At 61.9% G+C, this 56421-nt stretch carries 53 protein-coding genes, 1 other RNA gene and 1 riboswitch (1 of these 55 running past the window's edge); of the genes, 20 read left to right on the top strand and 34 right to left on the bottom strand.

Annotation, left to right across the window (positions count from 1 at the left end):
• The 10 genes from B5D32_RS00560 to serC form a co-directional block, all read right to left on the bottom strand.
• A protein-coding gene (locus tag B5D32_RS00560) for a DUF3783 domain-containing protein (RefSeq protein ID WP_078783129.1) crosses the window boundary here: on the bottom strand, positions 1-176 show its start. 229 nt of this gene lie to the left of the window's left edge; only the first 176 of its 405 coding nucleotides appear in the window; the start codon lies at positions 174-176; the stop codon falls past the left edge of the window.
• A gap of 324 nt (positions 177-500) precedes the next feature.
• The gene (secA, locus tag B5D32_RS00555; protein ID WP_078783128.1) at positions 501-3371 is read right to left on the bottom strand and encodes a preprotein translocase subunit SecA; all 2871 of its coding nucleotides are present in this window, start codon (positions 3369-3371) and stop codon (positions 501-503) included.
• A gap of 134 nt (positions 3372-3505) precedes the next feature.
• Positions 3506-4411: a DMT family transporter gene (locus B5D32_RS00550; RefSeq protein WP_078783127.1), complete on the bottom strand. Its 906-nt coding sequence runs from the start codon at positions 4409-4411 to the stop codon at positions 3506-3508.
• A 113-nt stretch (positions 4412-4524) separates the two neighbouring features.
• On the bottom strand, positions 4525-5169 hold the full coding sequence (locus B5D32_RS00545; protein WP_078783126.1) for an HAD family hydrolase: 645 nt from the start codon (positions 5167-5169) through the stop codon (positions 4525-4527).
• A 13-nt stretch (positions 5170-5182) separates the two neighbouring features.
• Positions 5183-5707, bottom strand: coding sequence for a QueT transporter family protein (locus B5D32_RS00540; protein WP_078783125.1), 525 nt, complete (start codon positions 5705-5707; stop codon positions 5183-5185).
• Positions 5708-5713: 6 nt separating this feature from the next.
• A riboswitch (PreQ1-III riboswitch) is annotated at positions 5714-5814 on the bottom strand.
• Positions 5815-6041: 227 nt separating this feature from the next.
• The gene (locus tag B5D32_RS00535; RefSeq protein WP_078783124.1) at positions 6042-6944 is read right to left on the bottom strand and encodes a DegV family protein; all 903 of its coding nucleotides are present in this window, start codon (positions 6942-6944) and stop codon (positions 6042-6044) included.
• Positions 6941-7450 (bottom strand): tRNA (cytidine(34)-2'-O)-methyltransferase, encoded by a 510-nt coding sequence (locus B5D32_RS00530; RefSeq protein ID WP_078783123.1) that lies wholly within the window; start codon positions 7448-7450, stop codon positions 6941-6943. Before B5D32_RS00530 ends, B5D32_RS00535 begins: the two co-directional genes overlap by 4 nt.
• Before the next feature lie 203 nt (positions 7451-7653).
• Positions 7654-8484, bottom strand: coding sequence for a PfkB family carbohydrate kinase (locus tag B5D32_RS00525; protein WP_143402640.1), 831 nt, complete (start codon positions 8482-8484; stop codon positions 7654-7656).
• Positions 8485-8711: 227 nt separating this feature from the next.
• The gene (locus B5D32_RS00520; protein WP_078783121.1) at positions 8712-9872 is read right to left on the bottom strand and encodes a 3-phosphoglycerate dehydrogenase family protein; all 1161 of its coding nucleotides are present in this window, start codon (positions 9870-9872) and stop codon (positions 8712-8714) included.
• A 140-nt stretch (positions 9873-10012) separates the two neighbouring features.
• On the bottom strand, positions 10013-11107 hold the full coding sequence (gene serC, locus B5D32_RS00515; protein WP_078783120.1) for a 3-phosphoserine/phosphohydroxythreonine transaminase: 1095 nt from the start codon (positions 11105-11107) through the stop codon (positions 10013-10015).
• A 464-nt stretch (positions 11108-11571) separates the two neighbouring features.
• Between serC and B5D32_RS00510 the strand changes: the two genes are divergently transcribed.
• Positions 11572-11964, top strand: coding sequence for a BlaI/MecI/CopY family transcriptional regulator (locus B5D32_RS00510; protein WP_078783119.1), 393 nt, complete (start codon positions 11572-11574; stop codon positions 11962-11964).
• A gap of 18 nt (positions 11965-11982) precedes the next feature.
• Here the strand turns inward: B5D32_RS00510 and B5D32_RS00505 are convergent, their stop codons facing one another.
• The 3 genes from B5D32_RS00505 to B5D32_RS00495 form a co-directional block, all read right to left on the bottom strand.
• Entirely contained in the window at positions 11983-12777 is a 795-nt protein-coding gene (locus tag B5D32_RS00505) for a TIGR03915 family putative DNA repair protein (RefSeq protein WP_078783118.1), read from the bottom strand.
• Complete coding sequence (locus B5D32_RS00500; protein WP_078783117.1) at positions 12756-14120, bottom strand: putative DNA modification/repair radical SAM protein; 1365 nt, start codon at positions 14118-14120, stop codon at positions 12756-12758. The genes B5D32_RS00505 and B5D32_RS00500 overlap by 22 nt, the downstream gene beginning before the upstream one ends.
• Positions 14121-14285: 165 nt before the next feature.
• A complete protein-coding gene (locus B5D32_RS00495; RefSeq protein WP_078783116.1) occupies positions 14286-14915 on the bottom strand; it encodes a LexA family protein in 630 nt (209 codons plus the stop codon).
• A gap of 254 nt (positions 14916-15169) precedes the next feature.
• Here B5D32_RS00495 and B5D32_RS00490 point away from each other — a divergent pair, with 254 nt between their 5' ends.
• Both B5D32_RS00490 and B5D32_RS00485 read left to right on the top strand, forming a co-directional pair.
• Complete coding sequence (locus B5D32_RS00490) at positions 15170-15439, top strand: hypothetical protein (protein WP_078783115.1); 270 nt, start codon at positions 15170-15172, stop codon at positions 15437-15439.
• A 129-nt stretch (positions 15440-15568) separates the two neighbouring features.
• Positions 15569-16315, top strand: coding sequence for a copper homeostasis protein CutC (locus tag B5D32_RS00485; RefSeq protein ID WP_078783114.1), 747 nt, complete (start codon positions 15569-15571; stop codon positions 16313-16315).
• An 87-nt stretch (positions 16316-16402) separates the two neighbouring features.
• Here the strand turns inward: B5D32_RS00485 and B5D32_RS00480 are convergent, their stop codons facing one another.
• The 3 genes from B5D32_RS00480 to B5D32_RS00470 all read right to left on the bottom strand — a co-directional run bounded on the left by B5D32_RS00480 (position 16403) and on the right by B5D32_RS00470 (position 17778).
• On the bottom strand, positions 16403-17164 hold the full coding sequence (locus B5D32_RS00480; protein ID WP_078783113.1) for a thioredoxin domain-containing protein: 762 nt from the start codon (positions 17162-17164) through the stop codon (positions 16403-16405).
• Between the two features lie 77 nt (positions 17165-17241).
• A non-coding RNA gene (ssrS, locus tag B5D32_RS00475) (6S RNA) lies at positions 17242-17435 on the bottom strand.
• Positions 17436-17451: 16 nt separating this feature from the next.
• Entirely contained in the window at positions 17452-17778 is a 327-nt protein-coding gene (locus B5D32_RS00470) for a DUF1292 domain-containing protein (protein ID WP_078783112.1), read from the bottom strand.
• A gap of 131 nt (positions 17779-17909) precedes the next feature.
• Here B5D32_RS00470 and B5D32_RS00465 point away from each other — a divergent pair, with 131 nt between their 5' ends.
• Positions 17910-18686, top strand: coding sequence for a peptidylprolyl isomerase (locus B5D32_RS00465; RefSeq protein ID WP_242943371.1), 777 nt, complete (start codon positions 17910-17912; stop codon positions 18684-18686).
• Between the two features lie 254 nt (positions 18687-18940).
• On the opposite strand, the gene uppS is transcribed toward B5D32_RS00465, so the two are convergent.
• From uppS to eda, 6 genes are all read right to left on the bottom strand, one after another.
• A complete protein-coding gene (gene uppS, locus B5D32_RS00460) occupies positions 18941-19666 on the bottom strand; it encodes a polyprenyl diphosphate synthase (RefSeq protein WP_078783111.1) in 726 nt (241 codons plus the stop codon).
• Between the two features lie 14 nt (positions 19667-19680).
• Positions 19681-20139, bottom strand: a complete 459-nt coding sequence (gene ruvX, locus B5D32_RS00455) for a Holliday junction resolvase RuvX (RefSeq protein ID WP_078783110.1) — start codon at positions 20137-20139, stop codon at positions 19681-19683.
• Positions 20140-20425: 286 nt separating this feature from the next.
• On the bottom strand, positions 20426-20971 hold the full coding sequence (locus B5D32_RS00450) for a biotin transporter BioY (protein WP_078783109.1): 546 nt from the start codon (positions 20969-20971) through the stop codon (positions 20426-20428).
• Positions 20972-20989: 18 nt separating this feature from the next.
• Complete coding sequence (locus tag B5D32_RS00445; protein WP_078783108.1) at positions 20990-21970, bottom strand: biotin--[acetyl-CoA-carboxylase] ligase; 981 nt, start codon at positions 21968-21970, stop codon at positions 20990-20992.
• A gap of 201 nt (positions 21971-22171) precedes the next feature.
• Positions 22172-23197 (bottom strand): sugar kinase, encoded by a 1026-nt coding sequence (locus tag B5D32_RS00440; protein WP_078783107.1) that lies wholly within the window; start codon positions 23195-23197, stop codon positions 22172-22174.
• Positions 23198-23293: 96 nt separating this feature from the next.
• A complete protein-coding gene (eda, locus tag B5D32_RS00435; protein WP_078783106.1) occupies positions 23294-24256 on the bottom strand; it encodes a bifunctional 4-hydroxy-2-oxoglutarate aldolase/2-dehydro-3-deoxy-phosphogluconate aldolase in 963 nt (320 codons plus the stop codon).
• A gap of 293 nt (positions 24257-24549) precedes the next feature.
• On the opposite strand from eda, the gene B5D32_RS00430 reads away from it, so the two are divergent.
• The gene (locus tag B5D32_RS00430) at positions 24550-25311 is read left to right on the top strand and encodes an IclR family transcriptional regulator (protein WP_078783105.1); all 762 of its coding nucleotides are present in this window, start codon (positions 24550-24552) and stop codon (positions 25309-25311) included.
• A 410-nt stretch (positions 25312-25721) separates the two neighbouring features.
• On the opposite strand, the gene B5D32_RS00425 is transcribed toward B5D32_RS00430, so the two are convergent.
• The 3 genes from B5D32_RS00425 to B5D32_RS00415 all read right to left on the bottom strand — a co-directional run bounded on the left by B5D32_RS00425 (position 25722) and on the right by B5D32_RS00415 (position 28720).
• Positions 25722-26084, bottom strand: a complete 363-nt coding sequence (locus B5D32_RS00425; protein WP_078783104.1) for a helix-turn-helix transcriptional regulator — start codon at positions 26082-26084, stop codon at positions 25722-25724.
• Between the two features lie 149 nt (positions 26085-26233).
• Entirely contained in the window at positions 26234-27295 is a 1062-nt protein-coding gene (locus B5D32_RS00420) for an alginate O-acetyltransferase AlgX-related protein (protein ID WP_078783103.1), read from the bottom strand.
• Between the two features lie 15 nt (positions 27296-27310).
• A complete protein-coding gene (locus B5D32_RS00415) occupies positions 27311-28720 on the bottom strand; it encodes an MBOAT family O-acyltransferase (RefSeq protein WP_078783102.1) in 1410 nt (469 codons plus the stop codon).
• A 222-nt stretch (positions 28721-28942) separates the two neighbouring features.
• Between B5D32_RS00415 and B5D32_RS00410 the strand changes: the two genes are divergently transcribed.
• The 4 genes from B5D32_RS00410 (at position 28943) to B5D32_RS00395 (ending at position 32874) form a co-directional block, all read left to right on the top strand.
• Positions 28943-29875 (top strand): hypothetical protein, encoded by a 933-nt coding sequence (locus tag B5D32_RS00410; protein ID WP_078783101.1) that lies wholly within the window; start codon positions 28943-28945, stop codon positions 29873-29875.
• A 9-nt stretch (positions 29876-29884) separates the two neighbouring features.
• Complete coding sequence (locus tag B5D32_RS00405; protein ID WP_078783100.1) at positions 29885-30862, top strand: alpha/beta hydrolase; 978 nt, start codon at positions 29885-29887, stop codon at positions 30860-30862.
• Positions 30863-30943: 81 nt separating this feature from the next.
• Positions 30944-32191: a hypothetical protein gene (locus B5D32_RS00400; protein WP_143402639.1), complete on the top strand. Its 1248-nt coding sequence runs from the start codon at positions 30944-30946 to the stop codon at positions 32189-32191.
• A complete protein-coding gene (locus B5D32_RS00395) occupies positions 32188-32874 on the top strand; it encodes a DUF6320 domain-containing protein (protein WP_078783098.1) in 687 nt (228 codons plus the stop codon). The genes B5D32_RS00400 and B5D32_RS00395 overlap by 4 nt, the downstream gene beginning before the upstream one ends.
• Positions 32875-32938: 64 nt before the next feature.
• Here the strand turns inward: B5D32_RS00395 and B5D32_RS00390 are convergent, their stop codons facing one another.
• The 9 genes from B5D32_RS00390 to B5D32_RS00350 form a co-directional block, all read right to left on the bottom strand.
• Complete coding sequence (locus tag B5D32_RS00390) at positions 32939-33793, bottom strand: prephenate dehydrogenase (protein WP_078783097.1); 855 nt, start codon at positions 33791-33793, stop codon at positions 32939-32941.
• 6 nt (positions 33794-33799) lie between these two features.
• Complete coding sequence (gene aroA / locus B5D32_RS00385) at positions 33800-35116, bottom strand: 3-phosphoshikimate 1-carboxyvinyltransferase (RefSeq protein WP_078783096.1); 1317 nt, start codon at positions 35114-35116, stop codon at positions 33800-33802.
• A gap of 1 nt (position 35117) precedes the next feature.
• Positions 35118-36134: a 3-deoxy-7-phosphoheptulonate synthase gene (gene aroF / locus B5D32_RS00380; RefSeq protein WP_078783095.1), complete on the bottom strand. Its 1017-nt coding sequence runs from the start codon at positions 36132-36134 to the stop codon at positions 35118-35120.
• 235 nt (positions 36135-36369) lie between these two features.
• On the bottom strand, positions 36370-37629 hold the full coding sequence (locus tag B5D32_RS00375) for a shikimate kinase (protein ID WP_078783094.1): 1260 nt from the start codon (positions 37627-37629) through the stop codon (positions 36370-36372).
• A 19-nt stretch (positions 37630-37648) separates the two neighbouring features.
• Positions 37649-38761: a chorismate synthase gene (gene aroC, locus B5D32_RS00370; protein WP_078783093.1), complete on the bottom strand. Its 1113-nt coding sequence runs from the start codon at positions 38759-38761 to the stop codon at positions 37649-37651.
• 156 nt (positions 38762-38917) lie between these two features.
• A complete protein-coding gene (locus B5D32_RS00365; RefSeq protein ID WP_242943370.1) occupies positions 38918-39967 on the bottom strand; it encodes a 3-dehydroquinate synthase in 1050 nt (349 codons plus the stop codon).
• Between the two features lie 3 nt (positions 39968-39970).
• Positions 39971-41077, bottom strand: a complete 1107-nt coding sequence (locus B5D32_RS00360; RefSeq protein WP_078783092.1) for a bifunctional chorismate mutase/prephenate dehydratase — start codon at positions 41075-41077, stop codon at positions 39971-39973.
• A 219-nt stretch (positions 41078-41296) separates the two neighbouring features.
• Positions 41297-42139, bottom strand: a complete 843-nt coding sequence (locus B5D32_RS00355; RefSeq protein ID WP_078783091.1) for an HAD hydrolase-like protein — start codon at positions 42137-42139, stop codon at positions 41297-41299.
• Between the two features lie 117 nt (positions 42140-42256).
• Positions 42257-42994 (bottom strand): NAD-dependent protein deacylase, encoded by a 738-nt coding sequence (locus B5D32_RS00350; protein ID WP_078783090.1) that lies wholly within the window; start codon positions 42992-42994, stop codon positions 42257-42259.
• Positions 42995-43070: 76 nt separating this feature from the next.
• Between B5D32_RS00350 and B5D32_RS00345 the strand changes: the two genes are divergently transcribed.
• The 11 genes from B5D32_RS00345 to B5D32_RS00295 all read left to right on the top strand — a co-directional run bounded on the left by B5D32_RS00345 (position 43071) and on the right by B5D32_RS00295 (position 56414).
• Positions 43071-43958 carry an NAD(P)H-hydrate dehydratase gene (locus tag B5D32_RS00345; RefSeq protein ID WP_078783089.1) on the top strand — a complete coding sequence of 296 codons (888 nt, stop codon included), beginning with the start codon at positions 43071-43073 and terminating at the stop codon, positions 43956-43958.
• A 120-nt stretch (positions 43959-44078) separates the two neighbouring features.
• Entirely contained in the window at positions 44079-45074 is a 996-nt protein-coding gene (locus tag B5D32_RS00340) for a helix-turn-helix transcriptional regulator (protein ID WP_078783088.1), read from the top strand.
• A 70-nt stretch (positions 45075-45144) separates the two neighbouring features.
• A complete protein-coding gene (locus B5D32_RS00335) occupies positions 45145-46557 on the top strand; it encodes an undecaprenyl-phosphate glucose phosphotransferase (protein ID WP_078783087.1) in 1413 nt (470 codons plus the stop codon).
• A gap of 33 nt (positions 46558-46590) precedes the next feature.
• On the top strand, positions 46591-47745 hold the full coding sequence (locus tag B5D32_RS00330) for a glycosyltransferase (protein WP_078783086.1): 1155 nt from the start codon (positions 46591-46593) through the stop codon (positions 47743-47745).
• Complete coding sequence (locus B5D32_RS00325) at positions 47742-48794, top strand: glycosyltransferase family 4 protein (protein ID WP_078783085.1); 1053 nt, start codon at positions 47742-47744, stop codon at positions 48792-48794. Before B5D32_RS00330 ends, B5D32_RS00325 begins: the two co-directional genes overlap by 4 nt.
• Before the next feature lie 204 nt (positions 48795-48998).
• The gene (locus B5D32_RS00320; protein WP_078783084.1) at positions 48999-51401 is read left to right on the top strand and encodes a hypothetical protein; all 2403 of its coding nucleotides are present in this window, start codon (positions 48999-49001) and stop codon (positions 51399-51401) included.
• Between the two features lie 24 nt (positions 51402-51425).
• Complete coding sequence (locus tag B5D32_RS00315) at positions 51426-52361, top strand: glycosyltransferase family 2 protein (protein ID WP_078783083.1); 936 nt, start codon at positions 51426-51428, stop codon at positions 52359-52361.
• A gap of 376 nt (positions 52362-52737) precedes the next feature.
• Positions 52738-53391 (top strand): ribulose-phosphate 3-epimerase, encoded by a 654-nt coding sequence (gene rpe, locus B5D32_RS00310; protein WP_078783082.1) that lies wholly within the window; start codon positions 52738-52740, stop codon positions 53389-53391.
• 15 nt (positions 53392-53406) lie between these two features.
• Positions 53407-54426 (top strand): RnfABCDGE type electron transport complex subunit D, encoded by a 1020-nt coding sequence (locus tag B5D32_RS00305; RefSeq protein WP_078783081.1) that lies wholly within the window; start codon positions 53407-53409, stop codon positions 54424-54426.
• Positions 54401-55780 carry an Rnf-Nqr domain containing protein gene (locus tag B5D32_RS00300; protein WP_143402638.1) on the top strand — a complete coding sequence of 460 codons (1380 nt, stop codon included), beginning with the start codon at positions 54401-54403 and terminating at the stop codon, positions 55778-55780. The genes B5D32_RS00305 and B5D32_RS00300 overlap by 26 nt, the downstream gene beginning before the upstream one ends.
• Entirely contained in the window at positions 55761-56414 is a 654-nt protein-coding gene (locus B5D32_RS00295) for an Rnf-Nqr domain containing protein (protein ID WP_159446949.1), read from the top strand. Before B5D32_RS00300 ends, B5D32_RS00295 begins: the two co-directional genes overlap by 20 nt.
• The last annotated feature ends 7 nt before the right edge of the window (positions 56415-56421 follow it).

Genomic DNA, 56421 nt, shown 5'->3' with positions numbered 1-56421 from the left:
GCCGGCTTGCCCGCGCAGAGGTCCCCGACGATGCCGCCGAGGTCGCCGTCCGCGACGGGGCGGAGCTTGACGTCATAGCGCCTGGCCGCGCGGGCGATGGCGGCATAGTTGGGGTAGCTTTCGTCAATGCGCCAGAGTAAGGCGCAGCGGGGTTCGCGGATGATTCGGGCTTTCATGATGTTACCTCGTTAAAAGGGAAGGTGGTGAACGGACGGGCGAACCATGTTCGCCCCTACAGAGACGCTGCCACCGTAGGGGCCGGGCATGCCCGGCCCGCGGCATAAAAATAAGCGGTCGTTTGCGGGAAAGCTGCGGGCCGCACATGTGCGGCCCCTACAACTCTACCCATTCAAAAAAGCATTGCAGGGAGGGGTCTTGACCCCTCCGCGGGCGGATATGGAATCCGCCCCTACGGAGAGAGCGGCCATGCTGCGGGGCGTCTAAGACGTCCCCCTACAACAAAGGCGCCGCCTTATCCCGGGCAGCGCCTTTTGTATTGCTTACAGGTCGGGGTGGTACTCCTTGCAGGTGCACTTTTTCCACTTCAGGCCGCTGCCGCAGGGGCAGGGATCGTTGCGGCCGATCTTCGTCACGCGGACGGGGGCCGGGGCCTTGGCACCGGTATCACCGGGCGCATTATCGCCGGTGGGCTTGGCGATCTGCTCACGCTTCGGCTCGGCGTTCTGCTGGCGAATCTCAATCGTCAGCAGCATGTGGACGGCATCCTCGCGGATCGACGCGATCATCTCATCGAACATCGCGAAGCCCTCGATGCGGTACTCGACCACGGGGTCATGCTGGCCGTAGCCGCGCAGGCCCATGCCCTGCTTGAGCTGGTCCATGTTGTCGATGTGCTCCATCCACTTGCTGTCAACATTGCGCAGCAGGCAGATGCGCTCAAGCTCGCGCATCGTCTTGGCACCGTAGCGCTTTTCCTTGGCGGTCAGGATGTCCATGCCGCGCTTGTACAGCTCGTCGGCAATGCCCTCCTTCGTCAGGTCGCCCAGCTGCTCGGTGGTGTAGTTGAAGTCGGTGGGCAGGCACAGCCAGTTCATGAAGTGGCGGCGCAGCCCGGCAAAATCCCAGTCGTCGGCGGTCTCGCCGTTCAGGTAGTTCGTGCAGGCATCGTCGATGGCCTGGCGCATCATCTCGTGCAGCTTGCCGGAGATGTCCTCGCCGTCCAGCACCATCTGGCGCTGTTTGTAGATGATCTCGCGCTGCTGGTTCATGACGTCGTCATACTGCAGCACCTGCTTACGAATTGCAAAGTTCGACGCTTCGAGCTTCTTCTGGGCGCTCTCGATGGTGTTGGTGATGAGCTTGTTCTCGATGGGCACATCCTCGTCGAGGCCCAGGGAATCCATGAGGCTCTGGACGCGGTCACCGCCGAAAATGCGCATCAGATCGTCCTCCAGGCTCAGGAAGAAGCGGGATGCACCCGGGTCGCCCTGACGGCCTGCACGGCCGCGCAGCTGGTTGTCGATACGGCGGCTCTCGTGGCGCTCGGTACCGATGATGAACAGGCCGCCCGCATTGCGGACAATCTCCGCCTCGCGCTTGACCTCGGGGGTAAATTCCTCGCACAGTTCCTCAAAACGCTTGCGGGCATGGAGAATTTCGGCGTCCTCGGTCTCGGCGTGGCCGTCGCACTCGGTCATCAGCATCTCGAGTTTGGCATCAATACCGGCCTCCGGCGGGATAGGCAGCTCGGTGCCGCTGGCCTTGGCGCGGGCCTTCTCATGCTCGTAGGCATCCTTCAGCTCTGCCAGGTTGGCGGTCAGCTCCTTGGACAGCTCCTTTTTAAGGGCCGCCTTGGCCATGTAGGTCACGTTGCCGCCCAGCATAATATCGGTACCGCGGCCCGCCATGTTGGTGGCGATGGTGACCGCGCCCTGCTTGCCGGCCTGCGCAACGATCTCGGCCTCTCGCTCATGCTGCTTCGCGTTCAGGACGTTGTGCTCGATGCCTTTCTTTTTCAGCAGCTTGGACAGCGCCTCGCTCTTTTCGACGCTGACGGTGCCGACCAGGACAGGCTGACCCTTGGCGTGGCACTCGGCGACCTGCTCAATGACGGCGTTGTACTTGCCGTTGACGGTCTTGTAGACGCTGTCGGGCAGGTCCTTGCGAGCGCGGGGCTTGTTGGTGGGGATGCTGACGATGTTCAGGCCGTAAATTTCGCTGAACTCGTCGGCCTCGGTGGAGGCTGTACCGGTCATGCCGGACAGCTTTTTGTACATGCGGAAGTAGTTCTGGAAGGTGACGGTGGCCAGCGTCTTGCTCTCGGCGGCAACGGTCACGCCTTCTTTGGCCTCGATGGCCTGATGCAGGCCGTCGTTGAAGCGGCGGCCATACATCAGACGGCCCGTGAACTCGTCAACGATGATGACCTCACCGTCTTTGACGATATAGTCGGTATCGCGGTGCATAACGCCGCGGGCCTTGATCGCACCGTCAATGTAATGGCGCAGCGACATATTGTCGGCGTCGGCCAGGTTCTCGACGTGGAAGAACGCCTCGGCCTTTTTGACGCCGGACTCGGTCAGGGTAGCGGTCTTGCGCTTTTCGTCCACGACGTAATCGCCGTCTACCTGCTCCTCGGCCTCGACCTTGTCGTCCAGCTCGACGATAACACTCTTTTTCAGCGTCTTGGCAAAGTCGTCCGCGCGCTTGTACATCACGCTGGAATCCTCGCCCTTGCCGCTGATGATCAGCGGGGTACGGGCCTCGTCGATCAGGATGGAGTCGACCTCGTCCACGATGGCAAACGCATGGCCGCGCTGCACCATGTTGGCCTTGTAGACGACCATGTTGTCGCGCAGGTAGTCAAAGCCGAACTCGTTGTTCGTGCCGTAGGTGACGTCGGCCTCGTAGGCCTTCTTGCGGTCCCCGGCCTCGACGCCGTGGACGACCAGACCGACGGTCAGACCCAGGAAGCGGTAGACCTTACCCATCCACTCGGAGTCGCGGCGGGCCAGGTAATCGTTGACGGTGACAACATGCACGCCCTCGCCGGTCAGGGCGTTCAGGTAGGTGGGCATGGTAGCGACCAGTGTCTTGCCTTCACCGGTCTGCATCTCGGCGATGCAGGCGCGGTGCAGCACGATGCCGCCGATGATCTGCACGGGGTAGGGCTTCATGCCCAGCACGCGCCAGTCGGCCTCGCGGCAGACGGCGAACGCCTCCGGCAGCAGGTCGTCTAGGGTCTCACCCTTGGCAAGGCGCTCTTTGAACTCGGTGGTCTTGGCCTGCAGTTCCTCGTCGGTCAGCTTGGCCATCTCCGGCTCCAAAGCAAGGACTTTATCCTTGAGCGGGTTGATGCGCTTGAGTTCCTTGTCCGAGAAAGAGCCAAACAGTTTTTCAAAAAAAGACATAACAGTTCCCCTGTATTTTCCGCCGCGTGTAGAGGTGCGGCTAATAGTGGTTTTATATAGTTTTACACATGATACTATAATACACCCGCACAGGGGTTCGTGTCAAACCTGCGCGGGTGTATTTCGTAATATATTTAATTTTTCTGTTTTGCGGGCAGGCTCAGCAGCACCAGCATCAAAAAGATACAGCCGAAGCCCAGCGCATCCCACAGCGTAAAGGGCGAGCCCAGCACCAGCGTGCTGATGATGGCCGCCGTGACCGGCTCGGCAAAGCTGTAGAGGCTCGCCTTCTGCGGGCCGATGAGCGGCACACCCGACATGTACAGACTAAACGCCAGCACATTGCCCAGTACAACCACCGTGAAGATGCCGAACGCGCCCATCGCCGTCGGCACATAGTCGATCTGCCACGGGCGAAAGATGAGCGAAAACATGATGCCGCCCATCAAAAACGCCCAGCCCTGCAGCATCGGGGTGGGGTACTGCTCCTGCAATTTTTTCGGCCACATCGTGTAGATGGCGACGCAGCAGGCACTGACGATGCCGGAGACCAGCGCCGCCGGGCTGACGGCCAGCCCGGTCAGGCTGCCGTGGGTCGTGATGAGGAAAACGCCCACCAGCGCCAGCAAGATCGAACAGACCTCAAACACGCGGGGGCCGCGCTTTTGCTGGATGCAGACGACCAGCAGGATGATGACGGGGGAGACATCCTGCAAAATCGTGCCCATGCCCGCGCTGGACAGCTGGATCGTCAGAAAGTAGGTGAACTGGCAGCAGCTGACGCCCGCCAGACCGTAGACCAGCAGGTCAATGGCGTTGCGCGGATCTTTCTTAACGTTCCACGGGTCAAAAAGCGTTTTGCGGTCCTTTATAAAAAAGAATCCGCACAGGATCAGCCCCGCCAGAAACAGCCGGATGGGCACGAGCCAGGTCGAATCCATCCCCTCGCGGGTGAACAGGTACTGCCCCATGCAGCCCGAAACGCCCCAGCACGCCGCGCCGCCCATCGTCAAGGCGGAGCCTTTTATGCGGTCAGACATTGTGTTGCTCCTCTGTTGTAGGGGTCGATGCTCGCATCGACCCGCATCATAGCGGCGGGCAGTTGTTTGCAGGGGGCGGCGTCCTCGACGTCCCTACAGCCTCCCGTAAGCTCTTATTCCAAAATCAGCGCCGCGGCTTCGCGCAATCCCTTTACAACCGGTGCGCCCGTTTCCCTCAATTTTTCCGGCGGCTGGTGGCCGCCGGACTGCAAAACGCAGCGCACGCCCAGCGCCTGTGCAACCTCATAGTCGTGGACGGAATCGCCGATCATGACGGCGCGTGCCGGGTCAAAGCCGTTTTCCTTTAAATAGGCCAGCCCGACCTCGACCTTGCTCTTGGCGTAGATGTCGCCCAGACCCAGCAGACGGTCAAAATAGCCCGTCACGCCGCGCTCGTCGGTCTGGCGCCGCAGCGTGTCCAGATTGCTGGCCGACAGAATGACCTGCCGCAGCCCCGCGGCCTTAAACGCCTCCAGCGCGTCAATGGCGCCGTCTGCCAGCGGGCAGGCCGCACTGGCGGGGACGTAGTCCTCCATGTATTTTTCGGCCAGCTCTGCAAAGCTGTGCTTTGTAAAGTCAAACCCCGCGCGGACGTAATATTCCTCGATGGGAAAGCCAAAAATAGCCCGGTACCGCTCGTGGTCATACCGCTGCGGGTAGCCGAATCCTGCCAGCAGACGGTTGAGCGCGTCCACGCAGAGATCGACATCATCGAGCAGGGTACCGTTCCAATCCCACAAAATCAGTTCCGGGCACATAGATGTTACCTCGTTATTCTTCTGTAAAAATTTTGTTCAGACCCGCGTTGCTTTCGATCAGCTTGACGAGCGCCACACCCAGAATCGTGCAGCTGATGAGCTCGCCAATGCCGACAGTAACGGCATTGAACACCGCCAGCATCGCCGTGGGTTCGCCGTCCGAGAAGAAGAAGGTGATCTCGAACGCGCCGACAATGATCATATTAAAGACAACGGGCGGCAGGGATGCCGGAATGGCCAGCCCTTTCACGCGGATGTCGCGCAGCTTGTAGGTCACAAGGCAGGCCAGCAGGGTCGCCAGCGTGCCGAACACCACGTCAACGACGGTGGAGCCGAGCAGATTTGCCAAAAAGCAGCCCAGCGTGACGCCGACGATATACTCGGCGCCGAACACCGGCAGCAGGCAGAGGGCCTCGGCCACGCGGACCTGCACCGCGCCGTAGCTGAACGGGGCCAGCACAAGGCAGACGACCACATAGACAGCTGCAATGACAGCGCAGCGCACAAGGCGACGGACGGACAGATTTTTCATATTCATACAATACTCCGGCGGATAGATTTTGACCACACGCAAGACCGCCAGCCTTGCGGGGTTTGCGCTGCCGACCAGCAGCCGGCAGCGGAGCCTAAAATCCTAAGTTGCTCAACAAACCTAAATTATAACAAAACCCGCAGGCCGTTGCAAGACCTGCGGGGAAAATTTCTTTACTTTAGCAATCACCGCCGTGCCAGACGCTGCCCTGCAGGGCGGACGGTCTCTTACGAGAATGCTGAGGGCCTGGCATACCCGGCCTTATGGTGCAATCGTATTGTAGGGGGCGGTATCCTCGACGCCCCGCGGGCGGATGCAAGCATCCGCCCCTACAACACCATTACGGCAGCTCCGGCGCATAAGCCTCGAGATTGCGGGGCTTGCCCTCGTAGACGATGGCGATGCCGTCGGGGCCGGTGTTGGCGCTGACAACGCCGCCGAGCTGGAACACGATCAGCGGTGCATGGCCAAACGCCTTTTTGCACAGCTTGACCAGCTCGTCACGCTTGGCGGTGCTGGACGTGTAGGCCACCATGTAGGGCGTGTCCTTCATCGAATCGACGCGGCTCTCCACCCATTTGATCATGGCGGCGGGCACGGCGGCGTCGCCGCGGACCTTGCTCTCGACCTTGGAGACACCCGCATTCAGGCTGATGATGGGGCGGATGCCCAGCAGGTCACCGACCACAGCGGCGGCGGCGCTGACGCGGCCCGACTTCTTCATCTGCTTCAGGCTGTAGGCGGCCAGACAGATCTCAACGCAGTCCAGCTTCTTCTTTAGCTCGGCCACGCAGGCGGCCAGCTCACCGCCGTTGCGCACCTTGCGGGCGCACTCGCAGAAATACCAGCCGTAGGGCATCGAGTAGGTGTGGCTGTCGATGACCTGAATCTTCATCGTGTAGCCGGGGCGCTCCTCCTCCAGCAGCTCCATGGCCTTGACGGCGTTGTTGTAGGTGCTGGAGCCGCCCGCGTTGATGCTCAGGTACACCAGGTCGGTGTAGCCCTCGTCCGCATAGCGGGCGTAAATATCGCAGAACTGCAGCTGGGTGATGGCGGCGGTGGTGGGCACGCCCTGGGCGTCGCGCATCATCTGGTAAAACTGGTCGTTGGTAAAGTCCTTGCGCTCCATGTACTCCACACCGTCAAGGTTGATGGGGAAGCCCACGACCTCGATGCCGTACTTATCCGCAAGCTCCTGCGGAATGTCGGAACAGGAATCTGTCAGAAAACCTATCTTGCTCATTTTACATCCTCACTCCATTCGTATCGGGTCAACTGCCCGTGGGTCTCCAAACCGGCAAAATCCCATTGACGCAATGCTTCGTACACGCCCACTGCCACCGCGTTGGACAGGTTCAGGCATCGCTCGCCCCTGCGCATCGGCATACGCACGCAGTCGGCCTCATGCGCGGCCAGCAGCTCCTCGGGCAGGCCGGCATCCTCGCGCCCAAAGACGAGATACGCGCCGTCGGGGTAGGTCACATCCACATGGCGGCGCGGGCCCTTGGACGTGAAGTAGAAAAACGGACCACTGTTTTTGGCAAAAAAGTCCGCCTGATCTTGATAATATGTTATATCAAGCTGGTGCCAATAGTCAAGCCCGGCGCGCTTTAATTTTTTGTCGTCGATGGTAAAGCCCATCGGGCCGACTATATGCAGCCGCGCTCCCGTCACCGCGCAGGTCCGCGCGATATTGCCGGAGTTCTGCGGGATCTGCGGCTCGACCAGTACAATGTTTAAGGTTGGCATAAATTTACAAGTCCTCGTTCTATAACTTTAGCCCTCCCTTGGGGGAGGGTGGCGCCGCAGCGCCGGGTGAGGGGCCGGGCGGCACGCCGTTCATGGGTCGGCTCCCGGCCACCCCTCCGGCTGCCGCACCGCCGCTGCCGCGTTGTAGGGGGCGGCGTCCCCGACGCCCCGTGCCCGTTCGCGGCTGCGGAGCGCTCTGCTTTTTACTCCTGCCGCAGTTTCGGCAGGGCGTTCTCCAGCCAGACGCCCAGCCGCTCGTCGGCTCCCTCGGGTGTCTGCCTGATGCACTCGGCTACGAAGGCGGCAGCTGCCTGTACGGCAGCCTGGGGGACGTTGCCCCGCAAAATGCGCCCGACGAGCACGGCGGCAAAAATATCGCCCGTGCCGTGGAACATCCGCGGCTGCAGCGGCGTTTTTACGGCATAGCCCTCGCCGCCGCGGGCCGCGCCCACACAGCCTATGTAGCGTCCGCCGCCGATGCCCGTCACGCCGGTCACAACGACCTGCGGCGCCACACGGGTCAGCCGGGCCGCCTGTGCGGCGGCCTGCTCGGCACTGCCCACACCGGGCAGCGGGTCGCCCAGCAGCAGCGCGGCCTCGGTCACATTGGGGACGATCAGATCCGCCTTGCTGCACAAACTATACATAGCGGGCACCATGTCGGCCCCCAGGCCGCTGTACAGCCGCCCTCCGTCGCCCAGCACCGGGTCCACGACCTTGAACGCGCGGGGCCACAGCTCAAACGCCTGTTCTACGAGCTTTGCCTGTGCGGCGTCCGCCAGATAGCCCGAGTAGATACAGTCAAATTTCACGCCCAGCCGATGATAATGTTCCAGTGCCGCGGGGCCGTAGCCGGGGTTGGCCAGCTTAGCCGGGGTGCCTAAGCCCCCCGTGTGGGTGGACAGCACCGCCGTAGGCAGTGCCACGGTCTGCACGCCCAGCGTCGAGAGCACCGGCACGATGACCGACAGCGCCGCCCGGCCAAAGCCCGGCAGGTCATGGATGGCTAATACGGTTTTCGGCGCGTTGGTCATGCTGTGGCCCTCCCTCTGCATTTTTTGAGTTCTCATTGATTCTACCATAAAACCCACCGCAAAAAAAGCCGTATTCGGGCGATTGTTCCGTTTTGTTTGGTTTTTGGGCAAAGAGAACAAAAACCGCCCGCGTCTCCGCGAGCGATTCATTCTATTTCATGGTTATCATCCACAAAAAAGCCCCTGCTGATTGGTTCAGCAGGGGAGATTTCGCAAAGTTGTTGCTTTTACAGCACGCGCACGCGGATGGCGGGTTCAATCACACCCAGCTTGACGGCGAGGTCGTCGGTGACATTGCCCGTCACGTCCAGCAGGGTATAGGCGACATCCTTTTTGCCCTTGTTCACCATGTTTTCAATGTTCAGGTGCGCTTCGGTCAAAATGCCCGTGATGGCCGAGATCGCGCCCGGGGCGTTCTTGTGGATGATGCAGATGCGGCGGCCTCCCACACGCGGCTGGCTGACATCCGGCAGGTTGACGCTGTGGGCGATGTTGCCGTTTTTCAGGTAGTCGCTCAGCTCGGCGGCGGCCATCACGGCGCAGTTCGTCTCGCTTTCCGGCGTGCTGGCACCCAGATGCGGCGTGCAGCAGACGCCCTTGACGCCCAGCAACTCCTCGGTGGGGAAGTCGCAGAAATACTGCGCGACCTTGCCGCTGTTCAGTGCGTCGAGCAGTGCGGCGTTGTCCACCAGCTCACCGCGGGCAAAGTTCAGCACGCGCACGCCGTCCTTGCACATCGCCAGCGTCTGGGCGTTGATGGTGTGGCGGGTCGTAGGCAGGTAGGGGACATGGATGGTCAGGTAGTCGCAGCGGGGCAGCATATCGCCCAGCGTGACACAGTGCTGCACACTGCGGGAGAGGCTCCACGCAGCATCGATGGAAATATACGGGTCATAGCCCAAAACTTCCATGCCCAGCGCGACGGCGGCGTTGGCCACGCGCGCACCGATGGCACCCAACCCGATGACGCCCAGCGTCTTGCCGCGCAGCTCGGGACCGACGAAGGCCTTTTTGCCCTTTTCCACGTCCTTGGCAATCGTGTCGCGGCCCTTGAGGGTCTGCGCCCAGTTCACGGCGTCCACCAGATTGCGGCTGCCCGCGACCAGCGCACCGACGACGAGCTCGGCCACGGCGTTGGCGTTGGCGCCCGGCGTGTTGAACACGACGATGCCCTTGTTCGTGCAGTCCTCCACGGGAATGTTGTTCGTACCGGCACCTGCACGGGCGATGGCCAGCAGGCTGTCGGGCAGCGGGGCATCGTGCATATCGGCGCTGCGCACCAGAATGCCCTGCGGTGCAGCGGCCTCGTTGTCGATCTCAAACTGGTTGGCGGGCAGCTTGGCCAGACCCACCGGCGAAATGGCGTTCAATGTTTTGATGGTATACATATATCGTTACTCCCTGTTCCCCTTATTTTGCGCCGTAGGGGCCGGGCATGCCCGGCCCTCAGCCTTACGCAGTGACCCTCTCATTGGTGGCTGCCACAGTGCCGCGGGCCGGACACACCCGGCCCCTGCTGTGCAGCAGCTCAATGCTCCCTGCGGAACTTCTCCATAAAGTCGACCAGCTTGTCGATGCCCTCGGCAGGCATGGCGTTGTAGATGGACGCGCGCATGCCGCCCACCAGACGGTGGCCCTTCAGGTTGACGAAGCCTGCCTCGGTGGCCGCGGCACAGAACGCCTTGTCGGTGTCGGCGTCGGGGCTGGTGAAGGTCACATTCATCATGCTGCGGTACTTTTTCTCAACGGGATTCTTGTAGAAGTCCTGCCCGTCGAGGTAATCGTACAGCACCTTGGCCTTGGCGGCGTTGCGCTTCTGCATGTTCTCCAGGCCGCCGATCTCGTTCTCAAGGTAGTTCATGACGAGGCCGGTCATGTAGATGCACCAGCACGGCGGGGTGTTGTACATGCTGTCGGCGTTCAGCAGGGTCGTGTAGTTCATCATCGTGGGGATCTTGTCGGGGGTCAGGCCCTTGGCGGCCTTGCCCAGCAGGTCGTCACGCACGATGGCCACAGCCATACCGGCAGGGGCAATGTTCTTCTGCACGCCGAAGTAGATGACGCCGTACTTGCTGACGTCCACCGGCTCGGAGCAGATCATCGAGCTCATATCTGCCACCAGCGGGATGCCGTTCACCTGCGGTACATCGACATATTTTGTGCCGAAAATCGTGTTGTTCTGGCAGATGTGGATATAGCTGGCGTTCGGGTCATAGTCGATGGCCGCGACGTCGGGGATGTAGGTAAAGTTCTTGTCCTTGCTGCTGGCGGCAATGCGGGCCGTGCCGAACTTGGCGGCCTCCTCGGCTGCCTTCTTGCTGAAGTTGCCGGTCACAAGATAATCCGCCGTGCCGGTGGTCATAAAGTTCAGCGGCACCATCGCAAACTGCTGGGTCGCGCCGCCCTGGAAAAAGCCCACCTTATAATTGTCAGGAATGTTCAGTACCCGGCGCATGGCGGCCTCGGTGTTGGTGATGATCTCGTCAAACCATTTACTGCGGTGGCTCATCTCCATCACGCTCATGCCGGAGCCGTGGTAGTCCAGCAGCTCTGCCTGTGCGGTTTTCAGAACAGCCTCCGGCAGCATCGAAGGGCCGGCGCTGAAATTGTAAACTCTAGCCATCTTTATTTCCTCCTACAGTAAATCAAATGCGACCCGCCGGCGGCGGATCGCATCTGCCGCGCCGTTGCGGTATGCCAATATTATAGGAGCTTTGCCCCCCTGCGGGCAAGCGGACAAAACACCGAAAAAAGCCGAAAATCGGGGATGTGTTTTTGTATTGTGACTAATTGTTTTTGTACCGAAAACGCTTTATGAGACATTTGTAAAAGATATTTGCCGCTATTGTCAAATTCCGGGCACAAAATTTGTGCAATATTTTGTCTTGCATTTATATCTACCACAGATGTAAAATATATTCAGCTCTTGTTACCACATTTGTAAAATATCAAGCTTATTTTCCCTCGCTCTGTAGGGGCCGCACATGTGCGGCCCGCAGCCTTCCCAAAGACTACCGTCTGCCTTGCACCTGCGGGCCGGGCATGCCCGGCCCCTACAGGCACTACACATTATAAAAGGAGTTTATCATGGAACAGCTTTCCCGCAGTGAAGAACAGGTCATGGCCGCGCTCTGGGCCTGCAGCCGCGCCGCCACCAGGCGTGAGATCGCGTCACACCTGCCGCCCGAATGCCGCTGGGCAGACTCGACGCTGCTCAATTTCCTGCTGCGGCTCGAGAAGAAAAACTTCGTCCGCACCGAGAAGCAGGGCAATAAAAATCTGTACACGCCGCTGGTCCGCCGCCTGACCTACTGCGGCGCGGTCAGCCAGGCGCATCTGCAGACGCTCTACGGCGGTGACATCCGCGCCATGGTGTGCGCCCTGGCCGACACAGGCCGCATGACCTATGCCGACACCGAGCGTCTGCTCCGCTGGCTGACCGAGTACCAGGCCGCGAACCCGGAGTATGACTATGAGTAGCTCCAAGCCCGCCCCTCCTCAGTCCGCTTTGCGGGCAGCTGCCCCCGCGGGGGAAGCCAAATCCGGCTGCATCTCGCACATATCCTGCCAAAACCGCTTGGGCACATGGCTCATCTGGGCCTTTTCGTCGCGGCGCTGCTCGATGGTCAACGCCTTAAAGAACCGTTTCCACATCCGCTGCCAGTCGAGCTCTGTCTCATCGGTGCCGGGAATATAGCGCTCCATCGCCAGATAGCGCACCTGGCTGTCCCGGTGCAGCAGGGCCGTGCCGTGGGCCGCGTCATAAATCAGGAAGTTCTCATCGGGCAGGCGGCTGCAAAAATGTCCGCGCAGCAGCGGCAAAATCCGGTGCTTCGGGTGGATGACCGCACCGAGCATCCCGTCCCGCTCCTCAAAGCGGATGAACTCGATCAGCCTGCAAGCCTCGTTGTCGACAGCCCGCTCCAGGGCAAACGCCGCGGCGGCGTCCGGGTCGCCCAGCATCTGCGCGGCGCACGGCCCCTGCGCAAAGCAGAGCCGCACAAACCGCAGCAGTGTCAGGTCCTTGCCGGGGTCGGTGCAGAGAAAGCCCGTCGTCACGCGGTCCTTCACCTCGCGGCCAAGCCGGTCCAGCCCTGCCGCGACCCGCCGCGCGTGCTGCTCGTCGGTAAAAATCTGCCGCGTGCCGAAGAAATTCAGCTGTCCCTCCTCGGGCGGGCAGACCTCGGTGGGGATCTCCTTCCGGGCGTAGCTCTCGAACACGCAGCACAAAAAACCCGCAAAGCTGCCGTCATAGCAGTAGGCTATGTCGGTCACATGCGCTTCGTAAGACATTGCAGTGCCTCCTGCCGCACCGTCCGGGCGGCCACGTCCGCCGCCATGCCGTGCGCCTCCAGCCTTTGCACAGCCGGGGCAGCGTCGGGCAGGGCCTTGGGTACAAAATCGTCCAGCGAAAGCTGCTGCATCCCCACGCTGAACGCCTTGGGGTCAAGCAGCGCCCCCGCGATCTCCGCACGGCTGCCGCGGGCCGCTGCCTTGCCCTTGCAGGTAATGAAATACTGTGCCCGCTTAAGCACGACTCCAATGCGCTTGAGCTCTGCCATGCCGAGGCTTTGCACCCGGCGCGCCTCGACAATGCGCAGCGCACTCTTGGGGCCGATGCCCGGCACCCGCAGCAGCTCGGCACGGCTGGCCGTGTTGACCTCCACGGGGAAAAACTCCGGGTGGCGCACGGCCCAGGTGCACTTGGGGTCCAGGTAGGGGTCAAAATTCGGTTCGTCCTCGGTCAGCAGCTCCCGCGCCGAAAAATGGTAGTACCGCAGCAGCCAGTCCGCCTGATACAGACGGTGCTCCCGCAGCAAGGGAGGGGCCGTGTGCAGTGCGGGCAGGCGGCGATCCTCCACCACCGGCAGATAGGCCGAGTAAAACACGCGCTTCAGCGAGTATTTCCTGTAGAGTCCCTCGGTCAGGTCCATGATATGGCGGTCTGTCTCCGGCGTCGCCCCGATAATCATTTGGGTGCTCTGCCCAGCCGGCGCAAACGGCTGGGCCCCGCGGTAGAGCACCATCTCCTTTTTGCTCTGCGCACTCTGCACTGCGATCTGCCCCATGGGGCGCAGGATCGCAGTTTTCTTTTTGTCGGGGGCCAGCGTGGTCAGGCTCGTCTCGCTGGGCAGCTCGATATTGACCGACAGGCGGTCCGCCAGCCTCCCGATCTTTTCGACCAGCATCGGGTCCGCGCCGGGGATCGTCTTGGCGTGGATATAGCCGTTAAAATGGTACTCCTCCCGCAGGATGCGCAGAGCCTCGATCATCAGCTCCATCGTGCGGTCCGGCGTGCCCAGCACAGCGCTGGACAGAAACAGCCCTTCAATATAATTGCGGCGGTAAAAGCCGATGGTCAGCTCCGCCAGCTCCCGCGGGGTGAAGGTCGCGCGGGGTCTGTCGTTGGAGCGGCGGTTGACGCAGTAGCTGCAATCGTAGCTGCACACGTTGGAGTAGAGCACCTTCAGGAGGGAGACGCACCGCCCGTCCGCCGTGAAGGCGTGGCAGATGCCCGCCGCCGCACTGCTGCCCAGTGCACCGTGCCGTCCGGGGCGATCCACCCCGCTGGAGGTACAGGCTACATCATATTTGGCGCTGTCCGCCAGGATTTCCAGTTTTTCCGCAAGGTCCATCGCGCCCGCCTCCTAAAAAAAGGGTATAAAAAATACAGCCCGCCGCATATCCTTGTTCTGCAAGGTGTGCCGCGGGCAGCATTTTTGTAAATTTCTTCTGTTTTAGGGTTGAAAGTCCAAATTATGGGACTTACCGTATGCTATAATTGAACTTGTAAGGCAGCCTTACCACTTGGCCTTGGTCTCCACGACCTTGCCGGCAATATACAGATGGTCGAGCTCCTCGCCCTTGATGACCAGCTCCTCATAGGCCGGGTTGAAGGGGTGCAGGATGACCGAGTTGCCGCGCTGGATGTACTTTTTCAGCGTGCCCTCGCCGTCGGCCCCGTAGACCAGAACGCCGAGATCGCCGTTGTCCAGCGTGTTCTGGCGGTGTACAAGCGCCAGGTCACCGTCAGAGATGCGCGGTTCCATGCTGTCGCCCTTGACGACGAGGAAGAAGTAGTTTTCCGGGTCCTTGACGCAGGCATACTCCTTGCCGTAGTCCTCCTCAAACGCGAGGGCCCCGTATCCGGCGCGCACCGTGCCCACGACGGGGATCTGGGACTCCGTATAGCGGCTGAAGGCGTTGCGGCCCACAGCGGACGCCGCGCCCGACTCCTTGCGCAGACCCAGCAGAACGTCGGTGGGGGTATCCAGTATCTCCGCCAGACGCGCCACGGTCTGCGGATCCGGGGTGGAACGCCCGGTCTCCCACTTGCCAACAGCCTGCTGCGTTACCCCCAGCATCCTGGACACCTCGGCCTGGCTGTATCGTTTGGCCTTGCGGGCCTCTTTCAAGCGCTCTGCAAACATCGGGAAAACTCCTTTATATAAAGTAGGGTAAAACCACATCTTGTAGACGATCCCATTTCTTTAGCTTCATTATACAACCGTCTGTGGTTTTTGTAAAGAGTTTTTTGCAATTATTTTCAAAAATAAGTTGTAAAAACATATTGACAACAACCTACAGATGTATTATAGTTAAGACAACAAACGGAACGCTGTTATCCGTTGTTGAATTTGCGGCAGTCGGCCATTGCGGGGCCGGCTCCTTTGGAGGTAACGGTATGAACTGGGAACTCATCAAGCACAAATTTTGCAGGCTCGTGGTAACGGCGTCCCTCCTGCTGGGCGGCGTTATGGTGAGCGCCGCGGCCTCCGGCACCATGCCGCTGTGGGCTGCACTGCTGGGGCTTTTTGCTGCGGTTGTCATGCTCAACGCAGCCTGCGGCATCCTGCTGGGCACCCCGGCAGCGGAGCCGCGCAGGGCCGTACCTGCCCGCACCAGCCGCCCCGCCGTACAACTGTGCGTTGTGCGCGGCGGGCACGCTGCCTGAATATGCCTACCCCTATTTGTTGTGAACCTTATAACTGCGGCAAGCCCCGCGCAGCCCTGGCCGCGCGGGGCTTGCCGTATCCCAAAGCCTATGTTACAATGGGGAAAAAGCAAAAGGATGTGACCTGACATGAAGCTGTTGGAAGTCTGCGTTGACAGCCTCGCCTCCGCCCTCGCCGCAAAGCAGGGGGGAGCGGACCGGCTGGAATTTTGCAGCGCACTGGCCGTGGGCGGCCTGACGCCCTACGCTGACCTGCTGCGGCAGATCAAGGCCGAGTTGGATCTGCCCGTGCGCTGCCTGATGCGCCCGCGGGCAGGGGATTTCCTGTACACCCGCGACGAGCTCGAGCTGCTCTGCCGCCAGATCGAGACGCTGCGCAGTGCCGGGGCGGATGGCTTCGTCATCGGCGCACTGACGCCGGAGGGTACGCTTGATCTGCCCGCCATGCGCACGCTGCTGGACGCCTGCGGCGGTGCGCCCGTCACGCTGCATCGCTGCATCGACGTTTCCCGCGATCTGTGCGCCACCTACCGCGCTGCGGCGGCACTCGGCATCGACACGGTGCTGACGAGCGGCGGTGCCGGGAGCTGCCGCAAGGGCATTTCCCAGCTGGCCGCGCTGCTGAGCCTGCGGGACGAGCTGGACGGCCCCGAGGTGCTGATCGGTGCCGGTGTGAACGCCGCTGTCATCGACGAACTGCGCGTGGCTCTGCCCGGGGCGCGGGCGTTCCATGCCAGCTGCAAAACGCTGCTGGAAAGCGGTATGACCTTCCGCCGCGAGGGTGTCCCCATGGGCCTGCCCGGGTTGGACGAATGGCATATCCAGCAGACCGACGCCGACGCCGTGCGCGCTGCCAAGGCCGCCGTAATGCGGTAAGCGCGGGCAGACAGAATATCTGCCCTGCATCTCTGCATAGCAGCAAAACAAAAGTGCCTGCCGGTTTTTGAATCGGCAGGCACTTTTTCATTTGTCGTCATAGGGGTCATCAAACAGACCAAACATCGATGTTTTTTCCAAATCCGATTCCGGGTAGGCACGCACCGGGCGGATGGGCCGGAATTCGTCGGTTGTCTCCGGCCGTTCTCGCCCGTGGCGGCTGCGGGGGCGGCTTTCTGCGGCCACCGCGGTCTGTAGTTCCTCGTAAGGCAGCTCATCTTCTTCCGGTTCCTGTCCGGGCGTCAGCTCCATCTCCTCCAGCAGGCTCTGGATGGCCGCGCAGTCCTCGGGTACGTCCGTCAGGCTCGCGCCGTAATGGCAAAACAGCACCGTGCCGTCCCGGTCCAGGATCAGCGTCAGCGGCAGCTGCTGCTCGGCCCCCTTGACGGGCTGGTAGCCCTGCTTTTTGGCCTCGCGCAGGATGCGCCAGCCCTCGAGCGAGTAGCTCATCAGCGTGCTTTTGCTCGTGGGGATGCTCAAGTGCTCATACAGAACGCCCGCCGCGTCGCACAGCAGGGGATAGGGCAGCGTGTCCGGGCCGATGCTGCGGGCCAGCTTGTCCGCGCGGGAGCGCACGACCAGCGCAAAGCCGCCGTCGTGCAGCGATGTGTATGTATCGGCGTAGCGGCTGGCAAACGTGCGGGTGATGGGATGGCCGAAGTTTGCCATGAACACCAGCACCAGCGGGGCCTGCGCGTCCAGCAGGTCGCGGAAGCGGTTGCCCGCGCTGTAGGGCGTATCATACAAAAAGAAGGGAAGCCTGTCCCCGACGCGGATCCTTTCCGCCATTGAACAAACACCCCTTTCCCCGCAAAGTATAACCCAAAAACCCGGACAGGTAAAGCCCTGCCCGGGATGTGTGCTGTAAAAACCCCGCACAGCCGTCTGCAACCAATCAAAACCTACCGGTACAGGCAGGTGGGTACCCTACGAGGATGTTCATGCTCCCCTCTTCAGCCAAACGGCGGGAGGGCCTGCAATCCGATCCCCGACCCGGATTCCCAATATTTGATTAGTAGGATTCTATAAGGCCGCAACAAATCGAACCGCGCAGGGTGAAGAAGCCTCGCGGCCTCTTACTGCAATTCAGAATCGTCGATGTCGTACATCGCGCGCAGGCGCTCCTCGAACACCTTGCCGACGGTGATGAGTTCCTCATCGTCGTCCACGATGTCCATATACTCGCCTTCGTCGTCGGTGCCAATGCGCATCAGGATCAGCTCGGCGTCCTCCTGCAGGCTCTCCGGGTCCTCCTGATAGGGGATGACAGCCAGATAGCGGGTGCCGTTGACTTCCGTAGCGTCGATCACCTCAAAGGTGACCTCCTTGCCGTCCTCATCCTCCAGCGTCAGCAGGTCAGGGGCAGCCTCTTCCAGCATTTCCGGGCTCAGTTCGTCAGACATAAGTGACCTCCTGTGGTCGTTCGTATTTGATAGCTATAGTGTACCCTTTTTTTTCGCAAACGTCAAGGGTGTTCAAGCGGGAAGTTCTGTGGTATAATGAATTTAATTGGATTTTTCACGGAGGACCCGTTATGCGTAAACGATTCTGCCTGCTGCCCGCGCTGGCGCTGGCCCTGCTGTGCGCCTGCAGCAAGGGCGCGGCAAAGACCCCGCCCACCCGGCCTGCGGACTTCACCAGCACCGAGCGGCAGTTCAACACCCCTGCGGACGGCGACACGATTGCGATCTTTGACACATCCTTAGGCGAGGTGCGCGCCGTGCTCTACCCGGATGCCGCGCCGATGGCCGTCTACAACTTTGTGGGCCTGGCCCGCAGCGGTTATTACGATAATACGACGATCTGGCGCAGCGAGTACGGCTTTGCCGTGCAGGGCGGCGATGCCACCGGCACAGGCACAGGCGGTTCGACGATCTGGAGCAACAACCCGTATCCGCCGGAGGCGAGCGCGGATCTGAAGCATTACGCCGGGGCGCTCTGCACCGCGTTTGCCGCGGGCGGCGACGTGACCGGCGGCAACAGTCAGTTTTACTTTGTGACGGCCCTGCCGGACAGTGTGAGCAGCAGTGACCGGCAGGCCGAGCTGACCGCCAACGGCTACACCGACGCGCAGATCGCGGCCTACGCCGCTGTGGGCGGGCTGCCGTATCTTGACAACACCGACACCGTGTTCGGGCAGGTCTATCAGGGCATGGACGTTGTGGACGCCATGGCCTGCGTGGACACGGTGAAGGACGATGACGGCAACGACACCTACCGCCCCACCGAGGAGGCCGCCATCACGATCAACAGCGTGACGATCACGACCTACAGCAGTGCCGAGGACAACGGCCTGGACACTGTGGGCTGATATAAGACAGTATATGCAGACCCGCCCCCGCAAATTTTTGGCCGATATGCCAAAGTTTGCGGGGGCGGGTTGTGTATTATGCTATTTTCAAAGGTTTCCCCCTCGGGGGAAGCTGTCACCGAAGGTGACTGATGAGGGCAAAGTTTCCTGGAGCCACCCGCTGACGGGCTGCCGCGGCAGGCTCGCCCCTCATCCGGCCTCGGGCGGGGCCTCGGCCACCTTCCCCCAAAAAGGGGGGGGAAGGCTTTTGAGGTTTATTTCTTTGTGTTTCCGCCCATGCGTCTGTCGCGGCGGGCATACTCGGCCAGTGCCTTATCAAAGCACTCCTTGGTAAAATCGGGGAAAAGGGTATCGGTGAAGTAGAACTCCGCGTAGGCGCACTGCCACAGCAGGAAGTTGGAGAGCCGCTCCTCGCCGCTGGTGCGGATCATCAGGTCCACGGGCGGCAGGTCGCGGTAGAGGTGCTTCTCAATGACCTTCTCGTCGATGGCCTCAGGCTCGAGCGTACCGGCCTTGACCTCGGCGGCAATGGCGCGGGTCGCGTCGGTCAACTCTGCGTGGCTGCCGTAGTTCAGGCAGAAGTTGACAATGCCCTTTTCGTTGTCCTTTGTCAGGTCCATCATGTAGTCCATGGCGTCCAGCACGCGCTGCTGCAGACCCTCGCGGCGGCCACTGAACAGGACCTTGCAGCCGCGCTCGTTCATCTCGTCGGCAATCGTGCGGAAGTTGTTGGCAAAGAGGTCCATCAGGTAGCCGACCTCCTTGGCGTCGCGGCTGAAATTCTCTGTAGAGAAAACATAGAGCGACAGCACAAAGACGCCGCGGTCACCGACGGCATAGCGGGTGATCTCGCGCAAGCGGTCAAAGCCGGCCTTGTGGCCCACGCTGACGGGCAGCATGCGCTGCTTGGCCCAGCGGCGGTTGCCGTCCACGATGATGGCGACATGGGTAGGGAAGCGGGGTTCATTTGCGTTCGGCATGTTCGTACTCCTTTTTATGCTTCGGGGCGGACCAGCTCGGGCGGCTCCTCGTCCGGGTGGTGGGCGCGCCAGTTCAGAAAGCTCTCCAGAATGACGGCGGCAGACACCGAGTCCAGCCGCTCCTTGCGCTTGGCACCAAACGTATCGTTGTCGGCCAGGATAGCGGCGGCGGACACGGTGGTGCGGCGCTCATCCCACAGCACAACGGGCACACCCGCGGTGTTGGCCAGGCGCTGGGCAAAGCGGCGGCTCTTGTTGGCACGGCTGCCCTCGGTGCCGTCCATGTTTTTGGGCAAACCGCAGACGAGGCCCTCGGCTCCGCGGGCGGCAAAGACCTCGGTCACGGCGGCGGCGACCTTGTTCATGCTTTTTTCTTCGATCTGCGGCGTGATGGGGGAGGTAATGGTCTCCCCGGCGTCGCACCCGGCAAGCCCGGTGCGGGAATCGCCATAGTCAACGGCAAGCCATTTCATGGGCAGGCTCCTTTACTTTGTTATATACAAGTATTATAGCATAAAAAACCCGCCCTGACCAGCAGGGCGGGAGATTTTGTTTGCTTTGTTGCTTTGCCTTCCCCAGAGGGGGGAAGGTGGCCCCGCAGGGCCGGATGAGGGGCGGGCTTGCTACGGTTGCCCGTAAACGGGTCAGCCCGATCAGCTCTGCCCTCATCAGTCACCTTCGGTGACAGCTTCCCCCGAGGGGGAAGCCCTTGGGTTACTGTAACCCGCGGGGCGCCGAGGACGCCGCCCCCCTACAGCCTCAGACCAGCGAGCCCTTCAGCCGCTTGTCCAGCTGCATGGTCAGCACGGCGGCAAGGACGATTTTTACGGCGTCGCCGGGCAGGTAGGGCAGGACGCACCAGCCAAGGGCGCTGACGAGGTCAGCCCCGGTCAGGATCATGAACCAGATCGTGCCCAGCACGTAGCAGGCGGCACAGCCCACGACCATCGCCACGCAGAGCGACCAGAACTTGCGGCCCAGCGCCTTCGTCAGCAGGGCCGTCAGCAGCGCGGTCAGAATGTAGCCGATGGCGTAGCCGCCGGTCTTGCCGAAGATGGCAGACGGGCCGCCCTGGAAGTTGGCCAGCACCGGCACACCGATGGCCGCCAGCGCAATGAACACGACCTGACTGGCCGTGCCCCAGACAGGGCCAAGCATCGTGCCCGCCATGTAGACGGCGAACAGCGCCAGATTGATCGGCACACCCCACGGCATCGGGACGGCGATCTGGCTGCACACGGCGACCAGCGCGGTGAACATGGCGCACAGCACCATGCGGCGGACGTTTTCAGAAGATTTTGTCATACGGATAACCCCTCTTTTTTATAATAATCGCACACTTACCTCGCCGCTGTTCAACGCAGCGGGACGGCTCTCGCCGTCAAAGCGCACGACCAGTTTACATTCGTCGTCGATGCCCTGCACCTGCGCGGCGCGTGGCGTGCCCCGGCGCGGCGTGACCAGCACCCGCTGGCCGGTCAGGGCCTGGCGGCGGCGGTATTCGTCCAGATAGCCGCTGCGCGGCCCTGCGCGGTAGAGCGGCCAGAAGGCGTTCAGGAACGCCGCCGCCAGCGCGGCCCGCGCGCCCGGGGCAGGGGAGCCGTCGTACAGCGCCCCCGCCACGTCCCGCAGGTCCTCCGGCCAGCCGTCCGCCGGGGCTGCGACGTTGAAGCCCAGCCCCAGCACGGCGTAATCCAGCATACCGGATTCCAGGTCCAGCGCGGCCTCGGTCAGGATGCCGCAGACCTTTTTGCCGTTCTTCCACAGGTCGTTGACCCATTTGATCGTGATCGGCACGCCGCACAGCCTTTCCGCCGCGCGGGCGGCGGCCACAGCGGCCATGGCGGTCAGGCCCACTGCCTGCCGCGCGCCGATCTCGGGCCGCAGCAGGATGCTCATGTACAGCCCGCCGGGCGGGGAGTAAAAGCTGTGCCCGCCGCGCCCGCGGCCCGCTGACTGTGCCTGTGCGATCAGCACAAGCCCCTCCCGTGCCCCGGCGTCGGCCCGGCTGCGCAGGGCGGCGTTGGTGCCGGGCAGACGGTCCACGACCTCGATTTGCAGGGCTTTCACCGTGGCCTCATCCAGCTGAACGGCCACGGCGGCAGCATTCAGAACATCGACACTCTGCGCCAGCGTATAGCCGCGGTTCGTGACGGCCTTGATCGGGATACCGTCCCGGCGCAGGGCAGCCACGGCCTTCCATACGGCGGTGCGGCTCACGCCGAGCTGAGCGGCCAGCTCCTGCCCGGAGATATACCGCCCGCGCACAGCATCCAGCGCCGCCAGCACCTCCTGCTTGACCATTTTTGCCGCCCCCTTATAAACCCGACTGTAGGCCAGTATACCGCAACGCCGGCCAGAATGTCAACGCCCTCCCTGCGTCAGGGTTGACAATCAGGGCAAAAAATGTCCCGCCGGGCAGACGGGAACGACAAAAGCCCCGCAGGCTCTCGCCTGCGGGGCTTTTGCTATGATGCAAACAGATTTAGTAGGAAAAGTCTAAACTTAGCGCTGGATACGGCCGGAACCGTCGCCGCCGGCCAGCTTCTCGACCTCGGAGACAGTGACCATGTTGTAGTCGCCCTCGATGGAGTGCTTCAGAGCGGAAGCAGCAACAGCGAACTCAACAGCGTCCTGGGTGCTCTTGCCGTTCAGCAGGGCGTAGATCAGGCCGCCGCCGAAGGAGTCACCGCCGCCGACGCGGTCGATGATGTGCAGGTCGTACTTCTTGGAGAAGCAGTACTCGTTGGAGGCAACGTCGTACAGCATGGCGCTCCAGCCGTTGTCGAAGGCAGAGTGGCTCTCACGCAGGGTGATGGCGACCTTTTCAAAGCCGAACTTGTCAGCCAGCTGCTTGGCAACGCTCTTGTAGCCCTCGCGGTTGATCTCGCCGGCGTAGATGTCGGTAGCCTCAGCCTCGATGCCAAAGACGTCCTTCGCATCCTCCTCGTTGGAGATGCAGACGTCAACGTACTGGCACAGGTCGGTCATGGCAGCGCGGGCCTGCTCACGGGTCCACAGCTTGCCGCGGTAGTTCAGGTCGCAGCTGATCTTGACGCCATGAGCCTTGGCAGCCTTGCAGGCCTCGCGGCAGATCTCGACAACGTTCTCGCCCAGGGCCGGGGTGATGCCGGTGAAGTGGAACCAGTCCACGCCCTCGAAGATGGCATCCCAGTCGAAGTCGGCGGTGGAAGCCAGCTGGATGGCGGAGTTGGCGCGGTCATAGATGCAGACAGAGCCACGCTGAGAAGCGCCCTTCTCGTTGAAGTAGATGCCGACACGGTCACCGCCGCGGGTGATCTTGCTGGTGTCAACGCCGTAGCGGCGCAGGCTGTTCACAGCGGCCTGACCGATGGCATGAGCGGGCAGCTTGGTAACGAAGGCTGCGTCGATGCCGTAGTTGGCCAGAGAAACAGCAACGTTGGCCTCGCCGCCGCCGAAGCTGAACTCCAGGTTGTTGGCCTGAACGAAGCGCTCATAGTTGAACGGCTGCAGACGGATCATCAATTCGCCAAAAGTAACGACTTTCATGGTGAACTCCTTTTACTTTAATAATTTTATAAAATAGGGGAGCGGGGCGTCCGGGACGCCGCCCCCTACAGATTTACGGATGATTTTACGCCAAAATCAGCGCTGGACCAGATGGAAGGCAAAGCCGGCGATCTCGTCAGCAAAGTAGATGGCGATGGTCTTGCCGTCCTTGACGTTCTTGCTGGCCATGTCGAACTTGACGCCGCGCTGGCCCAGGTGGTAGATGGCGCGGTCAACGTTGTTGGTCAGGATGGCGATGTGGCCGTTGGTGCCACGGCCCGGCTTCTTCATGATCTCGAATTCCTTCTTGCCCACGAAGATGCTGCTGTTGCCGACCTTGACGGCCATGCTCAGCAGGTTGGCGATGGTCTCGGCAGTCTTGGCAGCCTCGGCCTCGTCAGCGCAGTTGATGCCGATGTGGCCCAGCTCCAGGCCCAGCATAACGTCAACGGCCTCACGGCTCATAGCGGTGATCTCGTCCCAGGCACCGGCCTTGATCTTGTCGCTCTTGCACATCCAGGTGCCGCCGACGGCGATGATCTGGTTGTAGCCCAGGTAGTTGTTGACGTTCTTGGCGTTGACGCCGCCGGTGCACATCCACTTGCAGGTCTTGAGGGCAGCGCCGATGTTCTTCAGCTTGTCCACGCCGCCGTTGGCCTCGGCAGGGAAGAACTTGACGACCTCGCAGCCCATGTTCATGGCCTGCTGCATCTCGCCTGCGGTGGCGGTGCCGGGCATCATGATGCCGCCCTTGTCGATGACGTGCTGGCAGACCTCGGGGTCAAAGCCGGGGGCAACGATGAAGGAAGCACCGGCAGCCATAGCGCGGTCAGCCTGATCCTTGGTCAGGACAGTGCCGGCGCCCAGCAGCATATCGGGCAGCTCCTCATGGATCTTCTTGATGCAATCCTCGGCGCAGGCGGTGCGGAAGGTGACCTCCGCAGCCGGCAGGCCGCCGGCCATCAGGGCCTTGCACAGGGGCAGGGCCTCATCCACGCTGTTGAAAGCAATGACCGGAATAATGCCGATCTCGTAAACACGCTGCAAAACAGAATTCATAGCAATTCTCCTTCACTGATTGTGTGCGGCAGTCCGGCGCAGTATGCGCAGTGATGCCCGCACTTGGTTACTTTTATTATAAACGCAGCGGCGGCGGGCGTCAATCGGGCAAAAATGTGAAAGAAAGCGCACGATTTTTGTCGCATCCGCCTAGGATTCCGCTATTCGGAAAAGAGCTTGAAAAATCGGGCAAACTCTGCTATAATCGTTCCATAATGCGGAACGGCAGGCACGGTTTGTCTGCCATGCAAAATTATGAAATTTTTGTTAAATTTCATCGGGAGGCCGGGATCATGGCAGAAAAAAGCGGCGTACAAAGCGTGGAGCGCATCTTTCAGCTCATTGAGCATCTGGCGGCGCACCCCACGGGGGTCAGTCTGCAAAGGCTGGCAGAGGAGACCGGGCTGGCCAAAAGCACGGTCCACCGTCTGCTGGCCAGTCTGGTCGGGCTTGGCTACGTCGTGCAGGACGAGGAAAACGGCCATTACCGGCTGACCTTAAAAATGTTTGAGCTGTCCAGCGGCATTGTGGACAGCATGGACATCATGGGCGTGGCGAAGGCGCACTTAGAGCGCCTGTCCCAGCGCACCGGCGAGGCCGTGCATCTCGTCATCCGCGACGGGCGGGACATCGTATACATTTATAAGACCGAGAGCGGCCCGATGCGGATGTCGAGCCGTGTCGGCCTGCGCAGTCCGCTGTACTGCACGGGCGTCGGCAAGGCGATTCTGGCGACGCTGCCCGGCGACGAGCTCGAGGACATCTGGACGCACAGCAATGTGCAGAAGCTGACGGACAAGACCATCATCGATCTGGAGGAGCTGCGCAGCCAGCTGGTGGAGGTCCGCGCGAACGGCTACGCCATCGACGACGAGGAGAACGAGCTGGGCGTGCGCTGTGTGGCGGTGGCGATCCCCGGGGCGGACGGGCGCGCGGAAAGTGCGTTTTCCATCAGCGGTCTGGCACCCTATATGACGCCCGAGCGAATTCGCCGCATCGCCACGCTGGCGCTGGATGCACGGACGGATATTCTGGCGGATTTAGGGCTGCGCTAAAGTTTTAACGGCATCCTCCCGAAAGGCGGCTTTCTTTTGACAGCAAAAGAAAGCCTACAAAGAAAACTGCCGCTGTTGCGACGCAGCGGACCCGCGCCTTAGGGGCTGCACGCCCCTAAGAACCCCAAAGTGGAAGTCGGAAGGCCCGTTGGCTACGCGAACGCAGTATTACTGTTCGCGCTTAACGCCAACGGGCCTTCCTCCGCTTTAAATTCGGGTGTTCCCCCGAACCCCCTTGGGCGCAACGGTTTCTATTCCCGGGTTGTTTGTAGGGGCCGGGCATGCCCGGCCCGCGACTTGACGGGCCTTGCATTTTCCGGTTTGCTACCCCCTTTTCAAATTGCTCTGCAGGTAGGTATCCTGCCCCCCTCCGCGGCGGCCAGAGGGCTGGCCGCCCTACATAGTTCTCTTCACTCTTCGCTGCGATCTATTCCCCGCAACAGATCCTCCGCCTCCACTCCGTACAACTTCGCCAGCGCCAGCAAGTTTGTGGTGCTCGGGTCGGCGCTGCCGTTTTCCCATTTGGATACGGTCTGGCGGCTCACGCCAAGCGCCTCAGCCTCGAACTCCTGCGTCATCTGGCAGCGGGTGCGGTGGGCCTTCAGCGTCTCGCCCAGGGTGCGCTTCACGGCCTGCTTTTCCTCCCGCATCTCCTTGCTGCCGATGTACTTCTTCAGCGCCCGTACGATCAGCACAAACAGATAAATCACCGCGGCCACCAGCGCCGCAAAAACCAAAATATTGAGCGCCGTCACCCATGTTGCAAACAGCATTTTTCTTTCCTCCTTCACGGATTTTTCTGTTCCCAGTATACCAAACCCCGCTGCTTTACACCATCAACTATCGCGTACATTTTCGCTTACAGCACAAAAAACGGCCTGTCTGCGTCATTCCCGCAGACAGGCCGCCTTATTTGATCCGCTTAAAACTGCTCCAGTATTGCCAGCAGCTTGTCAAGGCTGCGCTCGTTGAACTCCAAAATCAGAATGTCGCACCCCGGGTGCTCGGCCACATCCGTCGTGAAGGTGTCGATATGCTCGCGCCAGCTGTTCGTGAAGCGCGCCTGCAGGTACGGCATGTAGTACTCGCTGAACGAATCCCCGATGACCCGCACGGCGCGGCTGTCCTTCTCAAACATCCGGTCATAGCCCGGCACTACGTAGGTCTCCTCGGCGGGCAGACTGGCGTAGAGCGCCGCCACGTTTGCCATGTCACCGGTGGTCGTGCCGCCGGCCTCGACGGGGTAGCTGTCCGCCGGGCGCGTCGGCATGTCCAGCGCCTCAAAAATGCCGTCCAGCCCGATGAGCGCGCCGACGGCGTTCCAGTGGGTGTCCGTTTTGTAGTACAGCAGCCGGTCGGCGTTCTGCCGCGCCTGGCTGCGCAGCATGTCATACCGCCAGACCACCGGCACTGTCGTGTGGCTCTGCAGATAGGCCGCCAGCAGGTCGGTGCGGTTTTCCTCGTTCACAATGGGGTAGCCGTCGGGCATGCACTCGCGGTAGATGCGATCCTTGCTGGGCGTCAGATCCAGCACCAGTGTGCAGCCGTTTTCGGCCAGCTTATCACTCAAGATCTGCAAGCCCGCGCTGGCCTCGGCCAGTGTGTCGGCGCTGTCGTTCAGCTCGGCCAGCCCCTGATAGTTTGCCATCGGCTGCGCGGCGTTGGGGCCGTCCTTGTAGAACAGCCAGCCGTCCTTGCCGGGCAGCACCTGGTCGCTCTGGCTCGTGCCGAACAGCGCGTAGTCCAGCCCGGCGTTCACCAGCACAAACTGATAGCGGAACGGCGAGTTATCGACCAGAAAGTTGTCGAGATTGCGCGGCAGCTCCCGCAGCGGGCTTTGCAGCACCTGTGGCAGGCCGGTCATCAGGCGGTTTTCGTGACTGTCCATCGACAGCTGCTTGGAAAAAATGTTGAACACCGGGAACGCCAGCCCGATGACGGCGCAGAACACGCCGATAAAGCCAATTTTGACCGCTTTACGCATGGCTCTGCACCTCCTTTAAAATTGAAAATAAATAAACGCGCTGTAAGTGCCTGCCGTGACGCGCATAAGTCCCAGAAACAGCAGCACGAGCAGCCCCGCCATCCCGGCAGGGGACGGCGCCTTTTTCGCGTACAAAGCCGCCTTCAGCTTGGGGCACAGCGCCTGCACGGGCCCGCACAGCAGGAAGGACGCCGCTAAAATCAGCAGCAGCTTGGTGTCCGCAAAGGCCGCCAGCGTATAGCCCTTGGCCCCGCTCTGCCATGTAAAAATGCCCTTGAGCACGGCCAGCCCCTCGGACAGGCCCGGCGCACCGAAGATCACCAGCGTCAGCCAGAGCAGCACCACCGTGTACAGGTGCCGGAACAGTCGCGGCAGCTGCTCCAGCGCCCGGCGCAGGCCCAGGCGCTCCATGCACAAAATTATGCCGTGCAGCAGACCAAACACCACATACTGCCACGCCGCGCCGTGCCACAGTCCGGTCAGCGCAAAGACGATGAGCAGGTTCAGGCAGGTGCGGCGCAGGCGGCAGCGGCTGCCGCCCAGCGGAATGTAGACGCAGTCGCGGAACCAGCTCGACAGCGAGATATGCCAGCGCCGCCAGTATTCGCCGACGGAGCAGGCAAGATACGGATACTCAAAGTTTTCCGGCAGCGTGATGCCGAAGAACTCACCGATGCCGATGGCCATATCGCTGTAGCCGGAAAAGTCAAAATACAGCTGCATCATGTAGGCCGTGTAGCCCAGCACGAGGATCGGCGCGGGCAGTGTGGCCGCCGGGACCGACGCGACTTTGGCGTAAATCAAAGCGAGCTGGTCGGCGATGATGGCCTTTTTTGCAAGGCCCAGCACGAGCCGCTTGATGCCGTAGCAGAAGCGGTCCGCCGAGACGCGGCGCTTCTCGCTGCCGGGATCCAGCTGCGGGGCCTGCTGGCCGTACCGCACGATGGGCCCGGACGGCCCGTGGCCGAAGAACGCGAGGAACACCGCAAAACGGATAGGGTTCTTTTCCGATTCCACCTTGCCCGCGGCCACATCGGCACAGTAGCCGATGGCCGTGAACACGTAAAAGCTCAGCCCCAGCGGCAGGGCGGGGGAGAGCACCGGCAGCAGACCCGGCACAAGGGCGTTGACCGTCTCCGCCGCAAAGCCTGCATATTTAAAGCCGCCCAGCACCGCCAGATCCAGCAAGATCAACAAAATCAGCAGCGGCCTTTTGTGGGCCAGCCGCCCCAGCGAAAGCCCGCCCAGCCAGTTGATACCGGCCAGCAGCACCAGGATGGCCGCGCCCTTTAAGCCCGCCCACGCAAAAAACAGCAGACTGAACGCAGCCAGCACGGCATTGCGCAGCCACTTGGGGCACAGCCAGTAGACCGCCAGCGACAGCGGCAGAAAAACGAACAGAAATTGCACCGAAGAAAACGCCATAAAAAACACTGCTCCGCGCGGCACAGCCTGTGGCGATGCCGCTTCATAAAAATTTTACATCTGTAAACATTATAAAGGGTATGACAAAATTCGGCAAGGTCTGCACACAAAAAAGTTATTTTTCCGTCGCTCCCGCGCATTTTGCAGGGGATGACCATAGACATTTACCCCCAAAATGACTATAATAAAGATGTATTTGTGTGTAACGGGAGGGGTCTGCCCATGGAAAATCTGATTTTCGGCGCATTCGCCACGCTGGACGGCTACCGCGAGGGAGACGCAGCCAATCTGGGCCGCACGGTCTATGACCGCTGCACCGTCGTGGCGCTGTGCAGCGCCAAGGCGCAGAACCCTGCCTGCACAGTGGCCCTGCTGACGAATGCTCCCGTGCCGGAGCCGTTCCGCAGCCAGCTGACGCAGGGCGGCGTCGAGATCTGGGACTGCCCGTTTACCACCTACCGCGTGCCCGCCGACACCAATTGGGCACTGGCCTACTACAAGCTCTGCGCCATGGCGTGGGTGCTGGAAAACCGCAACTTTGCCCGCGCGGCGATGCTCGACCTCGACACCTTCACCCAGCGCCCGCTGGACGATCTGTGGCGGGAATGCGACGAGGCCGTGCTGCTGTATCAGGTCCCCCACACCGCCAGCCAGACGATGACCGCCGCCATCAGCCGCTGCTTTGATGCGGTGGAGCCGGACGGCGCACCGCACGCGCTGACGCACTTCGGCGGCGAGCTGGTCGCGGGCAGCAGGGCGCGGCTGGCCGATTTTATGTCGCTGTGCCGTGACTATTTTGAAGAATTGCAGGCAAAGGGCATCACCCCGAAGGAGGGTGACGAGGCCGTCTGGTGCGGTGCCGCCTACCGCAGTCTGCTGGCCGGTAAACCCGTGCGCGCTGCAAATGCCTATATCTTCCGCTACTGGCTTGGCGGGCATTTCTACTATGTATCGACAAATTATACACTCGACCCCGTCTGCATCCTGCATCTGCCGGGTGCGGCGAAGGACCGCCAGCTGAAGCTGATTTACAATGGCTATGTCAGGCGTGGGGTTTTCCCGCCGCTGAACAAAATCTACCGCCTGTGCGGCCTGCCCGCCGCACATCCGCCGCTGCTGCGCACCGTATGGACGCGGCTGCTGGCCAAGCTGTAAGGAGCTGCCATGTCCAGAAGAAAAAACGATTTGAGCCAGCGGCTCGAGGCTGTCATCAAAACGCTGGTGCCCCAGCAGGAGCAGAACCCCGACGACCTCGGCCCGATGATGCGGGCCATCAAGGCCGTGCACAGCATCAGCGACCACACCTCGACGACGCCCGAGGATTTGGAGCGCCAGCGCGCCGCGGAGGAGCTGTTTGCGCGGCTCGTCACGCCGGGCATCGGCATCCGCAGCGACAGCCTGACAGTGGGGAGCATCCCCGCCGAGTGGGTCAGCCTGGAGCACGGCCATGACCGCCGCCACGCCGTTTTGTACTGCCACGGCGGCGGCTACACCTGCGGCCAGCTGGGGTACGCCCGCATTCTGGCCAGCAAGCTGGCGCTGGCTACCGGGTTTGACGTGCTCTCGTTTGAGTACCGCCTTGCGCCGGAGCACCCGTTCCCTGCGGCCATTGAGGATGCCGTGGCGATGTGGGATTATTTAATGTATATGGGCTACGGTGCGCGGGACGTTATCGTCGCGGGCGACTCCGCCGGGGGCAACCTGGCGCTGGAGCTGGCTTTAAAGCTGAAGGAGCAGGGCCGTGCCCAGCCGCGCGGGCTGGTGCTGTTCAGCCCATGGACCGATATGACGGCCAGCGGAAAGAGCTACCGCACCTGCAAGACACTGGACCCGATGCTGACGATGGAGTACATCGCCGCCGTGCGCGAGGCCTACACCGGCCCCGATGCCGACTGGTCGCGCCCGTGCTACAGCCCGCTCTTTGCCGACCTGCGCGGTCTGCCCCCGACGCTGGTACAGGTAGGCACAAACGAAATTCTGAAGTCCGACAGTGAGCGCCTTGTGGAAAATCTGCAGAAGGCCGGGGTGTACGCCCAGCTGGAGGTCTACCCCGAGTGCTGGCATGTGTTCCAGCAGATGCCGATCCGCAGAGCCGCCGTCGCAATGGAGAGCGCGGGGCGATTTGTGCAGAGGATCATTTGAGCGGGCTATAACCCGTAAAGAAAGTAGCAGTTCCCGGAAGGCAGCCGCTCCCATACAGCCACAAAAGAAAGGACCATGCTCATGTCCGATTCCTGGTATAAAGTCGATAACGTCGCCAAGGTGTTTCTGGCTACGGCGTCCCAGCGCGACCCGCGGGTCTTTCGTATCTCCTGCACGCTGAACGAGGAGATCGACCCCAATACGCTGAATGAGGCCCTGCGCAGCACCGCACAGGAATGGCCGCAGTTTCAGGTCACGCTGCACCGCGGTCTGTTCTGGCATTATTTTGAGTCCACCGACCAGCTGCCCACCGCCCAGCCGGAAACCAAAGCCCCCTGCGCACCTCTGTATACGCCGGAGCGCCGCAATAAGCTGATCTACCGCGTAACGTATTTCGGGGCGCGGATCAACCTGGAAATGTTCCACGCCATTACGGACGGCAACGGCGGCCTGCTCTACTTAAAGTCCATCGTGCGCAACTATCTGGCGCTGCGCCATCCCGGTGAAATGGAGAACGTTCCCTCGCCCAACAGCGCCTCCGCCGGGGATATGGCACAGGACAGTTTCCGCAATTTTTATGAGGGCACCAAGCGGAAGAAATCCGCTAAAAAACCCAAGGTGTACCGCCCGCACGGTTTTCTGCCCTACAGCCAGCTGCAGTTTTTTGAGGGACATTTAAGCTCTAAACAGGTGTTGGAACGCTCCCACGCACTGGGCGTTTCGATGACAAGCTACCTGGGCGCATCTTTCATGCTGGCCATCTACCACGATATGCCCGCACTGGAACGCAAAAAGCCGATCTCCATCAGCCTGCCCGTCAACCTGCGCAACTACTATCCCAGCGAGACCGCGCGCAACTTCTTCAACTCGGTCTGCATCGCCCATACGCTGACGCCCGAGGACACGCTGGAAACCGTCGCCCCGGTCTTTGATGCCAAGCTGAAAGAGGTTTTAAAGCCCGAGAACATTCGCGCCCAGATGGATGCGTATGAAAAACTGGAACACATACCCGGCATCCGCCCGGTTCCGCTGGTCATCAAAAACGCGGCGGTCAAGTTTTTCACCAAGCTGGAGGACCGGCATGTCTCCGCCGTTGTCTCCAACATGGGCCGGGTCAGCATCCCGGAGGGTATGAAGCCCTATATCCACAATTTTGCAGCGTTTTCCAGCTGTAAGACGCTGTTCACTGTGGTCTGCTCCTACGGGGACGACCTTGTGCTGGGCACTGCTTCTGCCCTGCGCAGCACCGCCATTTTGCAGCGCCTTTACCGGGAGTTTGCCAAGGATGGGCTGGATGTTACCCTGTACGCTACGGAGGTGGAAAGATGAATACCTGCCCGCATTGCCATATCAAGGTCGGCGGGGACACTGCCTACTGCCCGCTGTGCCAGAACCGCCTGTCCGGCCCCGCCGGAGAGCCGTATTTTCCGGCAACGGCCCCGCGCATCCACCGCGCATCCCTGCTGTATAAGATTGTGGCGTTCGTGCTGTCAGCGCTCATCGTCGTAGCCGGTGCCTTTGATTTCCTGCTGATGGAAGACACGCCCCACCGTCATTTCAGCATTTTGATGGCTGTCTGGGCCGTGGCGGTCCTGCGGGTGGTGCGCGCCGTGCTGCGCCGCCGCTTCAACGGCCCGCGGCAGATCTTCAATCTGCTGCTGCTCGTCTCGGCGCTTCTCGTCTTTACCGACTGGTTCAACGGCTACACGGGGTACAGCTTGGACCTCGTCGTGCCGATTTTGTGCTGTACAGCGCTGGTCTGCAACTTTATTTTTGCCTTCCTGCGCAGCCGCTTTACAGCAAACGCGCTCGTGTATCTGCTCATGAACATCGGCATCGGCGTCCTGCCGTACATTCTGCTGTTCTTCCGCATTGACTATTCCGGCAGGCTGGACGCCCACAGTCTGCCGTGGGTCATCTGCCTGATCATAAGCGTCATCACGTTTCTGGGCCTTGTCATCTTCCGCGGCAGAGCCCTGAAAAACGAAATCGTAAAGCGTCTGCACATGTAACCATACTCCGCCCCTGCACGAGCCAAATAAAAAAGCTGCTGTCCGCTTGAGACAGCAGCATTTTTTATTTCTTGTCAAACGCTTCCCGACGCTTTGTGGACAGGCGGAACATTTCCTCCAGCCCCTCGCGGTCATCGCGGACGAGCTTTTCCCGCATATCCTGCAGGGCGCTCTCAAACATATCAATCTCGGAAATCAGGTTGTCCTTGTTCCACAGGAACAGCTCCGCCCACATTTTGTCGTTGATATGGGCAATTCTCGTCAAATCGCGGAAGGAGTCGCCCGTGTAGTTCGCCAGCTCCGAGTTATCGGACGCGCACATCAGGCTGACGGCAATGGCATGACAGAGCTGGCTGACGTAGCCGATCATGTGGTCGTGCTCGGCGGGGGTCAGCACGCTGATGCGCTTGAAGCCCAGCTCCGCGGCCAGGTCGCGGCACCAGTCGATGCCCGCCTGGCTGTTCTTTTCCGTCGGGGTGATGATGAAGTTTGCGGGGGCAAAGTTGACCTCGGCGCTGTGGGCGATGCCGCTCGTCTCGCGGCCCGCCATCGGGTGGCTGGCGATAAATTCCACACCCTCCGGCAGGGCGGCCTGCACCGGCTCGACCACACCGCGCTTGACGCCGGACACATCCGTGACCATCGTGCCGGGGCGGATGAGTGGGCCGTACTGTTTGACCCAGTCCAGCAGCACGGTGGGGTAGAGGCCGAAGATGATGCAGTCGGCCTCCCTTACCAGATCCTCAAAATCCGCATTTTTACCGGCGCGGATGTAGTCATGCTGCAAGGCATAGTCCAGCGTTGACTGGCTGTGGGTGATGCCGGTCACATTGTAGCCCTTCTGGCTCAGCACCTGCGCGTACTTGCCGCCCAGCAGGCCCAGACCGACGATCAGGTAAGTTTTGCTTTTATCCAGCATAGGAAATCACGCCTTTATGTCAAATTCTTCTTGTTTGTCGGTGTTCAGCTCCACCTTGGCGCCAAGACCGCGCAGCACGCTCCAGAACGCGGGCCAGCTCTTGTCCACGGCCTCGGCCCCGCAGAGCAGGGCGGGCAGGCCGCTGGCAATCGCCGCCACAGCCAGCGCCATGACGATGCGGTGGTCGTTGTGGCCGGACAGCGGTGCGTTCGGCGCGTGGAGCGCCACGCCCTGGATGTGCACGGTGTCACCGTCCACCTCGATGCGCGCGCCCATCTTCCGCAGCTCGGTCTGCATGGCCTCGATGCGGTCCGATTCCTTCAGGCGTAGGCGGCCCGCATTGCGGATGACCGTCTCACCGCTGCAAAAGCAGCCGAGCGTGAACAAAATCGGCCCTAAATCAGGGCAGTCCGCCAGGTCGATCTCCGTCGCTTTCAGCAGGCTGCGGTCAAAGTGCAGCCCGCCCTCGACGGGCTTGAATTTGCCGCCGCAGCGCTTTAAAATGTCCAGAATGACCTTGTCGCCCTGCTGGCTGTCGGGGTTCAGCCCCGTGACCGTGATGCCGCCGATGACGCAGCCCAGCACGGCCAGGAACGCGGCCTGGCTGTAGTCGCCCTCGACGGCAAAGTCGCTGGCCGTATACCGCTGCGGCGCGGCCACGCGGTACATCACACTGCCGTTTTTGCGTGCGCGGCTCGTGACCTTGACGCCGAACTGCTGCATGGCGTCAACCGTCATATCCACGTAGGAGCGGCTCTCGTAGGGGGCCAGTACCTCGATGCTGCTCTCGGACTCCATCAGCGGCGCGGCAAACAGCAGACCGCTGATGAACTGACTGGACACATCGCCGGGCAGGGTGAACCCGCCGGGACGCAGCCGTCCAAAGATCGTGATGCCCTCGGGCGTCTGCTCAAATTGCAGGCCCTGGCGCTCAAACAGCATCTGGTAGATGGCCTGCGGGCGGTCAAACAGCCGCCCCGCGCCGGTAAAGCGCACCTTCTGGGCCGTCAGGCTGAACAGCGGGATCATGAACCGCAGTGTGGAGCCGCTCTCGTTGCAGAAAACCGGGCGTGTCACCGTCACAAAGCCGCCCGCCGTCCCGTGCCCCTTGATGGTCACGGAGTGGGCCTCCTCGGTGATTTTTGCGCCCAGCTGGGCCGCCGCGCCAAGCGTGGCGCGGATGTCCTTGCTGTACTCGATATTCGTGATATGGCTGGTGCCCTCCGCCAATGCGGCGCACAGCACCGCACGGTGCGCTGCGCTTTTACTGGGGGGTACCGTGGCCGTTCCGCCTAAGCGGCTGACATGAATTTTCGCGTCCAATTTACATCTCCCGGCCGATGGCGGCAGCGACCTTGCGGCACTTGGCAATCACATCGGCGAACTTATCCGGCTTCAGGCACTGGGCGCCGTCGCTCCAGGCGTGCGGCGGGTCGTTGTGGACCTCGATCTCCAGACCGTCGGCACCGGCGGCCACAGCAGCCAAAGCCATGCTCTCGATGTACTTATAATCACCGGTGGCGTGGCTGGGGTCAACGATAATGGGCAGGTGCGTTTTTTCCTTGATGACCGGCACGGCGGACAGGTCCAGCGTGTTGCGGGTCGCGCGCTCAAACGTGCGGATGCCGCGCTCACAGAGGATAACGTTCTCATTGCCGCCGGCCATGATGTACTCGGCGGACATGATCCACTCCTCAATGGTATTCGCCAGGCCGCGCTTGAGCAGAACGGGCTTGTGCATCTTGCCGACGGCCTTGAGCAGCTGGAAGTTTTGCATATTGCGCGCGCCGATCTGCACAACGTCCACATACTCCTCGAACTCGGGGATGTGGACCTCGTCCATCAGCTCACTGACGATAGGCAGGCCAGTGATCTCGCGGGCCTTGACCATATCCAGGATGCCCTCGGTACCCAGCCCCTGGAAGGAGTAGGGGCTCGTGCGGGGCTTGTACGCGCCGCCGCGCAGGAAGTTGGCACCGCCCGCCTTGACAGCCTTGGCCATCTTGATGGTGTGCTCCTCGCCCTCAATGCTGCACGGACCGGCCATAACGGCGATGGGCGCATTGCCGCCGACCTTGACGCCGTTGATGTCCACGACGGTATCCTCCGGGTGGAACAGGCGGTTGGCGCGCTTGTAAGGGGCGGACACACGGGTCACGTTCTCGACCCAGGGGTTTGCCAGCACGTCCTTCTCGGCAATTTTTGTCGTATCACCGACAAGACCAAAGACGTTATAGTCGGTACCGCGGATCAGCGTGACGGACAGGCCCTGCTTCTCGAAGTTATCGACAATGCGGTCCAGCTCGACCTGGGGCGTACCTTTTTTAGTGGAAATAATCATAGGAGCCTCTTTCTTATATACTTTATATACTTTTTATGCTCTATAGAATATTGCGTTGCAGGGACCGATGCCAAGCATCGGCCCGCCGCCTGAAGGCTTCCCCTCTCGGGGGAAGCTGTCCGCCGCAGCGGACTGATGAGGGCAAACCTTGCGGGCACTGCTCCTTCTCGGCGGGCCTCGGAAGCTCTGCCCTCATCCGGCGCTTTGCGCCACCTTCCCCCGAGGGGGAAGGCTTTTACAGCTTTTCGTCTGTCTCAAACAGCTTCACCGCAGCGTCCACGGCTTCGCCCAGCGAGCCGTTATTTTCCAGTACGACGGTGGAGGCGGCCTCATACAGCGGCGTGCGCTCGGCTTCAAGCTGCTTTAAGGCCGCGCCGCCCTTGGAGAGCGGGCGTCCGCCGGTAGCCAACGCCTCCAGCGGGCGGCGCACCCACAGCACGGGGCCGTTCTGGCGCAGTGCGCGGGTGTTGGCCGGGCTCTTGATGACCCCGCCGCCGCAGGCGATGACTTGACTGTTGCTCTTAGCGACCTCGGCCAGCACGTCCGCCTCATAGCGGCGGAACGCGTCCTCGCCCTCCTGGGCAAAGATGTCGGGGATATTATGCCCGGTGCGGCGCTCAATTTCAGCGTCCAGATCCACAAATTTTTTGTCAAGGCGCTTTGCCAGCGCCGCGCCGACGGTGGATTTTCCGCAGCCCGGCATCCCGATGATCGAGACATTCGCCAGCTGGTGCCGCAGCTCGCGGCTGACCGCCGGGATGATGGCTGCCGTGTCCAGCTGTCTGCCGGTAAAGTGCTCCGCGGCAAACACAGCCTGCGCCACCAGCATCTCAAAGCCGCCCGCCGCGGTCACGCCGTAGTCCTCGGCCCGCAGCAAAAGCTCGGTGCGGAAGGGATTGTACACCACATCCAGCACGGCCTCCAGCGCGGGGAACGCCTTCGGGTCGATAAGGCACTGCCCCACGTTCGGGAACATGCCGCAGGGCGTCGTGTTGACGATGATCTGCACGTCCGGGCGGTGCATGGCCTCGCTGTACAGCAGGGCATCGCCTTTGCCGGTGCGGCTGGCGGTCAGAATCTCCTTAGCCCCGCCGTCGCGGCAGACCGCCGTGACCGTCGAGTGCGTACCGCCCGTGCCCAGGATCAGCACGGTCTTGCCCGCAAAATCTACGCCGTGGGCCCCGGCCAGATAGGCAAAGCCCGCGTAGTCGGTGTTATACCCATACAATTTCCCGTCACGGTTCACAATCGTGTTCACCGCGCCGATGGACTGCGCCTTCGGGTCAACGACGTCGCAGTAGGGGATGACAAACTGCTTGTAGGGGATCGTCACGTTGATGGCCGCAAAGGCGCGCTTTTCCATAAAGGTGCGGGCCTCGGCCTCGGTGGGCAGGGGCAGCAGCTCATAGGTGTAATCTGCAATTTTTTCATGGATGATTTTGGAGTAGCTGTGGCCCAGCTTGCCGCCGATCAATCCGTACAGCCGTTGCTGCATAGTTCTTCACTTCCTGTTTTTACACTTTGGGGAATCCGTGCTTCTGGGCCAGCGTGCCGTAGCGCACGGTCAGAAGATCCAGCAGTCCGAACGCCGTCAGGCTGTTCTGCACGACGGCGGCGCGGGGCACGATGCAGGGGTCGTGGCGGCCCTTGATCTGCAGCTCCGCATCGGTCCTGCCGATATAATCCACGGTATGCTGTTGCTTATAGATGCTGGGCGTGGGCTTGAGCACCGTGCGGAACACGATGGGCATTCCGTTGGTGATGCCGCCGTTGATGCCGCCGTTCTTGTTCGTGGCGGTGGCGATTTTGCCGTCCCGCATCGTGAACGGATCGTTGGCCTCGCTGCCGTGCATGGCGGCAAAGCCGAAGCCCGCGCCGAACTCAATGCCCTTGCAGGCCGGGATGGCGAACATCAGGTGGGCCAGCTCGCTCTCAACGCTGTCGAACCACGGCTCGCCGATGCCCGCGGGCAGACCGGTCACAATCGTTTCCAGAATACCGCCGACGCTGTCGCCCTCGCTGCCCGCAGCGCGGATAGCCGCCTGCATGGCCTCCTCCTTCGACGCATCCAGCAGCGCAAAGTGTCCGGGCTGCGGGTCGGGCATGACCAGCCCCGCAGCGCTGGAAAGCGGTGCGTCCTGCACGCCTGCACACTCGGCAATATGGGTGTAGACCTTTACGCCCAGGCCGTTCAGCACCGTCTCGCAGATCGTGCCCGCCGCAACGCTTGCCGCCGTAATGCGGCCCGAGAAGTGCCCGCCGCCGCGCGCGTCCTGAAAGCCCTCGTACTTGGCGTAGGCCGTGTAGTCGGCGTGACCGGGGCGCAGCAGGTCGGCGGTTTTGGCGTAGTCGCCGCTGCGGGTATTCAGGTTGCGGATCATCAGGGTGACGGCCGTGCCGGTGGTGCGGCCCTCATACACGCCGGAGAGGAACTCCACGGCGTCGGCCTCGGTGCGGGCGGTGGAAAGCCCATCCCCGCGGGCGCGGCGGCGGTCCATGGCCGCGGCAATCACGGCCTCATCCACCGGCAGGCCCGCGGCCAGCCCGTCAAGCACCGCCCCCACGGCAGGTCCATGGCTCTCACCAAAAATCGTCATACTGACGGCATTTCCAAAGGTGTTTTTCATATATCCTTCCCGATTTTTCTATGAATGGAAAAATGGCGATCCCGGCAAGCTCTCTCCCTCCGTCCGCTCCGCGGACACCTCCCTCGCAGAGGGAGACAAGGCCCTCGGCCAGCAGGTCGGTGGGGGAGAGAGCCATGCCGTCAGATGCCGTTTCCCTCATTCCATACCTAACAAAGCCGGCAGCTCGGTCATGGGCAGACTGTCGGCGCGCCAGCAGCCGAGGCCGGGGCACTTGATGACCGTGATATGGTCGCCACGGGCCTTTTTGTCATGCTGCATGTAGGCCAGGACCTTCTCCTTGTTGGCCCCGGCACGGGTGGGCAGACCCAGCGCGCGGTAAATCGCCCGGGTGCGCTTGAGCAGGGCCGTGTCCTCGATCATCGGCAGCATACCCAGCGCGACGCATTCGCCGTGGTACAGGCCCGTGGTACGGCGGCCCCGCACACCGCGCACGGCTTCGATGCCGTGGCCGATGGTGTGGCCGAAGTTCAGGCAGGCGCGGATGCTTCCCTCGCGCTCGTCCTGCTCGACGATCTTTTTCTTAAATTTCAGACTTCTGTAAACAATTTGTTCAATGTTATCCTCGGGGTGCTCGCACTCAAACAGTGCAAACAGCTGCGGGTCTCCGATGATGCCGGTCTTGAGCGCCTCGGCCAGGCCGTTGACGACCTGACGGCGGGGCAGGGTCTTGAGCGTGTCAAAATCGACAAGCACGACCTTGGGCTGCCAGAATGCGCCGACGATGTTCTTCGTCTCGCCCAAATCAATCGCCGTCTTGCCGCCGATGGAGGAATCCACCTGCGAAAGCACCGTCGTGGGGCAGTTGACAAAGTCAATGCCGCGCATATAGCTGGCCGAGCAGAAGCCGCCCAGATCGCCCACAACGCCGCCGCCGACGGACACCAGCAGATCCTTGCGGTCCATGCCGAACGCCAGCATAGCCTGCAAAACCTGACCGTAGACCTTCAGGCATTTGCTGCCCTCGCCCCGGGGGATCGTGTAGACGGTGGAATCGGGGCACTGGGCCGCCACGGTCTGCGCGTACTCGGCGGGTACGCCGGAGTCGGTCAGCACAAAGACCTTGCGGTTTGCCACGTTCGTGAACTGATGGAGGTTGGCAAGGCATCCAGCCTTCAAAATAATATCGTAGCTGCGGCTTTTAAGCTGCATCGTCAGTTTCATGCTTCGCACATCCTTTATCTTCATGGCTTATTTCTCCGTACTGTCAAGGGTGAAGGCACCCAGCAGCCGCAGGGTGCTGCAAACAGAAGTCAGGGTGTCCAGCAGGGTCTGACACCCTGCGCCCGTGCTGCCCGCCGGGCAGACGATCTGTACATAGAAATAGTATTCAAACGGAACATGGGGCAGGGGACGGCTCTTGATGCACTCCATGTTAAAGCCCCGCGCGCCGATCTGATCCAGCGCCGCGGCCAGCTGGCCGGGCTTATGGCGTGCCGTGAACAGCAGCGCCAGCCGCTGGCCCTCGCCGGTCATGGCGGGGGCGGCGGCGGCACGCTCGATCACGATGAACCGCGTTGTGTTGTCGCCGTCGGCGTTGATGCCCGCGGACAAGATCTGCAGGCCGTACAGCCCGGCGGTCTCAGCGCTGGCAATAGCCGCAACGCTCGGGTCGTTCAGCTCGGCCACATGGCGGGCCGCGTCGGCGGTGTTGCCCCAGGTGGACGTTTTAAAGCCGTGCTGCTGTACAAAAACGCTGCTTTGGGCCAGCGCCTGCGGGTGGCTGATGACGGTCCTGACCGTCTCCAGCGTCGCGCCCGGCACGCCCAGCAGGTCCTGCCGGATCGGCAGGTCGCACATCCGGGCAATGATAATATCGGGGTGGGTGTACAGCAGGTCGAGCACGGTGGAGACATCGCCCGCGTTGGAGTTTTCAAACGGCAGAACGCCGAATTGTGCATCCCCGTTCTGCACGGCGTCAAAGACCTCGCCCCAGGTGGTGCAGGCCGTCTCCCGCGCAAAGGGGAAAAGGCGGCGCAGCGCAATGTGGCTCCACGCGCCGGGCACGCCTTGGTAGGCGGCGGTATCGCGGCCCAGCCGGGCACGCTGGTATGCGCGGGAAATGCTCATGGCATCGCTGAGAAAGGCGCGATAGTAGGGGCGCAGCGCCTCGTCGGTGATGCGGGCCGTGTTTTTGTCAAGCACGGCGGCCTCCCGCGCGGCATCAAAAACCGGCTTGCCGGTCTCGGCCTTGTAGCGCACCACATCGGCCACCGCGCGCATACGCCGCTCAAACAGAGCGGCCATCTCGGCATCAACGGTGTCGATCTCGGCACGGGCTTGCTGTAAAAGGTCCATGGGTCGGCTCCTTTTCGGAATTTTTCAGGAATATCTCCGCTGCCCCTTTTTGGCATGGATGTAGGGCGGGCCATCCTACGAATCAACCGCAGGCGCAGCGTTGTCTATTTATACATACTCAAAGTCAGTATACCATAAATAAAGCGCCGTCACAAGAGTGACGGCGCGAAATTTGTCTTTTCTTGGCCACCTCCCCCGCAGAGGGAGGCAAGCGCAGTTTTACCCGTGCAGCGCACTTCTCAGGGCGGCCAGGAGCTCGGCCTGGTAGGCGGGGCTGAAGGTGCCGTGCAGCAGCTTGGGCAGGGCCTCCTCCTGCAGGCGGCGCCAGCTGTCGGCCTCGCGGCCCGGCAGGATCGGCACAAAGGCCACACCGTTGGCAGCGGCGGCCTGGGCGTCGCCCATGGCGTCGCCGACCATCATGACCTTGCGGCTCTCATACCCGCAGGCCAGCATTGTGGCGATGGAGTTCGCCTTGCTGCCGACCTCCTGCCCGAAGATAACATCCGCATGACGGGCCAGCCCGTAGCGCTTCCACTCGCTGGCAATGGCGCTTTCGTTCGCGGCACTGACGACGGCCACATCGGCCACGGCGTGCAGCTGGCGCAGGCTTTCCTCCACGCCGGGGAACGGCTCAAACGTCGGCTCCAGCGCCTGAATACGGCGGTTGCAGGCGTTGTTCCACTCCTGCAGCTTGCGCAGGGCCAGGCTGCCGGTCTTTTGCAGCTCCCGCTGCAGGCTGGCCGTGGAAAGCTCCGTCGCGGTATCGACCCAGGCGGCAATATCCTCGCTGCCCGGGATCTCGATACCGCGGTTTTTCAACCGGTCAAACACCAGCCGGACGCTCTCAAACCGGGAGATGCCGCGGGTGATCGTGTGCAGGTTGATCTCATCCCACGCGGCAGTGATGAAATCCGCGTGGTCATCCAGCGCAAACACGCGGATGAGCTCGGGGCACATGACGGTGGAATGCTTGATGCGCACCGTGTCCATCACGCAGCCGTCGGAATCCATGCAAATCAGAAATTCACGTTTCTTGGTAAAATCCGTCAGTGCATTTGCCATAAAAACCGTCTCCCTCTATCAACTCTGCCTATAAACTCAATATGAATCTATCATAACAAAATTCCACGGCGTTTTGCAATGCCTTTTTAAAAAAAAGCATGGATTTTTGTGTAATTTCTACACTTCAATGGGGGCATCAGGATCCAGCGTGCGGCCAATCGGAGCGTGGATCAGCAGATTGGCCATTGCGTCCGCCGGGGTGGGCTGCTTGTTGATGACAACAAGGTTCTCCCCGCGGAAGTAGCGCAGCAGACCCGCCGCCGGGTAGACGGCCAGGCTTGTGCCGCCGACGATGAGGGTGTCGGCCCCGCGGATGGCGTGCACGGCGTTTTCCATCGTCTCTTCGTCCAGCCCCTCCTCGTAGAGCACAACATCGGGCTTGACGATGCCGCCGCACTCGTCGCAGCGGGGCACGCCGTCGCCGACGCCCGCCGCATCCTCAATGAACTGCACCGGGAAGAATTTGCCGCACCGCGTACAGTAGTTGCGCAGGGTCGAGCCGTGCAGCTCATACACGGTCTTGCTGCCCGCGGCCTGGTGCAGGCCGTCGATGTTCTGGGTCACGACGGCCCTGCATTTGCCCTCGCGCTCCAACGCCGCCAGACGCAGGTGGGCCGCGTTGGGCTTTGCCCCGTGGACGATGAGCTTCTGGCGGTAGAAGTCAAAAAACTCCGCGGTGTGGGTCTCGTAGAAGGTGTGGGAGAGCATCGTCTCGGGCGGGTACTTGAATTTTTGGTGGTACAGCCCGTCCACCGAGCGGAAATCGGGGATGCCGCTCTCGGTCGAAACGCCCGCCCCGCCGAAAAAGACCATGCTTTTTGTTGCTGCCAGAATTTTCTCTAATGCCGGAACCATGCAAACTGCCCCTTTCGCTTTTGGCTTTTATGCCTTATAATATACCTATTATAATCTATTTTCGGAGGGATGCAAGATGCAGCGCGAAATCACACGGGAGTTGGTGCGCCGGCTGCTGCCCGGGCGCATGGCGGAGAGCAACAAGGGGAGCTACGGCAGTGTGCTGGCCGCGGCGGGCAGCATGGCCTACCGCGGGGCGGCGGCGCTCTGCACAGAGGGCGCTTTGCGCGGCGGGGCCGGGCTGGTGTATCTGGCCAGCGTCGAGCCTGTTATCCAGCTGGTGCTTTCCCGCACGCCGGAATGCTGCGCCTGCGGCTGCCGCACGGCGGCCAACGGGGGCATCCACCCGCAGGACGCCGACGCGCTGCGCCGCTGGTTCGCGGACAGGCCCACCGTTTTACTGGCCGGGCCCGGGTTGGGGGAGAGCGCCGCCGATGTCTGTAAGGCCCTGCTCGGCAGGAACGCCCCGTGGGCCGGTGCCGTGCTGGACGCCGACGCACTGAACGCACTGGCAGCGGGGAAGTACAGGGGGGATCTGCCCGCAAACACGATCATGACGCCCCACCCCGGCGAGGCCGCGCGGCTGCTGGGCCTGACTGTGCCCGAGGTGCAGGCGGACCGCGAGGGTGCCGCCGTATCGCTGGCCGAAAAATATCACTGCGTCGCCGTTTTGAAAGGGCATCACACACTGGTTGCCGCGCCGGGCGGCACGGTCTGGCGCAATGAGACCGGCAATGCCGGGTTAGCCAAGGGCGGCAGCGGGGATATTTTAGCCGGTCTGACCGCCGGGCTGCTGGCAGCGGGTCTAAAGCAGGGCCGCACGCCCGAGAACGCCGCGGTCTGTGCGGTATGGCTCCACGGCGCCGCTGCAGACCGCTGCGCCAAGCGCCGCAGCATGACCGCCATGCTGCCGGGGGATCTGTTTGAAGATCTAGGGTGGATTTTGGGGGAGCTGGGACGGTAAGGCTGCGGACCGAAAGGCGGCAGCACCTCCCGGGAGACGGCCGTTCCCGGTCTTGCCACCCGCCCCTATAGGGTGTATAATAGGACTATATCTGCCAGACTCAGGAAAGGAGCCGCTGTTATGTCGCGCAAAGAAGGCCAGAAACGCAAACTGCTTGTTCTTTTGGAGATCCTCGCCCGGGAAACCGACGAGAAGCACCCCTTGAGTGTTCCCCAGCTGGTGGAAAAATTGCAGGAGCACGGCGTGGTCGCCGAGCGCAAAAGCGTCTACGATGACCTGAACACCTTAAACAACCTGCCCGACGCCAAATATGAGATCGTGCAGCAGCGCGGGCGCGGCGGCGGCTACTATATGACCGAGGCTCCGTTTGAGCTTGCCGAGCTCAAGCTGCTCGTCGATGCCGTCTACGCCAGCAAATTCATCACGGCGCGCAAATCCAAAATCCTGATTGACAAGCTCGGCCAGTTCACCTCCACATACCGGCAGGAGGAGCTGGACCGTAAGGTACTGGTCAGCGGGCGTATCAAGAGCACCGACGAGAAAATTCTGTACACCGTCGATGCGCTGCACGCCGCCATCACGGCAGGGGAGCAGGTCACCTTCAAATACTGCGACTGGAACCTGCAAAAGCGGATGGCCCCGCGCCACGACGGCCAGCTCTACCGCGTCAGCCCGTGGGTGCTCGTGTGGGAGAACGGCAACTATTATCTGATCGCCTACACCGAGGGGCGGCTCAAGCACTACCGCGTCGACAAGATGCAGAACGTTCACCAGCTGCCCGACACGACCCGCGAGGGTGCCGGAGAATACGCCAATTTCGACGTCAATACGTATATGCAGCAGATGTTCGGCATGTTCAACGGCCCGCTCAAGCGGGTAACGCTGCAATGCGAGAACCGCTTTGCCGGGGCGATGATCGACCGGTTCGGCACCGCGCCGATCCTGACGCCCTGCGCCGACGGCGAGCACTTTACGATGACCGCCGAGATTCAGGTCAGCCCGCAGTTCTTCGGCTGGGTGGCCGGGTTCGGCACCGGCGTCGTCGTCTCCGGCCCGCCGGAGGTCCGCGCCGAAATGAAGAAAACGCTGGATCAGCTGCAGGAGCTTTACCGCTGATTTGCAATACCGGCGTAAATATGGTAAAATAGATTGTTTAAATCTATCACCGTAGGGAGGGCATCACCTCTTGCTGGAAAAGAACCAACGCTTCAAAAGCCTTTTGTATGTGCTGGCGGACGCGGCACTGCTTTTCATCGGCTTTTTGCTTGCCAACTATATCCGTTTCAATTACGTCCGCTACTTTGAGCCGGGCGGCGCAGGGCCTGCGCTGGCCGTGGCCCGGGACCCGCGCAACATCATTGCCGGGCTGGCCACGTCGCTGGTGCTCGTGCTCATCTACTGGGTCGCCGGTATCTACAGCACCACGCGGCTGCGCGGCCTGGCCGAGCGCTGCACCAAGATTGCCGCCATCAACGCGGCGGGACTGTTGATCTTCATTGGTGCTTTGTATCTGATGCACCTGGACGACTACTCCCGTATCGTACTGGCGCTGTTCTATATACTCGGCACGGCAGGCGTCGTGATCGAGCGTATGATCCTGCGCTGGGTAGACCGCGCCCGCCGCCGCAAGGGGCTGGGTCTGCGCCATATCCTGCTGGTGGGCGGCGGTAAATCCGCCGCGCTCTATCTGCGTGCGCTCGAGCACAACCCCTACTACGGCTTTGTCGTGGACGGCTATCTGGCCGGAATCGAAGAACCGGGTCTTGGTGTGCGCTACATGGGCAGCTATGATGCGCTGTCTGCCCGGCTCGACGAGATTGCCGTCGATGAGGTCGTCGTAGCGCTGGAGGCTGACGAGATCGAATTGCTGCCCCACGTTTTTGCCGCCTGCGACAAAAACGGCGTGCGCATCACGATGGTACCGTTCTACAGCGACTATCTGCCCGCCCGGCCCACCATTGACGTGCTGGACGAGTGCAAACTCATCAATGTGCGGCAGACGCCGTTTGACAATCTGCTCAACGCCGCTGTCAAGCGCGGGCTTGATATTATCGGCAGCCTGATCCTGATCATTCTGACCAGCCCGGTCATGCTGGTCACGGCCATCGGCGTCAAGCTGTCCAGCCCCGGGCCGGTCATCTTCAGGCAGGAGCGCATCGGCCTGAACAAAAAGCCTTTCATGATGTACAAGTTCCGCTCGATGCGGGTCAATGTGCAGCAGGAGACCGGCTGGTCCACCGACTGCGACCCGCGCAAGACCCACTTCGGCAGCTTTATCCGCAAGTTCAGCCTGGACGAGCTGCCCCAGTTCTTCAACGTGCTGAAAGGGGATATGTCCCTCGTCGGGCCGCGGCCCGAGGTGCCCTACCATGTGGAGCATTTTAAAGAGGAGATCCCGCGCTACCTTGTGCGCCAGCAGGTCCGTCCCGGCTGCACGGGCTGGGCGCAGATCCACGGCCTGCGCGGCGACACCGACATTGCCGAGCGCATCCGCTACGACATCTGGTACATCGAAAACTGGACCGTGGCGCTGGACATCAAGATCATCTTCCGCACCGTGTTCGGCGGCAAGATGGTCAACGACGAAAAACTACAATAACGCCCTGTGCGTTACCGGACGGGAGTGTCTGTAATGAGCAAAAAGGAGCCCAAGGTCGCCATCGTTCACGACTGGCTTGTCGGCTACGCCGGCGGGGACCGCGTTGTGGACGCCATGAAGCGCGTTTTCCCCGATGCCGTCATCTACACCCTTGTGTACGACCCCAAAAACATGCCCGAGCACTTTAAAACCTATGACATCCGCACGAGCTGGTTCCAGAAGGTGCCCTTCTCCAACAGGCTGTACAAGGCCATGCTGCCGCTGATGCCACGCGCGTTTGAGGCGTTCGACCTGACCGAGTACGATCTGGTGCTGTCGTCGTCCTCCTCCTGTTCCAAAGGCGTCATCACCCGCCCGGATGCCGTACACATCTGTTACTGCCACACGCCGATCCGTTATGTGTGGGATTTTTACTACACCTACCGCGCCAACGCCAACTGGCTGGCGAAGCTCGTCATGCCCGGACAGATGCACAAAATGCGCATCTGGGACAAGTGCGCCGCGGACCGCGTGGATTATTTCATCGCCAACTCGCATTATATCGCCCAGCGCATCAAAAAATATTACCGGCGTGACAGCGATGTCATTTACCCTTGCTGCCACATCAACGAATCGCCTTTTGTCGAAAAGGAGGACTTCTACCTGACCGTGGGCCGTCTGACCTGGTACAAGCGCGTGGATCTGGCCGTGCAGGCCTGCACGCGCCTTAACAAGCGCCTCGTCGTCATCGGCGGCGGGGGAGAGCTGGACAAGCTCAGGGCCATGGCCGGGCCGACCATCGAGTTCAAGGGCGGCGGTCTGTCCGACGAAGAAGTGCGCAGCTACTACCTGCGCGCGAAGGGCTTCCTTTTCCCGGGTGAAGAGGACTTTGGCATCACCCCCGTCGAGGCCCAGAGCGCGGGCACGCCGGTGCTGGCCTATGGCCGCGGCGGCGCGTGCGAGAGCGTGCTGCCCGGCAGGACCGGCTACTGGTTTAAAGAGCAGACCGTCGAGAGCCTGGCCGACTGCATCGAACGGTTTGAGCGCGACGGCGTGGCCTGTTCCAAAGAGGAAATCCGTGAGCACAGCCGCTCCTTCAGCGAGGAACGCTTTGAGCGCGAGCTGAAGGAATACTGCCTGCGCCGCATGGCCGACTGGCAGCAGGAGCTGCTCGACTGCTCCCACTGGGAGAAGGAGGAACTGGATTGAACCCTATCGTCATCAACGGCACGGTACTGTGTGACAATATCACCGGTATCCCGCGCTATGTCTATGAGAATGTCGTCCGGCTGGACAAGCTGATCGAGGGCACCGGCCTGGACGTCCGCATTGCCTACCGCGACGACGGGCGGCCCATCCATCTGCCGGAGCTGAAAAACATCCGGCTGGTGCCGCTCAAGTCCATCCCGTATTTTTACAATCTGGCCGTGCTGCCCGCCTACCTGCGCCGCACCCATGCGTTTTACGTGGGCCTTGCCAGCGATATGCTGCTGACCCGCCGCAGCGTCGTGGTGCTGCACGACATCCGCCCGCTGGTCATGGATACCGACAAGGGCTTTTTCCGCTTCAAGTTCTGGGTACACTGTCTGTCCACCAAATGGTTCGCCCAGCGGGTGTTCACGGTCAGCGACAACCAGCGGCACCTCATCAGCGAGAAGCTCGGCATCCCGCTGGACAAGATCGGCATCACCTACAACGGCTGGGAGCACATGAAGAACGTCACCCCCGACGAGAGCATTTTTGACAAGATGCCCGGCGTCAAAAAAGGGGAGTACTTCTACGCCCTCGGCAGTCTGGCAAAGCATAAAAACTTCAAGTGGATCCGAGAGGTCGCCCGCCGCAGCCCCGACAAGACGTTTGTCGTCGCGGGCGGCAAGGACCTGCGTGCCTTTGGCGACGACGCCGAGGCGAAGGACACCCACAATGTGTTCTACCCGGGCTATGTGTCCGATGCAGAGAACGCCGCGCTGATGAAGCACTGCAAGCTGTTTTTGCACCCCGCCGTGTTCGAGGGCTTTGGCATCCCGCCGCTGGAGGCGCTGGCCCTGGGCGCGCCGGTCGCGCTGGCCAACGCCACCTGCCTGCCCGAGCTGTACGGCGATACGGCGCGGTATTTTGACCCGTATGATTATGATGTGGATCTTGACGCGCTGGCCGCCCAGCCCGTGGCCGCGCCCGACGAGGTCCTGAAAAAGTACAGCTGGGACAAGACCGCCGAGTTCTGGCTGCACGAGATGGAGAAGTATGCAAAGCAGTGAAGCGGCAGCTCCCGCAGGGTAAGACCCCTCAGGCCTCGCAAGCTCGGCCAGCTCCCCACCCTGTGGGGCGCCTTTCACGGGCGTACGCCCGAAAAAAGCCTCCCTTTTCAGGGGAGGTGGTCGAGCGCCAGCGATGACCGGAAGGGCTCTGGCCATTTCCCGCTGCCACATCACCTATCCCACAAAAGGAGGAGCATTATTCTTATGTTTATTATAATCACCCTGCTCCTCACCGTGCTCGTCTCCGGCATCTTCGGTGCGGTTCCTGCGGTAGTATCCCGCCGCAGGGTTTCCCGCCGCGACGCTGCCTGGGCCGTCGGGCTTTGGCTGGCCGTCTGGGTGTTCGCTCTGTGCGCCTACCACCGCCCCGGGCTGACCGTCGGCTTCCACGCGTTCCGGCTCGTCGCCCTCACCGCCATGACCGGCTGGGCGGGGCTTGTCACCGCCGGGCTGCGCAGCCTCGGGCGCAAAGGGTTAAAGGCCGTCGTCCCGCTGCTGGCCGTCACGGCGCTGGGGCTGGAGGTGTTCGTCGGCAATGTGGCCTACTTCAACACCCACAGCTACACGCCGTTTCAGCTCGTCGATTACCTTGACGACAACATCAACGTCGGGCGCGGCGTCGGCACGATCTCGCTCGACGAGGGCCGCACCTATCTGCGGTTCCTCGACATTGACCAGCCCATCTACAACCTGCGGTTTGACGGTCTGGTCAGCGACGACACCGAGCCGCTCCACGCCGACAGCGCCGTGATCTTCACCATTGAGGGCACCGACGCCGCCAACACCGAGCTGACCCGCTTCGGCAGCTGGCAGGTGGGGCTGCAGGCCCCGCGCACCCAGGTCATCAGCCTGGACCTGACCGGCTCCGTCGGGATGCTGACGCTGACCGCTGCCGGGTACAGCTCCACCTACGTGCAGTTCCCGGTGGCGCTGACCTTCCGCGGCATCACGGCCAACGCGCCGCGCGCGCTGGATTTCTCGATTTTGCGCTTCTGCGCGATATTTCTGGCGCTGCTGGCCGTCTACGGCCTGCGCCCGGCCAGCGGGCTGTGGCACCGCCGCTGGCTGGCGGGCAACGTCTGTGACCGCGCCGCAGCCGCCGTGCTGGGCCTTGTGCTGGCTGCCTTCGTCGTGGTCATCCCGTTCTGGGAGCCGAGCAACACCGGCCTTGCCACAAAAGATTACAACACCGCGTTCTGGGACGGGGAGAGCACGGTCAGCTTCGTCTACCAGCAGTACGGCGCGCTGGCGCACAGCCTGCTGAACGGGCGCCTTGACCTGGAGGCCGACCCGCCCGCCGAGCTGCTGGCGCTGGACAACCCCTACGATGCCGGGGCGCGCGACGCCGCGCAAATCAACGACATCCACTGGGACCACGCCTTTTACAATGGGCGCTACTACGTCTATTTTGGCATTGTACCGTGTCTTTTGTTCCAGCTGCCGTTTGAGGCACTGACCGGCATCCAGAACCTGGCCTATGCGCCCTGCATGGTCCTGCTGGGGCTGATCTTCCTCGCCGCCTGCTTCGGCGTCGTCGGGCAGGCCGTGCGCCGGTGGTTCCCGCAGGCGTCCGCCGCAGCGTACCTGCTGGCCGTGGCCGCCGTAGCGCTGGGCAGTCAGTTCTACTATCTGTTGCTGCGCCCCTACATTTATGAATATGCCATCCTCTGCGGTGCGGCGCTGTTGATGCTGGGGCTTTGGCTCTGGCTCTCCGCCGCCAGCACGCCGGTGGAAAAGCGCGGTGCGCTGGTCGTCAAGCTCGTCTTCGGCAGCCTCTGCGTGGCGCTCGTCGCCGGGTGCCGCCCCCAGATGGAGCTGTTTGCGTTTTTGGCCGTGCCCATCTTCTGGCCGCGGTACATCGGGCAGAAGCGGCTGTGCAGCCGCGCCGGAGCAGGGGAGGCCGCCGCGTTCCTGCTGCCGGTGGTGGTGGTCGCTGCCGGGCTCATGTGGTACAACGCTGCGCGGTTCGGCTCGCCCTTTGACTTTGGCGCCAACTACAACCTGACCGGCAACGATATGACCCAGCGCGGCTTCAACGCCGTGCGCATCGGCCCGGCTGTGTTCACGAGTCTGTTCGAGCTGCCCAGCTGGCAGGGTGTTTTCCCGTTCCTGCGGGAGACCGACGTCCAGACGAACGCCGTCATCCGCACGATCAGCGAGAAGTTCACGGGCGGCATTCTGGCCGCCACGCCGTACCTGTGGGTGCTGGCGCTGCCGCTGCTTCCCGCGTTCCGCCGCTGTCTGCACCGCCGCCGTGTCGCCGCCTGTGTGGTCTACGGCAGCCTGGCCGCCATGGTCGTCATGACCGTCGTTGACTGCGAGATGGCCGGGGTGCTCTACCGTTATCTAATGGATTACAGCCCCGTGCTGCTGCTTGGTGCGGCGCTGTGCTGGTTCTGCGCCGAGGGCGCACTCTCCCGCCGCGCAGCTCTGGGGGAGGGCACCGCCGCTGCAGCGCTGCCCGCACTGCACACCGTCATGGCCGCCGCTGTGGCATATACCGCCGTCTACCGCTTCTGCACACTCTTCGCCATGGAGCCGTATCTGCAGGGCATGAATCCTTCCCTTTACTACACCGTCAGCCGCCTTGTTCAATTCTGGATGTAAAATCCGCCCGGAGGTCCTGTTATTATGGATAAAATCGCCGTTCTGATCCCCTGCTACAACGAGTCCAAGACTGTCGAGAAGGTCGTCTCGGATTTCCGCCGCGTCCTGCCCGACGCCACCGTCTACGTCTACGACAACAATTCCACCGACGGCACTGCCGAGCTGGCCGCCGGAGCCGGGGCGGTCGTCCGCCACGAGTACCAGCAGGGCAAGGGCAATGTCATGCGCCGCATGTTCCGCGAGATCGACGCAGAGGCGTACATTCTTGTGGACGGCGACGACACCTACCCTGCGGAGGCTGCGCCCGAGATGGTCGCCGCTGTGACCGAGCGCCAGGCCGACATGGTCGTCGGTGACCGCCTGTCCAGCACCTACTACACCCAGAACAAGCGCCCGTTCCACAACTTCGGCAACGATCTGGTGCGGTTCTTCACAAATCATTTGTTTGGCGGCAAGATCAAGGACATTATGACCGGCTACCGCGCGTTCAGCTACCAGTTCGTCAAGACCTATCCCGTGCTGTCCCGCGGGTTTGAGATCGAGACCGAGATGACGATCCACGCCCTGCAGCGCAATATGCAGGTCGAGAACGTTGTCATTGACTACCGTGATCGTCCGGAAGGGTCGGAGAGCAAGCTGAACACCTACTCCGACGGCTTTAAAGTATTGGGCACGATTGCGCGGCTGTTCAAGAACTACCGCCCGTTCAGCTTTTTCGGCATTCTGGCCGCGATCCTGGCCGTGTTCGGCATCGGCTTTATGATCCCGGTGCTGGGCGAGTATTTCCGGACCGGCCTTGTGCCGCGCTTCCCGACTTTGATCGTCTGCTGCTTTGTGCTGGTGGCGGCGCTGCTGCTGTTTATCTCAGGCATCATCCTCTCGAGCCAGCTTGCCAAGGATGCCCGCGACTTTGAGTTCCAGCTGCAGACCGTGCATCATTGGCGCAGTGAAAAAAAATAAGCCTTCCCCCTCGGGGAGGATCCCCCGTTTGTCACAAAACTCCTTGGCCCCCTCTGCGAGGGTGACTCCCCACAGTGTGGGGAGATGTCGCGAAGCGACAGAGGGGCCCGGACCCGAAGGGCTCCGCCCGCAGGCGGTGGGGGAGAGAACTTTGCCGCTGTCCGAAATATTTCGGGCCATGGCAAGGCTCTCTCCCTCCGGCCCTACGGGCCACCTCCCTCGCAGAGGGAGGCAAGACGCTCCCAGCCCGCAAACCGGGACACCCGGTCTGCGGGCTTCTTGCTTTTTGGGGCGCAATGGGCTATAATAGTTTTATATGTGCGCACTGCACATACTACGTACAACAAAGAGGGACTATCAAGGGAGTATATACATTATGACGAAAATTGCCGCATCGATCCTGTCGGCTGATTTTGCCAACCTGAAACATGACTGCACCCGCCTGTTGGAGGCCGGTGTCGACCTGATGCACTTTGACGTGATGGACGGGCACTTTGTACCCAATATCAGCTACGGCGCGCCGGTGCTGAAATGCCTGCATGCCGCTATGCCCGACGTCTACTACGACGTCCACCTGATGATCAGTGACCCGGCCCGCTACGCCGCCGACTTTGCCAGGGCAGGGGCCAGCCTCATCACCTTCCACCTCGAAGCTGTGCCGGACACGGCAGAGGAGGTCATCGCCGCTATCCGCGCTGCGGGCTGCCAGGTCGGCATCAGCATCCGCCCCGGCACGCCGGTGGAAGCTGTTTTCCCGTATCTGGGCGTTGTCGATCTGATCCTGGTCATGAGCGTGGAGCCCGGTTTCGGCGGGCAGAAGTTCATCCCCACCACCCCCACGCGCATTGCCGCCATCTGTGCCGAGCGCACCCGCCGCGGCTGTGATACCCTGATCGAGGTGGACGGCGGCATCAACACCGAGACCGGCCCCCTGTGCATCGCTGCCGGGGTCGACTGGCTCGTGGCCGGAAGCTCGCTGTTCCATGCCATGGATCCCGCCGCTGTGGTAAACGTCCTGCACAGCAAGTAAAGGAGCTTTTTCCCTATGCCCAATCGTAAAAAAGTTGAACGCAGCGCGAACTACAGCTACTACAGTGACCTGCTGTGGTGCACAGTCCCGCTGATCGGCATGTCGTGGTATTACTACGGTGCGCGCCCGGTGCTTTTGCTGCTGGCCGCACTGCTGACCGCCTACCTGTGCGACTGTGCCTTGGCCCCGCTGCACGGCACGGGCTACCAGTCCCATGAGCCGTCCAGTGAGTGCTTTGCCGCGCTCATCGCGCTGCTGATGCCTGCCAGCATCTCGTATCCCATCGTCATTTCCGCCGTCATCGTCGCCGTGCTCGTCAAGGAGGCGTTCGGCGGCGAGGGCCACTATCCGTTCCATCCCGCCGCCGTCGGCGTCGTCGTGGCCGGTATCTCGTGGCCGCAGGACGTCTTTTCGTACCCCATTCCCGGCACGCAGCTGCCGCTGTTTGGCAGCGTGAACACCACTCTCGTCGAGGGCATGAACGCCACTCTGCGGGATGGCGGTCTGCCCAGTGCCAGCACAATGAACCTGCTGACCGGCAACGTCTCCGCCGCCATGGGCACCAGCGCAGCGCTGGTCGTGATGGCCTGCGGGCTGTTCCTGCTTGTGCGCGGGCACATCAAGCTTTCTGTCGTTATTCCGTTCTTTATCTTTGTCATCGGCCTGCCGTGGTTCTTCCCGAACCTGAACGAGCTGCCGACCTTCAGCCTGCCGTGGGAATATATCCGCCAGCGCTTCTATCTGGAAAAATATGTCGTCCTGTCCGGCACGGCACTGTTCACCGGCCTGTTCCTGATCTGTGAGCCGGTCACGATGCCGGACCGCCGCATGAGCCGCATCATCTACGGCGCGGCGCTGGGCATCATGACCTATGTGTTCCGCGTGTTCAGCCCGTATGAGTGCGCGGCCTGCTGTGCGCTGCTGATCGTCAGCTCCATCCCCGAATGGCTCGACCTCATCAGCCACCGCACCGAACGCATCCGCTTTATGAGAGAGGAGGAGCAGCGCCTTGCCAATTCAACAAAACCCGAATAAGCGCCGGGGCGAGGAGCGCTCCGAGACCTTAATTATCCCGCACATCACCAGGGAGATGCTCGAGGTCGCCCGCGCCATGGCGGAGAAGGGTGCCTCCCGCGCCGAGATCGAGGCCGCCCTTGCCGCCATGCAGACCGGCAAGGCGCCCGCCGCCCCGGCGGCCCCTGCACCGGAAAAGCAGCCCGGCGCACCGCAGCAGCCCGCGCCCGGGCGCAGTGATGCCGCCCGCAGCGGCGGCATCATCCCGACGAGCCGCCCGCGGTACACCGCCGCGGAGCGCCGCGCCATGCTGGAGGAGGTCCAGCGCCGCCAAGCTGAGCGCGAGGCCGCCCGCCAGGCGGAAGCCCAGGCCGAGGAGGATCGGTTCCGCAGCTACCGGGACCGGGAGTACGGCAGGAGCCCCGCGGTCACACCGTCCGCAGCACCCCAGCCCACTCCCGCTGCCCGCAGCAGCCAGACGCCCGCAGCAGCTGACGAGACCCGCACGATCTCGATCCCGAAGCGCAGAACCGCCGAGCCTGCCGCCCATGCCGTGCAGCCACCTGCACCCGCGGCACAGCCCGCCCAGCAGCCCACGCAGGTCATGCCGCCGGTACAAAAGGCGGCCCCTGCGGCACCGGCTGCGCCCGCCCCGGCAGAGCACACCGCCCACCCGGAGCCGACCCCCGCGCCGAAGTCCAAAAAAGCCAGCGCCTCGCGTTCCTACGCCGCGGCGGAGGCTGCCCTGAACGAGCGCATCCGCGCCGACCACATCTGGCTGTCCAACCCCGTGCTTGTGCGCGGCCTCGGCATGGCCCCGGTCATCGGTGCCGCGCTGGACGGCCGGCGGGCGCTCATGCTCTGTATCGCCTCGCTGATTTTGGTCACCTTCACCCGTGTGCTGGCCGTGGCCATCTGCCACCTGACAAAGAACCGCTTCCGCCCCGTGGTGTACTGCTACTCTGCGGCGCTTCTCTACATCCCTACGTATGTTTTACTCTACGCACTGTTCGGCTCCGACCTGACGCTGCTGGGCATCTACCTGCCGATCATGGTCGTGGAGCCCGCCATCGTCAAGCGCATGGAGTTCTCCGACCTTGAACCCGTGAGGGATGCGTTCCGCCACGGCTTCAACAACGCGCTCGGCATGTGTGTTGTGCTGCTCATCGTGGGTTGCCTGCGTGAACTGCTGGCCACGGGCGCGGTCTTTGGCAACATCATCCTGCACAATGCGCTGCTGCCGCTGGCTGCACTGCCCGCGGGCGGCTTTGTCATCGTGGGTATCCTGGCCGCCATCTGGTGCGCCGCCGCCAACCTGTACACCGATTATAAACATGAGGAGGTGCGCCGCCTGTATGCTGACCGTAAGCACTGAGCTGCAGCCGATTTTAAACGGTGTTGTGCAGTTTATCAGCTATATGGTGCTGGCCGTCTTTGCGGAGAATGTCATCCTGGCCCGCGCGCTGGGCGTCACCCGCCTGATGAAGCTTGTGCCCGACCACCGCGCGCAGGTGTGGGATTTCTGCCTGCCGCTGCTGCTGGTCATCACGCTGTCCGCACCTGCCGGCTGGGCCGCACACGACCTGTTTTTCCCGTGGCTTCGTGATTATCTGCCCGCATGGCTGCCCATCTCGGCCCTGCGGCCCATCGTCTACCTGACCTGCGGCATCGCGGCCATGGCCGTGGCCTGGCTGCTGCTGGGCGTGCTGCCCCGCAAGCTGCGCGCCAGCTGCCGCAGCCAACTCAGCCTTGCCACCTGCAGCACCGCCGTGCTGGGCACGATGCTCATCTGCGCGAACCAGAACTATACGATTTTGCAAAGCGTCGCGTTCGCTCTGGGCAGCGGGCTGGGCTATGTCTTTGCCGTCTTTATCGTTCGGGAGGGCCGCCGCCGTCTGCGCAGCAAGGCCATCTCCTCGATCTTCCAGGGTCTGCCCAGCTCGATGATCTACGTCGGCGTGCTGTCGCTGGCGATCTACGCCCTGGTTGGCCACACCGTTGTTCTGTAACTGTTAG

Origin of the sequence: Gemmiger formicilis (assembly GCF_900167555.1) — a bacterium.
Lineage (GTDB): Bacteria > Bacillota > Clostridia > Oscillospirales > Ruminococcaceae > Gemmiger > Gemmiger formicilis.
Note: the sequence above shows the minus strand (reverse complement) of the source record. Positions and strands in the feature narration are given on the sequence as shown.

Excerpts from the sequence above, each read along its gene's own strand:
- B5D32_RS00450 (WP_078783109.1), bottom strand. The coding sequence starts at position 20,971 with ATGACAAAATCTTCTGAAAACGTCCGCCGCATGGTGCTGTGCGCCATG.
- ruvX (WP_078783110.1), bottom strand. The coding sequence starts at position 20,139 with ATGAAATGGCTTGCCGTTGACTATGGCGATTCCCGCACCGGGCTTGCC.
- B5D32_RS00375 (WP_078783094.1), bottom strand. The coding sequence starts at position 37,629 with ATGCAGCAACGGCTGTACGGATTGATCGGCGGCAAGCTGGGCCACAGC.
- B5D32_RS00330 (WP_078783086.1), top strand. The coding sequence starts at position 46,591 with ATGAGCAAAAAGGAGCCCAAGGTCGCCATCGTTCACGACTGGCTTGTC.
- B5D32_RS00305 (WP_078783081.1), top strand. The coding sequence starts at position 53,407 with ATGCCCAATCGTAAAAAAGTTGAACGCAGCGCGAACTACAGCTACTAC.
- B5D32_RS00295 (WP_159446949.1), top strand. The coding sequence starts at position 55,761 with ATGCTGACCGTAAGCACTGAGCTGCAGCCGATTTTAAACGGTGTTGTG.
- B5D32_RS00415 (WP_078783102.1), bottom strand. The coding sequence starts at position 28,720 with ATGGCGTTTTCTTCGGTGCAATTTCTGTTCGTTTTTCTGCCGCTGTCG.
- B5D32_RS00410 (WP_078783101.1), top strand. The coding sequence starts at position 28,943 with ATGGAAAATCTGATTTTCGGCGCATTCGCCACGCTGGACGGCTACCGC.
- B5D32_RS00465 (WP_242943371.1), top strand. The coding sequence starts at position 17,910 with ATGCGTAAACGATTCTGCCTGCTGCCCGCGCTGGCGCTGGCCCTGCTG.
- B5D32_RS00425 (WP_078783104.1), bottom strand. The coding sequence starts at position 26,084 with ATGCTGTTTGCAACATGGGTGACGGCGCTCAATATTTTGGTTTTTGCG.
- B5D32_RS00315 (WP_078783083.1), top strand. The coding sequence starts at position 51,426 with ATGGATAAAATCGCCGTTCTGATCCCCTGCTACAACGAGTCCAAGACT.
- B5D32_RS00365 (WP_242943370.1), bottom strand. The coding sequence starts at position 39,967 with ATGAAGATAAAGGATGTGCGAAGCATGAAACTGACGATGCAGCTTAAA.
- B5D32_RS00540 (WP_078783125.1), bottom strand. The coding sequence starts at position 5,707 with ATGAATATGAAAAATCTGTCCGTCCGTCGCCTTGTGCGCTGCGCTGTC.
- B5D32_RS00530 (WP_078783123.1), bottom strand. The coding sequence starts at position 7,450 with ATGCCAACCTTAAACATTGTACTGGTCGAGCCGCAGATCCCGCAGAAC.
- B5D32_RS00430 (WP_078783105.1), top strand. The coding sequence starts at position 24,550 with ATGGCAGAAAAAAGCGGCGTACAAAGCGTGGAGCGCATCTTTCAGCTC.
- B5D32_RS00550 (WP_078783127.1), bottom strand. The coding sequence starts at position 4,411 with ATGTCTGACCGCATAAAAGGCTCCGCCTTGACGATGGGCGGCGCGGCG.
- B5D32_RS00545 (WP_078783126.1), bottom strand. The coding sequence starts at position 5,169 with ATGTGCCCGGAACTGATTTTGTGGGATTGGAACGGTACCCTGCTCGAT.
- B5D32_RS00405 (WP_078783100.1), top strand. The coding sequence starts at position 29,885 with ATGTCCAGAAGAAAAAACGATTTGAGCCAGCGGCTCGAGGCTGTCATC.
- B5D32_RS00445 (WP_078783108.1), bottom strand. The coding sequence starts at position 21,970 with ATGGTCAAGCAGGAGGTGCTGGCGGCGCTGGATGCTGTGCGCGGGCGG.
- B5D32_RS00420 (WP_078783103.1), bottom strand. The coding sequence starts at position 27,295 with ATGCGTAAAGCGGTCAAAATTGGCTTTATCGGCGTGTTCTGCGCCGTC.
- B5D32_RS00390 (WP_078783097.1), bottom strand. The coding sequence starts at position 33,793 with ATGCTGGATAAAAGCAAAACTTACCTGATCGTCGGTCTGGGCCTGCTG.
- B5D32_RS00480 (WP_078783113.1), bottom strand. The coding sequence starts at position 17,164 with ATGGCGGAAAGGATCCGCGTCGGGGACAGGCTTCCCTTCTTTTTGTAT.
- B5D32_RS00350 (WP_078783090.1), bottom strand. The coding sequence starts at position 42,994 with ATGGTTCCGGCATTAGAGAAAATTCTGGCAGCAACAAAAAGCATGGTC.
- B5D32_RS00520 (WP_078783121.1), bottom strand. The coding sequence starts at position 9,872 with ATGTATACCATCAAAACATTGAACGCCATTTCGCCGGTGGGTCTGGCC.
- B5D32_RS00440 (WP_078783107.1), bottom strand. The coding sequence starts at position 23,197 with ATGAAAGTCGTTACTTTTGGCGAATTGATGATCCGTCTGCAGCCGTTC.
- eda (WP_078783106.1), bottom strand. The coding sequence starts at position 24,256 with ATGAATTCTGTTTTGCAGCGTGTTTACGAGATCGGCATTATTCCGGTC.
- aroF (WP_078783095.1), bottom strand. The coding sequence starts at position 36,134 with ATGATTATTTCCACTAAAAAAGGTACGCCCCAGGTCGAGCTGGACCGC.
- B5D32_RS00535 (WP_078783124.1), bottom strand. The coding sequence starts at position 6,944 with ATGAGCAAGATAGGTTTTCTGACAGATTCCTGTTCCGACATTCCGCAG.
- B5D32_RS00360 (WP_078783092.1), bottom strand. The coding sequence starts at position 41,077 with ATGGACCTTTTACAGCAAGCCCGTGCCGAGATCGACACCGTTGATGCC.
- B5D32_RS00525 (WP_143402640.1), bottom strand. The coding sequence starts at position 8,484 with ATGACCAACGCGCCGAAAACCGTATTAGCCATCCATGACCTGCCGGGC.
- secA (WP_078783128.1), bottom strand. The coding sequence starts at position 3,371 with ATGTCTTTTTTTGAAAAACTGTTTGGCTCTTTCTCGGACAAGGAACTC.
- B5D32_RS00500 (WP_078783117.1), bottom strand. The coding sequence starts at position 14,120 with ATGGACCTTGCGGAAAAACTGGAAATCCTGGCGGACAGCGCCAAATAT.
- B5D32_RS00505 (WP_078783118.1), bottom strand. The coding sequence starts at position 12,777 with ATGTCTTACGAAGCGCATGTGACCGACATAGCCTACTGCTATGACGGC.
- B5D32_RS00495 (WP_078783116.1), bottom strand. The coding sequence starts at position 14,915 with ATGTTTGCAGAGCGCTTGAAAGAGGCCCGCAAGGCCAAACGATACAGC.
- B5D32_RS00355 (WP_078783091.1), bottom strand. The coding sequence starts at position 42,139 with ATGGCAAATGCACTGACGGATTTTACCAAGAAACGTGAATTTCTGATT.
- B5D32_RS00400 (WP_143402639.1), top strand. The coding sequence starts at position 30,944 with ATGTCCGATTCCTGGTATAAAGTCGATAACGTCGCCAAGGTGTTTCTG.
- rpe (WP_078783082.1), top strand. The coding sequence starts at position 52,738 with ATGACGAAAATTGCCGCATCGATCCTGTCGGCTGATTTTGCCAACCTG.
- B5D32_RS00485 (WP_078783114.1), top strand. The coding sequence starts at position 15,569 with ATGAAGCTGTTGGAAGTCTGCGTTGACAGCCTCGCCTCCGCCCTCGCC.
- B5D32_RS00510 (WP_078783119.1), top strand. The coding sequence starts at position 11,572 with ATGGAACAGCTTTCCCGCAGTGAAGAACAGGTCATGGCCGCGCTCTGG.
- aroC (WP_078783093.1), bottom strand. The coding sequence starts at position 38,761 with ATGAAAAACACCTTTGGAAATGCCGTCAGTATGACGATTTTTGGTGAG.
- B5D32_RS00490 (WP_078783115.1), top strand. The coding sequence starts at position 15,170 with ATGAACTGGGAACTCATCAAGCACAAATTTTGCAGGCTCGTGGTAACG.
- B5D32_RS00395 (WP_078783098.1), top strand. The coding sequence starts at position 32,188 with ATGAATACCTGCCCGCATTGCCATATCAAGGTCGGCGGGGACACTGCC.
- uppS (WP_078783111.1), bottom strand. The coding sequence starts at position 19,666 with ATGCCGAACGCAAATGAACCCCGCTTCCCTACCCATGTCGCCATCATC.
- B5D32_RS00320 (WP_078783084.1), top strand. The coding sequence starts at position 48,999 with ATGTTTATTATAATCACCCTGCTCCTCACCGTGCTCGTCTCCGGCATC.
- B5D32_RS00340 (WP_078783088.1), top strand. The coding sequence starts at position 44,079 with ATGTCGCGCAAAGAAGGCCAGAAACGCAAACTGCTTGTTCTTTTGGAG.
- serC (WP_078783120.1), bottom strand. The coding sequence starts at position 11,107 with ATGGCTAGAGTTTACAATTTCAGCGCCGGCCCTTCGATGCTGCCGGAG.
- B5D32_RS00345 (WP_078783089.1), top strand. The coding sequence starts at position 43,071 with ATGCAGCGCGAAATCACACGGGAGTTGGTGCGCCGGCTGCTGCCCGGG.
- B5D32_RS00470 (WP_078783112.1), bottom strand. The coding sequence starts at position 17,778 with ATGTCTGACGAACTGAGCCCGGAAATGCTGGAAGAGGCTGCCCCTGAC.